The 57,671-nt window shown below is 40.8% G+C and carries 54 protein-coding genes and 1 tRNA gene (2 of these 55 cut by a window edge); 21 read left to right on the top strand and 34 right to left on the bottom strand.

The window, feature by feature from the left end; genetic code table 11:
• The 5 genes in view from Q0688_RS17670 to pilM are tightly spaced (each overlapping or abutting the next) and all read right to left on the bottom strand, a layout consistent with a single transcriptional unit that may run on beyond the window.
• Positions 1-455, bottom strand: the start of a protein-coding gene (locus tag Q0688_RS17670; RefSeq protein ID WP_299079997.1) for a type IV pilus secretin PilQ. It extends 1,312 nt beyond the left edge of the window; the window shows 455 of its 1,767 coding nt (coding positions 1-455); its start codon is at positions 453-455; its stop codon lies off the left edge, out of view.
• Positions 448-987 carry a pilus assembly protein PilP gene (locus Q0688_RS17665; RefSeq protein WP_299079994.1) on the bottom strand — a complete coding sequence of 180 codons (540 nt, stop codon included), beginning with the start codon at positions 985-987 and terminating at the stop codon, positions 448-450. The genes Q0688_RS17670 and Q0688_RS17665 overlap by 8 nt, the downstream gene beginning before the upstream one ends.
• Complete coding sequence (locus tag Q0688_RS17660; RefSeq protein ID WP_299079991.1) at positions 984-1,598, bottom strand: type 4a pilus biogenesis protein PilO; 615 nt, start codon at positions 1,596-1,598, stop codon at positions 984-986. Before Q0688_RS17660 ends, Q0688_RS17665 begins: the two co-directional genes overlap by 4 nt.
• Entirely contained in the window at positions 1,595-2,179 is a 585-nt protein-coding gene (locus tag Q0688_RS17655; RefSeq protein ID WP_299079988.1) for a PilN domain-containing protein, read from the bottom strand. Before Q0688_RS17655 ends, Q0688_RS17660 begins: the two co-directional genes overlap by 4 nt.
• A complete protein-coding gene (pilM, locus tag Q0688_RS17650) occupies positions 2,167-3,231 on the bottom strand; it encodes a type IV pilus biogenesis protein PilM (protein ID WP_299079986.1) in 1,065 nt (354 codons plus the stop codon). Before pilM ends, Q0688_RS17655 begins: the two co-directional genes overlap by 13 nt.
• A 139-nt stretch (positions 3,232-3,370) precedes the next feature.
• Here pilM and Q0688_RS17645 point away from each other — a divergent pair, with 139 nt between their 5' ends.
• Complete coding sequence (locus Q0688_RS17645) at positions 3,371-5,992, top strand: penicillin-binding protein 1A (RefSeq protein WP_299079984.1); 2,622 nt, start codon at positions 3,371-3,373, stop codon at positions 5,990-5,992.
• Between the two features lie 78 nt (positions 5,993-6,070).
• A complete protein-coding gene (locus Q0688_RS17640) occupies positions 6,071-7,765 on the top strand; it encodes an NAD-dependent malic enzyme (RefSeq protein ID WP_299079982.1) in 1,695 nt (564 codons plus the stop codon).
• Between the two features lie 85 nt (positions 7,766-7,850).
• On the opposite strand, the gene Q0688_RS17635 is transcribed toward Q0688_RS17640, so the two are convergent.
• Positions 7,851-8,951, bottom strand: a complete 1,101-nt coding sequence (locus tag Q0688_RS17635; protein WP_299079978.1) for a helix-turn-helix transcriptional regulator — start codon at positions 8,949-8,951, stop codon at positions 7,851-7,853.
• A 353-nt stretch (positions 8,952-9,304) separates the two neighbouring features.
• On the opposite strand from Q0688_RS17635, the gene Q0688_RS17630 reads away from it, so the two are divergent.
• Both Q0688_RS17630 and Q0688_RS17625 read left to right on the top strand, forming a co-directional pair.
• Positions 9,305-9,922 carry a LysE family translocator gene (locus Q0688_RS17630; protein WP_299079976.1) on the top strand — a complete coding sequence of 206 codons (618 nt, stop codon included), beginning with the start codon at positions 9,305-9,307 and terminating at the stop codon, positions 9,920-9,922.
• Between the two features lie 366 nt (positions 9,923-10,288).
• Entirely contained in the window at positions 10,289-11,509 is a 1,221-nt protein-coding gene (locus Q0688_RS17625) for a Xaa-Pro peptidase family protein (protein ID WP_299079974.1), read from the top strand.
• A gap of 82 nt (positions 11,510-11,591) precedes the next feature.
• On the opposite strand, the gene groL is transcribed toward Q0688_RS17625, so the two are convergent.
• Both groL and Q0688_RS17615 read right to left on the bottom strand, forming a co-directional pair.
• Positions 11,592-13,241 carry a chaperonin GroEL gene (gene groL / locus Q0688_RS17620; protein ID WP_299079972.1) on the bottom strand — a complete coding sequence of 550 codons (1,650 nt, stop codon included), beginning with the start codon at positions 13,239-13,241 and terminating at the stop codon, positions 11,592-11,594.
• 37 nt (positions 13,242-13,278) lie between these two features.
• On the bottom strand, positions 13,279-13,569 hold the full coding sequence (locus tag Q0688_RS17615) for a co-chaperone GroES (RefSeq protein WP_299079970.1): 291 nt from the start codon (positions 13,567-13,569) through the stop codon (positions 13,279-13,281).
• Between the two features lie 459 nt (positions 13,570-14,028).
• On the opposite strand from Q0688_RS17615, the gene Q0688_RS17610 reads away from it, so the two are divergent.
• On the top strand, positions 14,029-14,862 hold the full coding sequence (locus tag Q0688_RS17610) for a MipA/OmpV family protein (RefSeq protein WP_299079967.1): 834 nt from the start codon (positions 14,029-14,031) through the stop codon (positions 14,860-14,862).
• Positions 14,863-14,911: 49 nt separating this feature from the next.
• On the opposite strand, the gene Q0688_RS17605 is transcribed toward Q0688_RS17610, so the two are convergent.
• Complete coding sequence (locus Q0688_RS17605) at positions 14,912-15,523, bottom strand: hypothetical protein (protein WP_299079964.1); 612 nt, start codon at positions 15,521-15,523, stop codon at positions 14,912-14,914.
• Between the two features lie 356 nt (positions 15,524-15,879).
• Between Q0688_RS17605 and Q0688_RS17600 the strand changes: the two genes are divergently transcribed.
• Positions 15,880-15,956 (top strand) — tRNA-Arg (locus Q0688_RS17600).
• Positions 15,957-16,396: 440 nt separating this feature from the next.
• Here the strand turns inward: Q0688_RS17600 and Q0688_RS17595 are convergent.
• The 3 genes from Q0688_RS17595 to Q0688_RS17585 form a co-directional block, all read right to left on the bottom strand.
• Positions 16,397-17,050 carry a hypothetical protein gene (locus Q0688_RS17595; protein ID WP_299079961.1) on the bottom strand — a complete coding sequence of 218 codons (654 nt, stop codon included), beginning with the start codon at positions 17,048-17,050 and terminating at the stop codon, positions 16,397-16,399.
• Between the two features lie 165 nt (positions 17,051-17,215).
• Complete coding sequence (locus Q0688_RS17590; protein WP_299079958.1) at positions 17,216-17,458, bottom strand: type II toxin-antitoxin system RelE/ParE family toxin; 243 nt, start codon at positions 17,456-17,458, stop codon at positions 17,216-17,218.
• Positions 17,445-17,702: a type II toxin-antitoxin system ParD family antitoxin gene (locus Q0688_RS17585; RefSeq protein WP_299079955.1), complete on the bottom strand. Its 258-nt coding sequence runs from the start codon at positions 17,700-17,702 to the stop codon at positions 17,445-17,447. Before Q0688_RS17585 ends, Q0688_RS17590 begins: the two co-directional genes overlap by 14 nt.
• A 663-nt stretch (positions 17,703-18,365) precedes the next feature.
• Here Q0688_RS17585 and rpsF point away from each other — a divergent pair.
• From rpsF to rplI, 3 genes are read left to right on the top strand one after another with little or no spacing between them, the layout of a single operon-like run.
• Complete coding sequence (gene rpsF / locus Q0688_RS17580) at positions 18,366-18,779, top strand: 30S ribosomal protein S6 (RefSeq protein ID WP_299080445.1); 414 nt, start codon at positions 18,366-18,368, stop codon at positions 18,777-18,779.
• The gene (gene rpsR / locus Q0688_RS17575) at positions 18,779-19,006 is read left to right on the top strand and encodes a 30S ribosomal protein S18 (RefSeq protein WP_215927140.1); all 228 of its coding nucleotides are present in this window, start codon (positions 18,779-18,781) and stop codon (positions 19,004-19,006) included. Before rpsF ends, rpsR begins: the two co-directional genes overlap by 1 nt.
• Before the next feature lie 15 nt (positions 19,007-19,021).
• Positions 19,022-19,474: a 50S ribosomal protein L9 gene (rplI, locus tag Q0688_RS17570; RefSeq protein ID WP_299079948.1), complete on the top strand. Its 453-nt coding sequence runs from the start codon at positions 19,022-19,024 to the stop codon at positions 19,472-19,474.
• Positions 19,475-19,549: 75 nt separating this feature from the next.
• On the opposite strand, the gene Q0688_RS17565 is transcribed toward rplI, so the two are convergent.
• Genes Q0688_RS17565 through Q0688_RS17515 form a run of 11 tightly spaced genes read right to left on the bottom strand, consistent with a single transcriptional unit; the run spans position 19,550 to position 38,827 of the window.
• On the bottom strand, positions 19,550-20,080 hold the full coding sequence (locus Q0688_RS17565) for a DUF5655 domain-containing protein (RefSeq protein WP_299079945.1): 531 nt from the start codon (positions 20,078-20,080) through the stop codon (positions 19,550-19,552).
• A 14-nt stretch (positions 20,081-20,094) separates the two neighbouring features.
• On the bottom strand, positions 20,095-20,730 hold the full coding sequence (locus tag Q0688_RS17560) for an MOSC domain-containing protein (RefSeq protein WP_299079941.1): 636 nt from the start codon (positions 20,728-20,730) through the stop codon (positions 20,095-20,097).
• Positions 20,731-20,774: 44 nt separating this feature from the next.
• Positions 20,775-22,790 (bottom strand): condensation domain-containing protein, encoded by a 2,016-nt coding sequence (locus tag Q0688_RS17555; protein ID WP_299079938.1) that lies wholly within the window; start codon positions 22,788-22,790, stop codon positions 20,775-20,777.
• Positions 22,791-22,792: 2 nt separating this feature from the next.
• Entirely contained in the window at positions 22,793-23,584 is a 792-nt protein-coding gene (locus Q0688_RS17550; protein ID WP_299079935.1) for a hypothetical protein, read from the bottom strand.
• A 1-nt stretch (position 23,585) separates the two neighbouring features.
• Positions 23,586-26,453 carry an amino acid adenylation domain-containing protein gene (locus Q0688_RS17545; RefSeq protein WP_299079932.1) on the bottom strand — a complete coding sequence of 956 codons (2,868 nt, stop codon included), beginning with the start codon at positions 26,451-26,453 and terminating at the stop codon, positions 23,586-23,588.
• Between the two features lie 29 nt (positions 26,454-26,482).
• Complete coding sequence (locus tag Q0688_RS17540; RefSeq protein WP_299079929.1) at positions 26,483-32,068, bottom strand: non-ribosomal peptide synthetase; 5,586 nt, start codon at positions 32,066-32,068, stop codon at positions 26,483-26,485.
• A gap of 9 nt (positions 32,069-32,077) precedes the next feature.
• A complete protein-coding gene (locus Q0688_RS17535; protein WP_299079926.1) occupies positions 32,078-32,338 on the bottom strand; it encodes an acyl carrier protein in 261 nt (86 codons plus the stop codon).
• Positions 32,325-33,902 (bottom strand): amino acid adenylation domain-containing protein, encoded by a 1,578-nt coding sequence (locus tag Q0688_RS17530; protein ID WP_299079923.1) that lies wholly within the window; start codon positions 33,900-33,902, stop codon positions 32,325-32,327. The genes Q0688_RS17535 and Q0688_RS17530 overlap by 14 nt, the downstream gene beginning before the upstream one ends.
• Complete coding sequence (locus Q0688_RS17525) at positions 33,899-35,050, bottom strand: acyl-CoA dehydrogenase family protein (protein ID WP_299079920.1); 1,152 nt, start codon at positions 35,048-35,050, stop codon at positions 33,899-33,901. Before Q0688_RS17525 ends, Q0688_RS17530 begins: the two co-directional genes overlap by 4 nt.
• A gap of 3 nt (positions 35,051-35,053) precedes the next feature.
• Positions 35,054-36,247, bottom strand: coding sequence for a HupE/UreJ family protein (locus Q0688_RS17520; protein WP_299079917.1), 1,194 nt, complete (start codon positions 36,245-36,247; stop codon positions 35,054-35,056).
• Positions 36,248-36,304: 57 nt separating this feature from the next.
• Positions 36,305-38,827 (bottom strand): condensation domain-containing protein, encoded by a 2,523-nt coding sequence (locus Q0688_RS17515; protein ID WP_299079914.1) that lies wholly within the window; start codon positions 38,825-38,827, stop codon positions 36,305-36,307.
• A gap of 167 nt (positions 38,828-38,994) precedes the next feature.
• Here Q0688_RS17515 and Q0688_RS17510 point away from each other — a divergent pair, with 167 nt between their 5' ends.
• The 5 genes from Q0688_RS17510 to Q0688_RS17490 all read left to right on the top strand — a co-directional run bounded on the left by Q0688_RS17510 (position 38,995) and on the right by Q0688_RS17490 (position 42,680).
• Positions 38,995-39,747, top strand: a complete 753-nt coding sequence (locus Q0688_RS17510) for a 4'-phosphopantetheinyl transferase superfamily protein (protein WP_299079911.1) — start codon at positions 38,995-38,997, stop codon at positions 39,745-39,747.
• Positions 39,728-39,952: a hypothetical protein gene (locus tag Q0688_RS17505; RefSeq protein ID WP_299079907.1), complete on the top strand. Its 225-nt coding sequence runs from the start codon at positions 39,728-39,730 to the stop codon at positions 39,950-39,952. The genes Q0688_RS17510 and Q0688_RS17505 overlap by 20 nt, the downstream gene beginning before the upstream one ends.
• A gap of 700 nt (positions 39,953-40,652) precedes the next feature.
• Positions 40,653-41,219: an RNA polymerase sigma factor gene (locus Q0688_RS17500; protein WP_299079904.1), complete on the top strand. Its 567-nt coding sequence runs from the start codon at positions 40,653-40,655 to the stop codon at positions 41,217-41,219.
• Positions 41,212-41,703, top strand: a complete 492-nt coding sequence (locus Q0688_RS17495) for a hypothetical protein (RefSeq protein ID WP_299079902.1) — start codon at positions 41,212-41,214, stop codon at positions 41,701-41,703. The genes Q0688_RS17500 and Q0688_RS17495 overlap by 8 nt, the downstream gene beginning before the upstream one ends.
• Positions 41,704-41,729: 26 nt before the next feature.
• Entirely contained in the window at positions 41,730-42,680 is a 951-nt protein-coding gene (locus Q0688_RS17490; RefSeq protein WP_299079899.1) for a hypothetical protein, read from the top strand.
• A 24-nt stretch (positions 42,681-42,704) separates the two neighbouring features.
• On the opposite strand, the gene ispB is transcribed toward Q0688_RS17490, so the two are convergent.
• Positions 42,705-43,676, bottom strand: a complete 972-nt coding sequence (gene ispB, locus Q0688_RS17485; RefSeq protein ID WP_299079896.1) for an octaprenyl diphosphate synthase — start codon at positions 43,674-43,676, stop codon at positions 42,705-42,707.
• Between the two features lie 252 nt (positions 43,677-43,928).
• On the opposite strand from ispB, the gene rplU reads away from it, so the two are divergent.
• The 5 genes from rplU to tpx all read left to right on the top strand — a co-directional run bounded on the left by rplU (position 43,929) and on the right by tpx (position 47,051).
• Positions 43,929-44,240 carry a 50S ribosomal protein L21 gene (gene rplU / locus Q0688_RS17480; protein WP_299079893.1) on the top strand — a complete coding sequence of 104 codons (312 nt, stop codon included), beginning with the start codon at positions 43,929-43,931 and terminating at the stop codon, positions 44,238-44,240.
• Positions 44,241-44,256: 16 nt separating this feature from the next.
• Positions 44,257-44,511, top strand: a complete 255-nt coding sequence (gene rpmA, locus Q0688_RS17475; protein ID WP_007622901.1) for a 50S ribosomal protein L27 — start codon at positions 44,257-44,259, stop codon at positions 44,509-44,511.
• A gap of 145 nt (positions 44,512-44,656) precedes the next feature.
• Positions 44,657-45,826, top strand: coding sequence for an Obg family GTPase CgtA (cgtA, locus tag Q0688_RS17470; RefSeq protein ID WP_299079889.1), 1,170 nt, complete (start codon positions 44,657-44,659; stop codon positions 45,824-45,826).
• Between the two features lie 104 nt (positions 45,827-45,930).
• The gene (gene folA / locus Q0688_RS17465; RefSeq protein WP_299079886.1) at positions 45,931-46,461 is read left to right on the top strand and encodes a type 3 dihydrofolate reductase; all 531 of its coding nucleotides are present in this window, start codon (positions 45,931-45,933) and stop codon (positions 46,459-46,461) included.
• Between the two features lie 95 nt (positions 46,462-46,556).
• Positions 46,557-47,051, top strand: a complete 495-nt coding sequence (tpx, locus tag Q0688_RS17460; protein ID WP_299079883.1) for a thiol peroxidase — start codon at positions 46,557-46,559, stop codon at positions 47,049-47,051.
• Between the two features lie 82 nt (positions 47,052-47,133).
• Here tpx and rpoS read toward each other — a convergent pair whose 3' ends face one another.
• From rpoS to Q0688_RS17415, 9 genes are all read right to left on the bottom strand, one after another.
• Positions 47,134-48,117 carry an RNA polymerase sigma factor RpoS gene (gene rpoS, locus Q0688_RS17455; protein ID WP_299079880.1) on the bottom strand — a complete coding sequence of 328 codons (984 nt, stop codon included), beginning with the start codon at positions 48,115-48,117 and terminating at the stop codon, positions 47,134-47,136.
• Between the two features lie 66 nt (positions 48,118-48,183).
• Positions 48,184-49,035 carry a peptidoglycan DD-metalloendopeptidase family protein gene (locus Q0688_RS17450; RefSeq protein WP_299079877.1) on the bottom strand — a complete coding sequence of 284 codons (852 nt, stop codon included), beginning with the start codon at positions 49,033-49,035 and terminating at the stop codon, positions 48,184-48,186.
• Positions 49,032-49,979, bottom strand: a complete 948-nt coding sequence (locus tag Q0688_RS17445; protein ID WP_299079874.1) for a DUF368 domain-containing protein — start codon at positions 49,977-49,979, stop codon at positions 49,032-49,034. Before Q0688_RS17445 ends, Q0688_RS17450 begins: the two co-directional genes overlap by 4 nt.
• A complete protein-coding gene (locus Q0688_RS17440) occupies positions 49,976-50,614 on the bottom strand; it encodes a protein-L-isoaspartate(D-aspartate) O-methyltransferase (RefSeq protein WP_299079871.1) in 639 nt (212 codons plus the stop codon). Before Q0688_RS17440 ends, Q0688_RS17445 begins: the two co-directional genes overlap by 4 nt.
• 47 nt (positions 50,615-50,661) lie before the next feature.
• Positions 50,662-51,711: a tRNA pseudouridine(13) synthase TruD gene (gene truD / locus Q0688_RS17435; protein ID WP_299079868.1), complete on the bottom strand. Its 1,050-nt coding sequence runs from the start codon at positions 51,709-51,711 to the stop codon at positions 50,662-50,664.
• Positions 51,711-52,202, bottom strand: a complete 492-nt coding sequence (ispF, locus tag Q0688_RS17430) for a 2-C-methyl-D-erythritol 2,4-cyclodiphosphate synthase (RefSeq protein ID WP_299079865.1) — start codon at positions 52,200-52,202, stop codon at positions 51,711-51,713. The genes truD and ispF overlap by 1 nt, the downstream gene beginning before the upstream one ends.
• 26 nt (positions 52,203-52,228) lie before the next feature.
• On the bottom strand, positions 52,229-52,939 hold the full coding sequence (gene ispD, locus Q0688_RS17425) for a 2-C-methyl-D-erythritol 4-phosphate cytidylyltransferase (protein WP_299079862.1): 711 nt from the start codon (positions 52,937-52,939) through the stop codon (positions 52,229-52,231).
• 5 nt (positions 52,940-52,944) lie between these two features.
• Positions 52,945-53,223, bottom strand: a complete 279-nt coding sequence (gene ftsB / locus Q0688_RS17420) for a cell division protein FtsB (protein ID WP_299079859.1) — start codon at positions 53,221-53,223, stop codon at positions 52,945-52,947.
• A gap of 109 nt (positions 53,224-53,332) precedes the next feature.
• On the bottom strand, positions 53,333-53,887 hold the full coding sequence (locus Q0688_RS17415; protein ID WP_299079857.1) for a TIGR04211 family SH3 domain-containing protein: 555 nt from the start codon (positions 53,885-53,887) through the stop codon (positions 53,333-53,335).
• A 362-nt stretch (positions 53,888-54,249) separates the two neighbouring features.
• Here Q0688_RS17415 and Q0688_RS17410 point away from each other — a divergent pair, with 362 nt between their 5' ends.
• Both Q0688_RS17410 and Q0688_RS17405 read left to right on the top strand, forming a co-directional pair.
• Positions 54,250-55,263: an inorganic triphosphatase gene (locus tag Q0688_RS17410; RefSeq protein WP_299079854.1), complete on the top strand. Its 1,014-nt coding sequence runs from the start codon at positions 54,250-54,252 to the stop codon at positions 55,261-55,263.
• Between the two features lie 40 nt (positions 55,264-55,303).
• On the top strand, positions 55,304-56,734 hold the full coding sequence (locus Q0688_RS17405; protein WP_299079851.1) for an aldehyde dehydrogenase family protein: 1,431 nt from the start codon (positions 55,304-55,306) through the stop codon (positions 56,732-56,734).
• Positions 56,735-56,773: 39 nt separating this feature from the next.
• Here Q0688_RS17405 and Q0688_RS17400 read toward each other — a convergent pair whose 3' ends face one another.
• Positions 56,774-57,671: the 3' portion of a general secretion pathway protein GspF gene (locus Q0688_RS17400; protein ID WP_299079849.1), read on the bottom strand. Its footprint extends 695 nt past the window's final position; 898 of the gene's 1,593 nt are visible here — the last part of the coding sequence; its start codon lies off the right edge, out of view; it ends in the stop codon at positions 56,774-56,776.

The raw sequence follows: 57,671 nt of genomic DNA, 5'->3' as shown, positions 1-57,671 counted from the left end.
CTTAGACTATTAGAGTTTTTTTGATGACGAAAAGAGATCCGGTCCTGCAATGAAAACTCAACTCTGGATTGCTCTTCATCTTGGAAAGTTTCAATGGTATTGACCGGTGTCGCAAAATCTACCACGTCAAGCTTAAACAATTGCTCATTGGCTAGTTTGGTTTTTGGTAAAACTAAACGTAAATTTTTGCCCCTTTCGCTCAACTGCAGCTGAAAATCGCTATTACTAAACATTAATAATGCTTTAGCGCCACCACTTGGTAAGCGAGAAAATTGTACATCTAGCAATTCTGAGTGAAAAGCACTGTTCATTTCCGGCTCGGGATCGACTAGTACCGCAGCTTCTTCTTGACTTAATGACTCAAATGCCAAGAGGCTAGCAGCGATTGCAAGTAACCAATACCAGGCCGGATTAGTTCGATTAAGTTTCTTGTTAAAGATAAAACGCTCAGACATTATTTTCTCCTGCCTTCGATTGCATGGTGAGTGTGGCGGGCTTTTTTTGCCAGCAGCCAGCACCATCGGGCAGCATTTCAGTAAAAGAAACTGTGCCATTTTGAATAGAATCGATTTTCCCAAAAAACAATCCAAGGTAATCGCCAATTGTTGCTTTAAATAAACTACCAGTATTTGACTGGATAAGTGCCCATTGCTTACCATTTGATTGAAAAACGCCATTTATTGCTAAGGCATCTATCCCAAATTTTTCCAATGGTTGTTTAGTACGGTTAAAGTCTGGTTGCGCACAATTTGGTTGAGACGCAACTTTAACTTCGACACCTGCACCGGTATTCCTGGGCTGTTGAAAAGGGCTGCGCAGGGTATCGGCAGAGTAAATAAAAGTAGGTTTACTTTCAAATTCTGGATAGGGCTCTACGCTAACCACAGTATTTTGTTTTACTTCTGCAATAAATGCTTGCAAGTCGTCGACTTTGGCTTCGCAGCCACTTAAAATAGCGGCGGCTAAAACAAGTTTAATATGCTTCATTGTGCTTGCTCCGCTGTTGTTTCTTGTTCAGTCGATGTCCTGTAGGTCTTGGCTTGCACTTTGAGTTTAAGTGTATTGGCTTCTTGAGTCACTTCAAAATCATGCACGGTAACAATTCGTGGCAACCCAGCTATTTCCGAAGCAAATTGCCCAAAATTGTGATATCCGCCTGATACTTCCATTTCAATTGGAAGCTCTGAGTAAAATTCTTTTGGAATTTCTCTTTGCCAATTTAATACTCTAAAGGTAAGTCCAGCTGATGTGCCAACTAATGTAATGTCATCTAATAGACCAGGCGTTTCATTACTTGTAGGGAGTGATTTTAACATAGAAGAAAAATCACTTTGTAATCTGGCAAGTTGCTCTTCGTATGCTTCTAAGTTTACGGCGATACGATATTTGCCCTGATAGGTTTGTTTTAGTTTTAGCTCTTTATCCTGTGCGGCATCTAGTACTGGCAGCTTAGACTTTACCAATAAATAATATCCACCAACTAAACCAATAATTACCACAAATGCGGCGACTAAAGATTTGACTTCGAAGGGCCAAGTGGCAACTTGCTCGAAATCTAAATCATTGACTTCTTTTAACTTATTAACGTCAAATTTCATTTGCCTGACTCCTCGTTAATGATTGAGAAATCCGGGGCAACGCTAGGATTTATTGTAAAAGTAAGTTTGAAATCACTGACAGCCTCCAACGCAGAGGTATCGGCTTTAATCGAAGATAATTCACCACTACTAAAAACAGTTGAATCTTGCAGCATGCGCATGAAGTCAGCCAACCTATTATTGGATTCACTCACACCTTGTATCTCAATGAGGTTTCCTTGACGAGAAAAGCTTCGAAAAGATAAACCATGAGGTAATAATCTTACTAGCTCGTCCAATACAATGGGAACGGCGTTTCTGCTCGATTCTAGTTGCTCAATCAAAGCCATTCTTTGTTCGATTGCGGCCTTGTCTTTCTTGATGTTTTTAATTTTTTCAATCTGTTGATCTAATAAAGCTGTTTCCTGCTCGATAAAACTATTTCGATAAAGTTGGTTGTCTGTCATTTGATCCAACACATTTCCAACCATAAACATCAGTCCAATGGCACCGAGAGCAAGAGCTGCAAGTAATGTAAGATAACTCTTTTTTTGTTCAGCCCTGCTACTTTCGCGCCAAGGCAATAAATTTATATGTGCCATGGTTGAAAACTCCTACTGGCTAAACCTGCTGCAATAATAAGCTGCCCTGATACCTGCTCTAATTCTCCTTGATTGACGGACTCAGCTTTTGCCATGTCAGCAAACGGATTGAAAAAAGTCACGTCTATACCTAAGTCTGCGGTGAGGTCTTCAGGTAAAGATGTTAAGTGCCCAGCGCCTCCACAAATAAGTAATGAGCTTGGGCGTGCCTCTTTAGAGGCGCTAATATATAGCTGGATTGCCCGATTAATATTTTGTTGCAGATTTGCCAAAAACATTGGGTAAGCATCTTGCTTCCATGCCTCTGGTAATGTGCCATCTGTTAACTGCTGTTCGATTTGTGAGCGTTCTTGGCTATATAGTACGCTTAGGTCTTGGATTAACGCATCCATTCCAAAATTATGATCTTTGGTGTAAATGACTTGGCCATTTTTAACGGCGCACATTTGTAAGTGACTGGCACCAACATTGATACAGCAGACAGTTTCGTCAGTTTCATAAGGATAGAAAGAAGAAATAGCAGCACCTAGAGCATAGCTTTCTATGTCGACAATTTTGGCTTCGTAACCCACTTCACCCAGCAAGGTAATCCTACGATCAACCAATTCTTTATGTACGGCACTTAACAATACTTCAACTTTATTGTTGGAAGTTAAGCTGTCGTTAATTTCTTCAAAGTCAATGTAGACTTCGCTGAGCGGATAGGGAATTAAGCTATCAGCTTCTAATTCAATCTGGCTCTCAAGTTCGTGATCGGTTTGACCTGGATCCATATATACGACTTTATTCAGTACCGTTGAGCCAGATACGGCAATGGCAACTAACTTGTTTTTGTTTTTTAAAGCAAGCTTCATTTTTTTCAATGCATGGCTAACTGCTTCGAAATCCTTAATTTCACGCTCTGCAAAAGCATTGCCCAAAATGGGCTCGCAGGCGAACGCTTGCAAGTTAAATTGTTCACCTGATTTTTCGAGTACAACGGCTTTAATAAACCGAGTACCTATATCAAGGCCAATCATTTTTTGTACTTTAGGGCCAAATAAATTTTTCAATTGTTAGACATCCGATTGAATGGGGACAAATTTCACACCATCATTATTACGTAATTTTTTACATTTTATGGTTCTAATAACTGTACATAGGTATAAAATGTAGATCATTTATTAGAAATTGCCTTGGTATTATCTTTCCGTGAAGTTACTTAAACCCGCATTAATAGCCATTTTTACCACATTTTTGGTTGGTACCATTATCTTATTAGGTACTTATTTTTATATCAAAGCAGATCTTCCAAGTGTTGATGTGCTTAAAGATGTGCGCTTACAAACGCCTATGCGTATATACACTCAAGATGGCAAACTAATTTCCCAATATGGTGTGAAACGCCGTATTCCTCTGACTCTTGAGCAAATTCCACTGCAATTACAACAAGCGGTTATTGCCACTGAAGATAGTCGCTTCTATGAGCACCCTGGTATTGATCCTATCGGCATGATGCGCGCTTTAATTAATTTAGTTGTCACTGGCGAGAAAGGGCAAGGGGGGAGTACCCTGACAATGCAAATGGCCCGCGACTTTTTTCTTACCCGTGAAAAAAAATATATACGTAAGATACGGGAAATAATCCTAGCATGGCATATGGAGCAGCTGTTAAGCAAACAAGAAATATTAGAGTTGTACTTAAATAAAGTAGAACTGGGGCACCGAGCCTTCGGTTTTGGAGCGGCCGCTCAAGTGTACTATGGTAAGCCGCTTAGTGAGCTTTCCTTGGCTCAGTTCGCAACCATAGCAGGTTTGCCTCAAGCTCCTTCAACTCTTAATCCGATTAGTCGCCCCGAGCGTTCACTTGCTAGAAGGCGTATCGTACTACTGCGTATGTTAGATGAAGAATATATTTCGCGAGCGCAATTTGAAAAAGCATTGAGTGAACCTGTCACCGCTAAAAAATATGGCGCAGAAATAGATTTAGATGCCCCGTACTTAGCGGATATTATTTACAACGAGATGATTGATCTATACGGAAAAAATGAAGCTGAAACTGGGGGATATCAAGTTTACGCTACGGCTTCATCTACTTTACAAGCTGCGGCGCAACGTGCGGTACGTAGAAATTTACATGATTATGATGAACGTCATGGGTATAGGGGGCCGGAGAAACAGCTTTGGTCATCCGCCGTTAATGAGCTACTTACCGCTCAAGAAGCACATCACGCAACTGATTCAAAACCGTGGCAAGAAGATCAAATGTTAAGTTATTTGCAAGAGGTTAAAACCTTTGAGCCCTTGCTTCCTGCCATTGTGGTCAAAGTAAATGAGACAGATATTATTATTTATAACAAACAAGGAAAATACAGCATTATTGATTGGGATGGTCTTGATTGGGCCAGGCCATTCATTAATGATTCGAAACAAGGTCCTGCACCCCAAAAAGCTAGCGATATATTACAAGAAGGGGCCTTGATATTAATTCGTCAACGAGAACATGATTTGCATTGGCAGCTAGCACAATATCCTCAGGCCAGTAGTGCCTTTGTTGCTTTAGATCCAAAAAATGGTGCAGCGCAAGCGGTCATCGGTGGTTATAGTTTTTATCAAAGTCAGTTTAACCGAGCGACTCAAGCAGAAAGGCAAGTTGGCTCGAATATCAAACCTTTTATTTATTCAGCCGCATTGGAAAATGGTTACACTTTGGCAAGTGTGATAAACGATGCGCCAATTACTCAATGGCAAGCGGGTTCAGGCAATGCTTGGCGGCCCGAAAATTCACCCCCTGAGTATGATGGACCTATTCGTATGCGAGTGGCGCTAAGTAAGTCTAAAAATGTGGTGTCGGTGCGGTTATTGAGGGCGGTTGGGTTAGAAAATATCGCAGAGTATCTTACTCGCTTTGGGTTTGATAAGGATGATATCCCGTTAGATGAAACACTTTCTTTAGGCTCTGGTTCACACACGCCATTAGAGGTTGCCACCGCGATGGCGGTGATTGCCAATGGTGGGTTTTTAATCCACCCCCATTTTATTCAGCGTATCGAAAACGAAATGGGAGAAGTGCTATGGAAAGCCAACCCTGTTAATGCTTGCTCCCCTTGTGAAGTAGCTGAGCAACTTACAACAGAACAGCCCGCAGATACTGAAGACATTGAGGCCCTGTTAGCCGCTGAGTTTGGTGTTGCCCCTAAGATAGAGGAGCCCGTTAAGAGTTTACTATCAGCGCCAAGAGTCATTAGTGCTGAAAATGCATTTTTAGTTGCAGAAATGATGCGCTCAGCGGTACAAATTAACGGTAGTTGGGACAATCGTGGTACTGGTTGGCGCGCCGCATTATTAATGAAACGTAGCGATCTTGCCGGAAAAACCGGAACCACTAACGATGTCCGAGATACATGGTTTAGTGGCTTTACACCAGATCTAGTGGCCACAACTTGGGTTGGATTTGACGATAACAATAGACGCTTGGGTCGTACTACGCGAAATCAAAATTTGGTCAATAAGAACCCCCAAAAGTTCAACTATATTGGCAACGCATTAATAGGTAGTGAATCGGGTGGTCATGCGGCTCAACCTGCTTGGATTAGATTTATGCAATATGCGCTAGCTGATAAACCTGAACATTTAATGCCCATGCCAACAGACTTACTGACTGTGCGTATTGACAAAGGCACAGGAAAATTAACGACTAGAACAGATAAAACATCTATGTTTGAATACTTTGCCCAAGGCACCCAACCGCAAACATTTGTGGCCGACGCACAAATTGTTGAGCCCGCTGAACAAGGTGAGCAAAGTAAGAAACAGATTGAAGATATATTTTAAAATAACTCCATAACTATACTGGCCTAAATGGCCAGAGATAACTGAAACAATAATACAAAATTACAGGACAAAACGTTAATGGCAAATTCAGCTACTAAGAGCGCGCTTTATATTCCTCATTCTGGCCCTTCATTGTTAGAAACGCCGCTGCTTAACAAAGGTAGCGCCTTTAGTGCAGATGAACGCAAAACTTTTAACTTAACAGGCTTGATCCCGCCCCGCTATGAAACGATAGAAGAGCAAGTCGACCGTGCTTACATGCAGTATTCCAGTTTTGATCAGCCGATTAACAAGCATATATACTTACGGGCTATTCAAGATAATAACGAAACTCTGTATTACCGCTTAGTTAAAGAGCACATAGATGAAATGATGCCCATTATCTATACGCCTACTGTGGGTGATGCGTGTGAACAGTTTTCAGATATCTACCGTAGTTCTCGTGGTTTATTTATTTCCTATTCTGAACGTCATCAAATGGATGATATTTTACGTAATGCCACTAAACGCAAAGTAAAAGTTATAGTAGTTACCGACGGTGAGCGGATCTTAGGATTAGGCGACCAAGGTATAGGGGGGATGGGGATCCCTATCGGTAAGTTATCATTGTACACCGCCTGTGGGGGCATTAGCCCAGCCTATACTTTGCCTGTGATGTTAGATGTAGGCACTAACAACGAAAAACTATTGGCCGACCCTATGTATATGGGGGCACGTCACAAACGTATTGGTCAGGCTGAGTACGACGAGTTTGTCGATATGTTTATCAAAGCCATTCACCGGCGCTGGCCAGAAGTGATGCTACAATTCGAAGATTTTGCCCAGCCTAATGCTATGCCTTTACTTGAGCGTTATAGGCATAAAATTTGCTGTTTTAATGATGATGTTCAAGGCACAGCTGCAGTGGCAGTCGGCACTATTTTAGCTGCGTGCAAAAGTAAGAACACTAAGTTGTCTGAACAAAAAGTGGTGTTTGTTGGTGCTGGCTCAGCGGGGTGCGGCATTGCCGAGCAAATCATTCAGCAAATGTGTTTAGAAGGCATTTCTGATGCACAAGCACGTAGCCAAGTATTTATGATCGACCGCTTTGGATTACTAACGGAAGGAATGCAGGGGTTGCGAGATTTCCAGCAACGCCTTGTGCAGCCCGAGGATTCAATTAGTGAGTGGTCATTTAGCGGTGAGTTTGCGTCATTATTAGATGTGGTAAATTGTGCCCAGCCAGGTATCTTAATTGGTGTGTCTGGCCAAGCTGGTTTATTTACAGAGCAGGTTATCCGCAGTATGAAAAAGCACTGTGAGTTACCCATTATTTTTCCTTTGAGTAATCCTTCTCGCCAAGTTGAAGCAACGCCCGAGCAAGTGATCGAATGGACCGAAGGAGAAGTCATTGTTGCCACCGGCAGCCCATTCAAGCAGGTTGAATATAACGGCAAAACTTTTGCCATTGCCCAATGTAATAATAGCTATATCTTCCCAGGTATTGGCTTAGGTGTAATTGCTGCAAAGGCCAGTTTGATCAGTGATGAGATGTTAATGGCAACCAGCGTCGCCTTGGCTGATGCCTCACCCCTTGCTGCAACGGGAAAAGGCGATTTACTTCCTGCCTTAGGCGAAATAGCACAATTGAGTAAAAAAATTGCCTTTGACGTGGCAAAAATAGCGATGCAACAAAACTTGGCTTTACAGGTGTCAGATGACATTTTGAAAGAGCGCATCGAACGTAACTTTTGGATGCCTGAGTATCGTCCTTATAAAAGAGTCAGCATTTAAATGTAAAATTGTATCTAACTTGAACTCTGGGTTATTTAGAGGTTGATTGCTATTTTTACGGACAATCGACCTCTAAAGCCATAATCTACCTTTCGTTTTCTTTGTCAAAAAAGCTAACAATACCCACCAATGCTACAAAAGAGATAGCCCCCACAGGCCATACAATCCATGTGACTCCCCATTGCATTGTCCACAAGCTCCAACCTAGGTAAATGGCTATAATTAATGGCCAGTAAACAGCGGCTAGTTTTTCAGCCAATATAGTTGTTCTGGTTTTTCCTGCGTTAAGGTCGCCTTCTTTTAATAGAAAATGGTAGGCGTCATGTTTAGTTGAGGCAGGCATTAATATATAAATCCCTATTGCTATCATAAATAGAAGAACAATTAACATTAAGAGAGTGAGTTCAGAACTTCTAGTCAAAATACTCGTTACGATGAGTGGCACCGAGCAGAAAATAAATAAGGAGATACTGATCATTAATCTTTGATTATAGGTGCTCATAAACTTCTGTAGTTTTTCCGTAAACACGCCATGCACCCCATAAGCTAACTCAAAGCGTTGGTTATCTATGGGAGCCAATTCATTGTCATATTGATTGATTTTTATAAAATAACTGATCCCAAAAACAATCATAACCATGATAGATACGATACCAATGGCTATCGCAGCATGGTTGGATATAGGTAATTTATTTGCCGTATTTAGCATCATTAGAAAAAATAAAGGGATCACTGAACAAACACAAAACATGACACCTTTAGCAATTAAATCTGATACCTTCACTTTGTTCTCAACATAAAGTAGTGCTTGCTCTAAATTGATTTGGTTGACACCTGGCTCTGAATCTTCACTTACAGGTTCCTCGGCTTCTATATCGTCCTTTAGTAAATAGTCAGTTGACACCCCAAAAATACCTGCGAGCACGATGATTTTGTTGAGATCTGGAATACTATTAGTGCTTTCCCATTTAGACACCGATTGCCGAGACACACTCATCTTTTCGGCCAGTTCTTCCTGCGACCAACCAAGCTGTTTTCTTAATTTGATAATCTTATCTGCTAATATCATTAGGTTTACCTTTTCATTTGTTTGGAGCAGCAAGCTTAGGAAATACGCTGGTTGCAGACTAGCAAGTGCGGTTGTTAATTTGACAACCAGCAGTTGCAATGAGCAAATAAAGTCCATTTATTTGCCAAATCCACTAAATCAATGGGGTCAGAGCATTTGATTTTACACAACACAATTACAAACCGATAAATTTTCAAATGGTTATCCCGCACAGTAATCTCGGCGACGAATATAAAAGGTCCTTGATTATCTGTACTTCCCAAATATAACCAATGGAATAAAAGCAACTTGCAACGATATATCAATACGTCAAGCCAGATGATTTAATGTAAATTCCTGATTTTATTATCTTGATTAAATAGTTTAACGAGCCGTTAGATGAATAACCACAGAAATCAAATGCTCTGACCCCATTGATATTTACAGTGCGCAGGTTAATATGTCGCCAATTTTTTTGTTGATGATTTACTATGCCCACATTAGCGACCTTAGCGGTATTTATTCCCACCATATTTTTTATCTCAATCACACCTGGCATGTGTATGACATTAGCCATGACCTTAGGGCTAAAGGTTGGATTACGTCGTACATTATGGATGATGCTAGGTGAAGTCAGTGGTGTGGCTTTGGTGGCTGTTTCTGCGGTACTAGGCATGGCCGCTATTATGCTAAATTATCCCACTTTATTTATTTGGTTTAAATGGATTGGCGGGCTGTACCTAATGTATTTAGGATGCAAAATGTATTGGTCTGGCAAGCATTTAACCCTAAGTTCAGGCGTTGAAACCACTGTTAGCCGAACATCGCTAGTCTCTCAAGGTTTTATTACCGCCATTGCTAACCCCAAAGGTTGGGCATTTATGTTGTCTATTTTGCCTCCCTTTATTGATGCCTCTAAGGCAATTACATTTCAACTATTGGCATTGGTGAGCATTATTATGCTCAGCGAGTTTATCTGTATGATGATTTACGCAACAGGTGGCAGAAGTTTAAAGTCGCTGCTTAACAAAGGTAATAACATCAGGTGGATGAACGCTATTTCTGGCACATTATTGTTTGCCGTAGGTGTGTGGTTGGCTTTGAGCTAAGTTTGTTTTTCACTCCGCTTTATTTGATGAGTCGAATTGCTAAAGGAACTCTGAAATGACTTCTTTTAGACGTAGCAATGGCGCCTAAAATACAAAAAATCGCTAGTATGGCGTTGGTTTTTTTGTCGATGATATTGCGGTTACTCTTTACCGCCTTATTACTCAAAACACCATTGAAGAAAAAATTGTGGCGCTACACCAAGATAAACACGACTTAGCCGACAAATTACTCTCGGGTAACCAAGCAGCGACGAAACTGTCTCTCGAAGATATGCTGAATCTGCTTAAAGAGACATTTTAAGGTTCGAATTACACAGTAAGTAGTCGATTGGTATTTTAAAAGTATTCATAACGTCAGGAGAAAACATGACAACCATTGGAATTGGTACCCAAACATCTGAGCAAGCCTTAGACTCCTTAAGTGATATGACAGAAGCGCTTAGCCCAATTCACCCAGAAGAACATCTAGCCCGCATTGCCAAAGCCCAAGCCTATATGCAAGCCAATAATATTGCTGCAATTTACCTCAATGCTGGCACTAATCTTACTTATTTTACCGGTATGCAATGGTATGCCAGTGAGCGTATGGTAGGTGCGATATTACCTGCTGTTGGAGAAGTGCAGTACATTGCACCCTATTTTGAAATAGGCAGCTTAAATGATTTTAAGGTGATAGACGGGCCAATACATGGCTGGCAAGAACACCAAAGTCCTTATTGCTTGTTTGTTGAGGTATTAAAGCAATTAAATATCAAAGACATCGCCACCATAGGCATAGATGAAAGTGCACAATTTTTTATATTCGATGGTATCAATAAAGCTCAAAATGGCTTAAACCTGATCAACGCAAAAGAAGTTACCGCCCATTGCAGAATGCACAAATCTGCTAACGAAATAGCCTTAATGCAAGCTGCAATGAATATGACACTAGCGGTACATCAAGCCACCGCAAGTATGCTGTATGCAGGCATAAGCACCACCGAAGTAGAAGCCTTTATTAAACAAGCACACCAAAAAGTCGGCGCTCCCGGTAACTATTTTTGTATTGTACTTTTTGGTGTGGCCACATCTTTCCCTCATGGGGTGAAAGATCCGCAAATATTAAAACAAGGCGATATGGTATTAATCGATACCGGCTGTAAAGTGCACAACTATTTATCGGACATTACCCGCACTTATGTGTTTGGAGAGCCAACAAGTTGGCAACGAAAATTTTGGGATATTGAAAAATCCGCACAACTAGCCGCTTTTAACGCTGCCCAAATTGGCACACCTTGCGAAGCCGTTGATGAAGCTGCTCGTGGTTATTTGGCCTCACACGGTTTAGGCCCAGAATATCAAACACCCGGTTGTCCCCACCGCACTGGCCATGGTATTGGTTTAGACATTCACGAATGGCCTTATTTAGTGGGCGGCAACAAAACCCCGCTCGCCACTGGCATGTGTTTTAGTAACGAACCTATGCTGGTGGTTCCCGATGAATTTGGTATTCGTTTAGAAGACCATTTTTATATGACTGACCAAGGCCCTCGTTGGTTTACTGAGCCAAGTGCCAGCATCGATAACCCGTTTGGTTTGCAAAATTAATGGTATAAAAACAAAAAAGCCCGAATAGCGATATTCGGGCTTTTCAAGAAGTTTGGCCTTCTATGTAATAATCATTTCTGACTTACATCATGCCGCCCATTCCACCCATGCCGCCGCCCATGCCGCCCATGTCAGGCATAGCTGGTGCTGCGTCTTGTGGTGCGTCTGCAATCATGGCTTCGGTGGTGATCATCAAGCTTGCGATTGATGCGGCAAACTGAAGTGCTGAACGGGTCACTTTAGTTGGGTCAAGGATACCCATTTCGATCATGTCGCCGTAGGTGTCGTTACCCGCGTTGTAACCGTAGTTAGCTTCGCCGTTTTTCACTTCGTTAGTGACAACAGATGCTTCTGCACCGGCGTTAGCGGCGATTTGGCGCATTGGCGCTTCCATAGCACGTAGCGCTAATTTAATGCCGTGAGTTTGGTCTTCGTTGTCGCCAGTTAAATCAACTACTTTAGAAGCGGCACGTACTAGTGCAACACCACCACCGGCTACTACGCCTTCTTCGACTGCTGCACGTGTAGCATGAAGTGCATCTTCAACGCGAGCTTTCTTCTCTTTCATTTCAACTTCAGTGGCTGCGCCTACTTTGATAACGGCAACACCGCCAGCTAATTTAGCTAGACGTTCTTGTAGTTTTTCTTTGTCGTAGTCAGAAGATGAGTCTTCGATTTGTCCGCGAATTTGTGCAACACGACCTTTGATCATGTCTTCTTCGCCAGCACCATCAACAACAGTAGTGTTGTCTTTGTTGATAACAACACGCTTAGAGGTACCTAGGTCTTCTAGAGTCACTTTTTCAAGATCTAGACCAATTTCTTCAGAAATCACTGTACCGCCAGTAAGAGTAGCGATGTCTTGCAACATAGCTTTACGACGGTCGCCAAAACCTGGTGCTTTAACGGCGGCTACTTTAACAATGCCGCGCATGTTGTTTACTACTAGTGTGGCTAAGGCTTCGCCTTCAACGTCTTCAGCAATGATAAGCAAAGGTTTAGAGGCTTTTGCTACTGCTTCAAGAGTCGGTAGTAATTCACGGATGTTAGAGATTTTTTTGTCAACCAAAAGGATGAACGGGCTTTCTAGCTCAACTGTGCCATTTTCTTGGTTGTTCATGAAATAAGGAGACAAATAACCGCGGTCGAATTGCATACCTTCAACTACGTCTAATTCGTTTTGAAGGGCTTGGCCTTCTTCAACAGTTATTACGCCTTCTTTGCCTACTTTGTCCATGGCTTCAGCGATTAGGTCGCCTACTTCTGCATCAGAGTTAGCAGAGATTGTGCCTACTTGAGCAATGGCTTTGCTGTCTGCACATGGTACCGATAAGGCTTTTAATTCTTCAACCGCTACTTTAACGGCTTTGTCGATACCGCGCTTAAGATCCATTGGGTTCATGCCAGCTGCTACTGATTTTAAACCTTCAGTTACGATGGCTTGAGCCAAAACGGTAGCAGTAGTGGTACCGTCACCGGCTTCGTCATTGGCTTTAGACGCCACTTCTTTCACCATTTGTGCGCCCATGTTTTCGAATTTATCTTCTAATTCGATTTCTTTGGCTACTGATACACCGTCTTTAGTGATAGTTGGAGCACCAAATGATTTGTCTAAAACCACGTTACGGCCTTTAGGGCCTAGTGTTACTTTTACTGCATTAGCTAGGATGTTAACACCCGCTAACATTTTTACGCGTGCGTCATCAGAAAAAAGAACTTCTTTAGCTGCCATGATATTTATTCCTCTAAAAAATTGTTATTGGGTGGGTTTATTCGACTACTGCTAAGATGTCGCTTTCGCTAAGGATAAGCACTTCTTCGCTGTCTAACTTTTCAGTTTTAACCCCATAACCTTCGCTGAAAATTACAATGTCACCGATTTTAACGTCGACCGCTTTTACGTCGCCGTTGTCTAAAACGCGGCCATTACCTACAGCTATTACTTCGCCGCGAGTCGATTTTTCTGCTGCTGAGCCAGTTAATACAATGCCACCTGCAGACTTGGTTTCTTGCTCGTGACGCTTAACGATTACGCGATCGTTTAAAGGACGAATTGCCATTTTCAAATCTCCTGAAAATTCCAGTGTTTATAATATTTTGTGCCTTTATTTGAAGGCAGTGATTAAGCAGTCGATAGTTCAGCTGCTTAGAATTCTTTTAAATAGAACTGTGTTCTGCGAGCAGAGATGGGGTTGACAGATATGATCTCAAGGTTTTTTTTGAAAAAAGTGAAATAAAAGCGATGTTTTCCTGAATAAAGTAATAGTTATTCTATTGCGAGTTCGAGCAACGCAGAGTAAGCCCTTTTAAAACTTGCTAGTGTTATCTGAGTGGTCACTTCTTTATGCGGAATGGTATAACATAGGCTTTTTGATTAATGTTTTGCAGGTATTTAGGTCGTCAGGTTTAGTGTGGTTGAGCGTAGTCATTGTAAGCTAAAGTAGATTTTGGTTCGAGGTGTAGTTTTGATAGTAGTGATGAATCGGTATTTTCGAGTAAGGTGTTTGGTATCTGTAATCTTGTTTGCGACTAGTTTTTATAATTACGCCCAACAGGAAATTGCTTTAGAAGATGATCTTCGGCCAGTTTGGGAAGCTGGGATATTTGCAGCTGCATTTAATTCGCCTGAATACCCAGCTGCCGATCAAAGTCACACTAACGTTATTCCAAGTCCTTTTTTTATCTATCGAGGCGAGACATTACGTATTGGTGATGGCTCAATTGCAAGGGCGGTGGCAATAGATAAAAGTTGGTATGAACTCGATTTATCATTAGCGGCTGCGTTTGGTTCTAACTCTGATGATAATGAGGCACGAGAAGGCATGCCTGATTTGGATCTTACATTTGAATTAGGGCCGCAATTAAAAGTACAAATCTCAAAATTTGAATTTGAAGACCATGGCAAAGCTGAATTTTCGATGCATTTACAAACAAGGGCGGTTTTTTCTACTGACTTCTCAGGGGTCGATCATCAAGGCTATGTATTTGAACCAGAGCTTCGCTATGTACAACGGGGTTGGTTAAGCGAAAAAACGGCGCTGTCCATCAGTATCTCTCCCACTTGGGGCAGCGAAAAGCTCCATGATTACTTCTACCAAGTTGACCAAGAATTTGTAACCGAGCAACGCCCAGCGTTTGATGCAACAGGTGGTTACTTAGGCACTACTATAGCTGTGAGTGTGTCATTTAATGCCACTGATAATATCCGCGTGTTTTTAGGTGGCAACGTCTCTGTGCATGATGAAGCCGCTAACGAAAACAGTCCTTTGTTTTTAGAAGAGATCACCTATTCATTCGGTGCAGGTATGGTGTGGCGAGTTTGGCAGAGTGAAGAAAGAGTAGCGGGCAGATAAGTGTTCTTATGTAGTATAATGCAGGCCCGCAATATTGCTCTTTACACATTTACCCACGAAGCGCTTTTAGTACATAAATTGTTTTGGGCGACTCCACACTCCAAGTTAATTTGGGGACTCCCTTTTCTACGCGGCAGGCTAAGTAACAACGTATACCTTGTTCAGATTGATTAAAATGCCCGTATTGAAGCAGCGCTTGCTGGCGATTTTTCTCATAAAGGTAAGAAAAAGCAAGCAACTCCTGAGAGTGAGCTAAAGCCGTATAATTTGGACACAACCAATTAAAAGCACCTGTTAACCAGTTATCCGCATTTATTTGTTCGGTAAGTTGCGTTTTTTCAGCAAATACTCCCGTTACTTGCAAAACGTGGTTAGACATTGAAGGTTTTAGCTCGATGTTAAATTGAGTGGTGTCAGATAACGCTAGGTTGAAACACAAAGCATGCACTCGATTTAGTATCTGTTTGGTTTCTTGTAACATATATGCATCGATTTTTGTAAGTTCTTGCTGTTGTCTCACCTCGTCACTGTGCCAAATAGATAATTCTGGCAAAAGATAATCGAGTACCGGGCTGCTAGCTAAAACACTTCTCTTTGATTGCTGCAAAACTGGCACATGCAAAGAGTTAACAAGTATTTGTGTAGAGTTTAATAGAGACACGGCTAACACCACTTAATGTGAATTCTGATTTACCTGCCTTGAGCACGGTTTATGCCAATATAAAATATTCATTTAAAATCAAGTGGATACGAAGTTTTTTGATGAGGCATCCCTAAATGTCAACTTTTTGACTTCAAGCCAGATGATTTCAATGTCCCTAAGTCGGTATATGTAAACAACTCGTGTCGTTCCCGAATGCTGTCATCGGGAACTTAGTGCCTTTATGCTTGGGTTAAATAAAGGGCACCTAACAGTACTTTCTTGTGAATTTTCAGCAATGTTACCTTTGATTTATTAAAAGTTCTGGAACAACGCCAAAGTTGTGCTAGTATCCTCCGCGCTAACTACACAGCATAGCGCCCATAGCTCAGCTGGATAGAGTAACTGGCTTCGAACCAGTTGGTCGGGAGTTCGAATCTCTCTGGGCGCGCCACTTCTATTTTTTAAAAAGCCTTTTCTTCGACTTGTATTTTTTGAATTACAAGCATGCTCTGCCGCTTACTGACGTCCATGCCAGTTTTTGACTCGAATCCCTTCGAGCCAGTTACTCTTTTTTCTACAGCAAAAATAGAGTAACCAGAAAAACGCCGCTCGAGGGCAATGCTCTTCATCCGGTTATTGACTCAATTTGGCAGGACGCGCTGAGCCATTCCAGACGGCGCATCGCTTAATCGCCTATCCCTGGCGATTACCCTCCCAAATTGAACCAATAACCGGCGAGCCTTGAATCGAGGGTAAATCAAAAGCATCGGCTTCGCCGACAGAGAGTTTGGAATGCTTTTCCATTTAATAATTATCAAGAGTGTCTTCGTAAATATCTCACTAAAAAATTATCAAAGGGGTCTTTGTTATTTCTTGATTATTTGCCTAAAACTAGTCTATTGCATATTCAGTAATTACAATGCTTCCAACTTTATTCAGACCACAAAAATATCCTCGGCGCTCAGGTGAATCAAGAACAATAGGTTTGTAATTGTTAGTAAAATTATCCACATAGCTATTTATATTAATTGATTCGGGGTGTGCCTTAGGAAGATGACGCGAAATTATTCCAATAACTTCCATTTTTTCTTTGCAAAGGATATAGGGAAATTTAAGTTGTGTTCCCACACTTTGACCAGGCCACTCTTCATCAATGCCCCCGTAGTTCCATCTCATGACCGAAATTTCAACCAATCCGCCCTCAACTGGCCTATCTATCCAATGTTCTGGAACGCTTGTTCTTTCAGGATTACTAGCTGGTCTTAAACTGCTGTCTGGAATAATAATATGTAACCCAACAGCATAATTGCCCTTTGGTATGTCATTTTTATGTGTCTTTATTAAAGGGCCTTTTAAAGTGGGGCTATACTCCTTCAAGCTTTTCAAATGCCAACGGCCACTTTTATGCAAACTAACTTTCCACAGTTTTTTACATTTTGCAGTGGTTACATAGACGTCATAACCACTTATAGAAACAATCCAATTGGACGAACGTGGACCGTATTTCGAACCTACTGCAAAACTAATATTGTTTTTTGTACCCATAATTTATTCTAATGAGATTAAGCTGAATAAAACATCGATTGTAAAAATACCTATTCACAACACAAATAACAAACTCATTACGCTAAAAATTTGATGTATAAATTAATCGGGTTCGTAGTCAAATTAACCGTTTAGTCACTTCTTGCTTACCAATTATTCGAACTATCAATATACCTTCATCTGTAATGCGGTAATAGTTAGAGTCTGAACCATGAACGCGCGGCGATATTGTTCATCAATGCCCGTTGCTAAAGGTGCAACATAAGGATTGTTAGCTAGAAAATTTAAACGTTTTTCAAGCTGATTATGATAATTGTCAGCTTGGCTTTCACCGAACTGATATAGGCCAAAATCATAGCTGTTTATCACGTCTTCTTTGGTCGCTTCAGTTAATTTAAAACTTGCCATTACTTTTTGTTCTGTTTTTAGTCGCTTGCAAAATATCGCTCAACGACATCTCAGAAATGCCACTTTTCTCGCCCGCTAACAAAGCTGCCCTGATAGCATCCGTTTCGGCTTGCCGCTGCTGCTTTTCTCTCAATGCCGCGCGTATTAATTCACTTTCATTCCCATAATGACCTGTATCAAGTTGAGCCTTTATCCACTCATTTTGACCACCTGTAACGGTAATGCTTTTTTTAACCATCGCCATAATATTGACCTCTTTTAAAAGTAGTATATTGTACTACCAAAAGTTTGAGTATGCCTATTTATCAACAAAGCTATTTCTCTGCCGGCAAAGCCGATGCTCTTGATCTACCCTCGAATGAATGCTCGCCACCAATTTACTCATTTTTGTAGGTCAATCGCATGGATAGGCGATTGAGTAAAAGCTCGTGGGGAACGATTTTGTACGACCTGCAAAAATGAGTAAATTGGTGGATGAAGAGCATTGTGTCGAGCGGCGTCTTTTTGGTTACTTTTTCTTTGCTGTAGAAGAACAAGTAACTGGCTCGAAGGGATTCGAGTCAAAAACCGCATGGAGGCGGGTAAGCGCAGCGCATGCTTTGATTTTTTTCAATACACGAATTCCTCTATGATAAACCCACCAAATTCCGGCTCAAAAGACTACCGGAATGACGCCTTAACAATCTTATACATTCTGTTTAAACTTGTGTTTTTACCCAGTAATTTTGCAAATGACTGCTAAATATCTAAAAAACATAGCTATTACCGTCTGAAAGCCAAATAACCCTTGTACAAAAAGCACAAGTTATATACAATCCGCGCCGCTTAAATCAGTCACTAATTTTAGTTCCTTGTCTCAATATAGTTTGACTGTGCTATCGAGACTACAACCGTGAGGAGCAATATGATGCGTCATTACGAAATCGTATTCATGGTTCACCCTGACCAGAGTGAACAAGTTCCAGGTATGATCGAGCGTTATACTGGAATACTTACCCAAGAAGGCGGCGCTATTCACCGCTTAGAAGATTGGGGCCGTCGTCAATTGGCTTACCCAATCGATAAACTTCATAAAGCACACTATGTTTTGATCAACGCTGAAGCCACTGCTGAAGCAGTTGAAGAGCTAGAAACTGCTTTCCGTTTTAATGATGTTGTTTTGCGTAACCTTGTTATGCGTACTAAAGCTGCAGTGACTGAACAGTCGCCAATGGCTAAAGAAGAACGTCGTGAAAAGCGTGAAGAAAAAACTTTTGATAAGCCTGCTGCTGCCGTTGAAGAAACTGCCGCTCCAGCTCCTGCAGAAGAAGGGGATAAATAATGGCTCGTTTTTTTAGACGTCGTAAGTTTTGTCGTTTTTCAGCGGAAGGTGTTGCTGAGATAGATTATAAAGACATCGCTATGTTGAAAAATTATATCACTGAGAGTGGTAAAATTGTACCTAGCCGTATCACTGGAACTAGCGCGAAATATCAGCGTCAGTTGTCAACTGCTATTAAGCGTGCGCGCTTCTTGGCGTTGCTTCCATATACTGATTCTCACAAGTAATCATAGGTAGCAAAGATGGATATCATACTATTAGACAAGATCGCTAACCTAGGCGGCTTGGGTGACAAAGTCACTGTAAAATCAGGTTACGCGCGTAACTTCTTGTTCCCTCAGGGTAAAGCAGTTCCCGCTACTAAAGCTAACGTTGAAAAGTTTGAAGCCCGTCGTGCAGAGTTGGAAGCAAAAATTGCTGAACAACATGCAGCGGCTCAAGCTCGTGCAGATAAAATCGCGGCATTAGGTGAAGTGACTATCGCTTCTCCAGCTGGTGATGAAGGTAAATTGTTTGGTTCTGTCGGTACTCGCGACATTGCTGCTGCAATTACTGCTGCTGGCGTTGAAGTGGTTAAATCTGAAGTTAAATTACCTACTGGTACTTTACGTGAAACAGGCGAATTCGAAATCGATTTGCAGGTTCATTCAGACGTAACAACTTCTATCAAGTTGGTTATCATTCAAGAAGCATAATAGCTACTTGATTTGAACTTCTAAAAACACCGCTAAATTAGCGGTGTTTTTTTATGTGTAGAAATTGCGGTTATTCTATTGGGCCTCTGTATATGCTTCTTTAATCCATCCAAGTAACTCATCATCAATCTGTGTTAATTCAGTAATTTGCACTCTATGAGTACACATGCTGCCAAATGGCCCTGAGGTATCAAGCCTTCCAGAGTGGGGTTTGTCATTAAATTTAAGGCCTAAATCAATACGTTTTTTAGTGGAAGGTTGAATCAGCGCAAATTGTCTTTTAACTCGCAAACTGACTGAGGATTTTTTAGGTGCAATTTCAACTTCAGTGCCAAAACTGGAAATGGCATGTATGAGTTTGTCAAAGATGGGTTTTAGGTTTTCTTTACCTGTATATTGATTAACAATGAGGTCATCTGCATCGGCCGAGCCTGCATCGGCTTCTCTAAACTTTAAGGTAATAAAATTAGCAAAACCGTGGGTAATGCCATGCTCTTTTTTGAGAAACGTCATGTACTCGCCGTGTTTGCTGAAAGGCTGTTGTGACAATAATTGTTTCCATTGGTCTAGCGTTTTACCGGTTTTCTCTAATAAATTTTGTTCCATAATTTTCTCGCTTTTTAAGCCGTTGGATATTTGTTTTGTAGTCGAGTTTTCCATTCGGGGTCAAGGCCATTGGCGTTAATAGTCTGTTTGACTAGATGTGGACTAGCTTCACCATGAATAACCTTTAGCATAGTATCTACAGTGATTTCTGGGTTGGGTCTTTGCTGTAATTGAAATGTGTTGCCTAGTTTAATGTCACCCCCATGCAATACTCGGTAATACCAGCCGTTAAGTTTATGTTGACTGATAAATTTATGTAATGCCGGTTGGCTGAATTTAGCATCAATTTTCCAGCAGGGTATACGGGGCGCGCTCACTTGCAGTATGGCGGTGCCTAAGTTGTGGATATCACCAATACATACATTATGTTCATTCATATCTGTGGCGGATAGGTTTTCGCCAATCGCTCCTGGTTTAGCTTGTCTATGCAGCAATGGATATCGTTTTATGATTTTTTCGTAGCTACTTAGTGCGTATTGATGCAAGGCTTTCTGTGGACCTCCATGAAAACGTTTGTCAGCTTGAATATCGCCTTGAATGCCTAGTTCATCAACTGATACCTTTTCCACCGATTGTTTGTAAATACCGGTTGGACTGCGCTTTTCTCCAATATGATTGAGTTTTCCTGCATATAAACCAATGATTTTCATGAATGTGCTCACTCATTTTTATAAAAGTTATGAGATTAGGAAACCTACTGGTCCCCATTCTCAAGTTGGGAAAGTAGATCGGAAATAGAACTCAGCTCGCTTTCATCTAGGCCAAAGCTATTTTGTAGGTCATTCTCAACGTTAGTAGGCTGTGTGTGCGGCGCTTTAATGATATCCCTTAGGAAATTGTCAAATATTTGTGCGAGCCTCTGTATACTTGATTGAAGGTGGATATTGTCACTATAAAACCAATCAATAATAAGTATTTCGTTCTCTATTCTGGCATTTACTTCTATAAGGTAAGCTCTTAACCCGTTTGGACTTCTGGGCTGCCCAATATTTTGTTGCATTATTTGCAGTGTTTTTTCGCCACCTAGCACATCATTAGTTTGACCTAAATAATTAAAACAAATTTCAGCGTGAGGCTGCTGTTTTATTTTAGGATCTGCAATATATTCTTTTATGATCCCATGACCAATACCTTTATTGGGAATGTCTTTTATTGTTTGTTGTATGTTTGCTAATTGCTCAGCAATATTGGCTGAGGGAACAAGTTCAAACAACACAGGGAACACGCTGGTAAACCAGCCTACCGTTCTGCTGATGTCAACGTCTTCAAACAGTTGTTCTCGGCCATGGCCTTCCATATCAATCACAATACTTTGTGACTCTGCCCATTCATTAAGAGCACAAATTAGCGCGCAAATAAGACTATCCCTAACTTCAATCTTATGGGTTTTAGGCAGATCTTTTAATAAAGCGTTACTAGTTTGCAAATCGAATGACTGATTGAATATTTGCGTTGTTTTAGCTGTATTGGTCTGTGAATCGTTGACAATGTCCCGCGGAATTTTTGCACTTTGATTGGCATCTTGCATCTGCCAATAGTTTTGCTCAGCTAGCAATGGGTTACTGCTAGCATATTGTTGTAATTTTTCAGACCAAAGTTTAAAGGAGCTAGTTTTTTCAGGCAGGTCAATTGGTTGATTATTAGCAAAATTTAGCCAGCAATGTTGTAAGTCTTCTAAAACTACCCGCCACGATTCGTTATCTATGATCAAGTGATGCGCAATTAGGGCGAGTTTATTGTCAAAACCACTGTCGGTAATAAACAGAATAACGCTGAAAAGTTGCCCACTATCCAATTGCATTGATTGGTTTACTGTTTCGATATCGTGCAGTATTTGTTGATTTTGCTGTTCTTCTGTTTTAGCGGATATATTGGCTATTTGTAGCGGTAAGATGCTGTTTAGTGGCATAAATGCTTGTTGCCATTGCCCCTCTGAGTTTTTGCTAAATGTACTGCGCAAAGCATCATGTTGAGCCAATAATTTTTGCAGGGCTCTTTCCAGTGACAAAACATCTAAGTGTTCATTTGCACTGAGTAATAGAGTTTGATTCCACTGTTGAGGATCAATTTTGATCCTCTCAAACAACCAACTTTGAATGGGGATCAGTGAAAAAGCACCTGTTGTACTACCTTTATCGTAACTATTTTTGTTAGCTGATGTGATCACTTTTGCTTGTTCAGCAATGGTGGGAAATTCAAAAAAATCCTCAGTGGCAATACGTAACCCTGCTTTGTTGATCCGTGCCAAAATACGGATGCTTAGTAACGAATCACCGCCCACTTCCAAAAAGTTATCGTTTACGCTGATCTCACCACAGCCTAACACTTCGCTCCAAATATTGGCTAAGGTTTGTTCAATGTCGTTTGACGGTGCGACAAAGTTGTCAATAAAGGGTTCTTCTTGAGATTGTTTGTGGGTTGCCACTTCTTGCCACACATATGTCGGCAGAGTTTGTCGATCAATTTTGCCACTTGTTGTGCGTGGCATATCCTCAACTATTTTAATTACTTGAGGAATACACTGTTCAGGCAAATTGGATTGGGCAAAGGTTTTGATTTGTTCGGTGCAAAGTGCGCTGTTTAATTGTTTCTTAATGCACAGCGTCAGTAGCGATTTATTGTCTTGATGCAAAGATAATAGTTGAGAGGCTAGCAGCTGCTTTTGGTTCTCAGTTAACTCTTGAACTTGTTCTAAATAGGTTTGTTTCATGACTATTTAGTGGCCTTAACAATGACCATAGAATCTGCCCACCATTGATCTTTGACTTGTTGCGGTAAATTCAAATTTGACACCATACTTAGCTCAATTGAATCGAAATGTTTGAATAATATACGCTGGTGATCACGGCTGAGCGAGTCGATTTCATTACTCAAATAGGTAAATATACCTCCTTTGTGAAGGTGATTTGCTGCGTGTTCAAAAAAATGTTCTGCAAAAGTTGTACTATTGGCAATCTGTTCGACATAGTCTGATTCTTTAAGTGGATAGGTATGAAAGAAAATGCCATTAAATTCCGCTAAATTAGGTAATACGTCTTGCCACAATCCGTGTTTGATTGAAATGTCTCGATCAGGGTATTGTTTGCGCCATTCTTCAAACCTACCAACGATTGAGTCATTGCACTCAATGATAGTGTGGGAGTCAACCCCACATTGTTGGATGAGATTTGATCCTACACCACGGCCAAAACCTATTTCTAATATGTTGCCACGTTTTGCGGTAACAACCTCGGCCATGGCTTGCATGATAGGAATTTGCCAATCTTCCATTATTTCAAAATCAGTCAATTCTGCCTGAGTTCTATCATCCATGCCCTGTACATCAGAACCTTGCACAAACTTGCTCGCTACGTCATGCATGGCATAAACGTCTCGGGCAAATTCATTCATACTACGATTCAGTAACCAATTCTTTTGATAGTCTCTGGGAGTGTTAATAAATGCTGGATCTTTTATTTGCAACGAAAGGTCAAATTCTGCCAGTCTTTTAATTCTTCGGGTCATGTTAGCTCAGTCCTTGTTTGCTTTCGCTGTGGTTGGAAATTTGGTTCAGAAGAGCTTGCGCTTGTTCTGGCTCTAACAAAGCTAATTGTCCTGCTAATGATTCTGCATCAAGCTTAATTGAGGAACTCAAAAAAACCGCGGCCTCATCAATTTCTGGATGTGAGCTCATGATATTTTCTATTTCTTCTGGCTCAATTCTAAATCCTCGGACCTTTATTTGATTATCAGCTCGACCGACAAATTCGAGATTGCCATCTGCCAAATATCGAACCAGATCTCCGGTTTTATATAAACGGATTGATTCTGATGGTCCATTTGGCATATCTATTTGCAGATTGATAAAAACCTTAGCGGATAGGTCAGGTTGTTGAAGATAACCTCTTGCTAAACATTTTCCTGCTATATATAACTCACCAGTATGGCCAATCGATACAGGTACCTTGTTTTTATCTAGGACATAAATTTGTATGTTGGCAATAGGTTTGCCAATGGGCACAGGTTGATTACTAGAGTGTTGTGTGAGGCGAGCCACTGTGGTCCACACTGCGGCTTCTGACGGCCCATATTCATTGTAAAGTTCTGCGGTGTATTCTAGACCTTGTTTAGAATCCTGCATCATTTGCTGATGTTTTCGTACCACAGAACCACGACAGCTCTCACCGGCAACTATAATCGTTTCCAAGCTAGTTAAGTTCTTTGATTCACAATGTTCAAGAATAAGTTGATATAAACTGGGAATACATAATATGTGTGTCACAGACTGGCGAGCTATTAACTGCTGTAAAGCAAACATATCCTGTTCTGCGTGTTTATTGGCGATAACCAAATTATTGCCTGTGGTTAATGTCCAGTAAATTCCGGCAATAGAGCTGTCGGTGGCAAAGGATGACAACATTAGAAATACGTTTGGCTGAGACTGATAATAAAGTGTTCTAGCAAAAGTAGAGTGGCTCAAGGCGTTGTGCTCAATCATCACTCCTTTGGGTTGTCCTGTTGAACCTGAAGTGAATATGACATAAGCCAAATCTGAAAGAACAACTGGAAGGTCAAGGTTGTGTATAGGTTGCTGTTCGATAAGTCCGATATCTTCATCGATTAATATATTATATTCAGAGCCTTCAGGGATTTTAGTCAACAATGTTTGGCAGGTGACAACATAATAATCTTGTTCAGCAACACTATCTAGAACCGATTTTATCCGCTGCGGGGGGTTATCGCTGTCTAATGGAATATATGCGGCGCCTGTTTTTAATGCTGCTAAAAAGGCGACGATAGATTCGATACTAGGTTCCAATAAAATAACAACTAAGCTTTCTCTGGATATTCCTCTAGCAACTAAATACCTAGCGAGCTGATTGGCTTTGTGATTGAGCTGCTGGTAGGTCAAATTTGTTAATGAATCTTGCTGCATATTCGAAAAAGAAACTGCTACTTTTTGTGGGGTGACTTTTGCCCATTTTTCGATTGACTGATGAACGCATTGAATAGCTGGAATGTCGACTTGTGTTTGATTCCAATCTACTAAAGTTAGTTGTTGCTCACTATTGGAAATTGCTTTATATTTCCACACATCTTCTGTCAAAGAAAGACTCATTTCACATAATAAACTGTGCAGTTGTGCTAATAGTCTATTGACTTTTTCAGTACAAATTTTGTCACTTTGATAAACAGCGATCAAGTTCAAACCATCACTTGGGTCTACTAAAATTGCCAATGGATAATGGCTAAATTCAGTGTACTCCATCTCGCTTATGTGTAATGCACCTTGAGCAGAGTTTTGGCCTTGGCTTGGTAGGTTTTCAAACACTACTATGCAATCAAATAAGGCTTTACCTGATCTATTGCCAGCCCATTTTTGAATGTCAGATAAAGCCGTTTGTTCGAACTGTCGGCAATTTGCCTGATTGGCTTGCAATTGTTTTAACCATTCATGCATAGCTAAATTAGCTGATACATTGACGCGTAAAGGCAAGGTATTGATAAGCAAACCTGCGATCTTATCTGACTCTGGAAGATTTGCAGGTCTTCCTGCCACAGTGGTGCCAAATACTACGTCATCTGTCTGACATTCATTGCCAAGTACTTTTGCCCAAGCACCAAGCACAAGAGTATTAAGTGTGACCCTGTGTTGTTTTGCGTTTTCTACTAAAGAACTAAGATTAGCGCCTGCTAATCTTAGTTCTGCAACCTGTTTGTTTTGAGTGTTTGTTGGTTTTTTATTGTGCTCTTGGGACGCGATATAAGTAGGATTTTGTAGATCCTTTAGTTGTGCAGACCAAAACTGTTTTGCTTGTTCACTATCTTGAGCGAATACCCAATCGATAAAGTTGGCATAAGGTGGTGCGTTGGTTTGCAAGTTAGCGTCTAGATTGCCTTGTTGATATAGAGTTATTGCCTCGTCGAGAAGCAGCCTTTGCGACCAACCATCGAGTAAAATATGGTGAAAACTAAATAAAAATAGAGCTTGGCCTTGGCCAATTTCAGCCACAGTAAATCGTACTAAAGGAGCCTTACTCAGTTCAAAACCTAAATCCCTGTCCCTTTGTAATACCGACTGCCATTTTGTGACTTGTTGGGTTTTGTCTAGACTACTCCAATCATACTGTTGCCAAGCTAAGGTTACTCTTTCTCTGACAATTTGTAGGGGATGCTCCCTTTTATCCCAAGTGAATAACGTCCTTAATGCGGTGTGTCTAAGGGTGATATTTTCCCAGCATTGTTGCCAAAGTTCGATACTAAATAAACCGTCAATTTTGCAGCTGAATTGTTGAAAATATACATCTGAATTGGGGCTTTCTAAACCATGATAAAGAATGCCTTCTTGCAGCGGCGATAGTTTGTAGATTGCTTCAATATTTTTTTTAATCATGTGTGCAATGTCGCATTAGTCACTGTGTATTACTCTTCGCCAAATTCAGACAAAATGTCATCAAGGTCGTCTTGTTGGATATCTGCGGCTTTAAAATCCGCTGGTGTTAAGCCCGCTTGTTCACCTGACAGGCAATAGTCAATCAAGTTTTGTAACTGCTGAATAAAATGTTCTTCAATTAATTTGATTTGAATATCTGTAATACGATTCTCATCATAGGTCCAACTGACTTGTAATTGATCTTCAAAAATCATCGCATTAAGCTCTAAAGCATAATCACCTAGGCGTTTTTCAGCATGATTTGCTGCTATAGGTTTAACAAACTTGAACTGAGAATCTCCCGCTAGAGTGCGTTCCCACTGACCCATATAATTAAAGAGTACGTTCGCCTTTGGGGTTTGACTGACGTTATCTCGTATTTGTTCGGAGGCAGATAAATATCGCAACATACCATATTCAACGCCATTTTTAGGAATGCGTCGTAAGTGTTCTTTGGTTGATTTTAGAATATCACCTAGGCTTTGTTGTGACGGAATGTCCAACAGCGCCGGATAAACACTAGTAAACCAACTAACAGTGCGGATCACATCGTAGCCTTGCATGAGCGCTTCCCGGCCGTGTCCTTCAATGTCTATTAGTATTTTTTGTTGAGGAGCAGAAGGCGCTTGTAAAAACGTCATTGTTTTTAAAAATGCAGTCATTAACACTTCAGGTAATTGAATACTGAAAACACTAGGCACTTGGTGCATTAATTTATCGGTAGAGGTTTTATCAAGGTATAAAGTGTTTTCTTTTATTACAGCCTGTGAGTCATTCTTGCTAACCTTAAAGTCAAATAATTGGCTGGCAAATATTTGCTTATTAAATGTCGTCCAATAAGACAAACTATGGTCAATATCCTTGCTATTAACATGTTCAATAAGCGCTTTCGACCACTGTTGTACAGAACAGCTTTTCGCGCTAAGTTTTGGATTGTCACCTAGTAAAATTTGTTTACAGCAGCTTTCTAAATCGTTCAACAATACCCACCATGAGACGCCATCAACAACCAAGTGATGAATGGCGATAAGCAGAATATGACGTTGGCTCTTGGCAAAGATAAGGTTTTTCGCTACAACTAGTTTGCCTTGCTGGATATCAATTTGTTGGTTGAGTAATTTTTGTTGTTTATTGATTTCTGCTGTTTCACTTTCACCCATGGCGTAAGTTTGTTCGGTAACTAAAGTCGCATTTTTATCTAGGAGCTGAATACTCTGTTTCCAGCCATTTATTGATGGGCTGAATTGGGTGCGAAGGCCGTCATGATGGGTTATTAACACTCGTAACGCTTGGTTTAATGTATGGGTATTAAATTTGCCATCATACTGCAAACAAACTGATTGATTAAAGGCATTAATTTGCACAGGATTTTGCTCAAAAAATCGATGCTGGCTAGGTAATAATGGCAGGTCACCTGTGACTAAAGATTGTTGTGCGGTAACGTGTGAAACTAGCCCCGCGACTGCCGATAATTCGCTAATGGTTGGGTAATCAAAAATTTGCTGTGGGGTAATATCAATGCCTTTTTCTCGCGCCGCAGCAACGATTTGAATGTTTACAATTGAGTCGCCACCTAGGTCAAAGAAGTTATCACTTGTACCCACTTCTTTTATGCCAAGCAGTTTGGACCATAGCGCCACCAATACTTCCTCCGTTTTAGAAACAGGGGGAATATAATCAGTAATCAATTCCCGTAAGTTATATTTGGGCTTGGGCAGAGCTTGGCGATCAACCTTGCCATTGGTATTGATCGGTAAGGCTTTCATCCATACATATTGCGGAGGCACATATTCTTTTGGAATATTGTCCAACAGATGTTTTTGTAAGGTGTTTTTCTGTATTTCTGCAGGCGCTACGTAATAGGCAATGAGGCGCTCTTCAGCACTTTTATGAGGTTTGATGTCTGCACTTTTGTAGCCTATTTCATCCAGAATTTTAGTGACTTTTGTTAAATCAATTTCGTCATCAAGCTCTGCCAACGCCGCCTTTTTTTCCTTGTGCCCTAAACGAACATCCCAACTATAAGGCAATGCATAGTTGTGATACCCCCGTTCTTTTTTGTGCACATAGATGCCAGCATCATTAATGAGGCAGTTGGTAGAACGCCCCGTATCTGAAGGTCTAATCCAAGGAGCAATATTGTTTAAATATTGGTACATTTCATCCAAAGTCACATTAGTGTAGCGGTAATAATCGAGGTATTGGATATCATTAAAAACATTGTCGTCTTCAAATATTTTTACATCTAATGTGGTGGCTATAATGTCTTCGGTGCGGTGATAGGCTTTACGGGCATCTGTTATACGTTGGTCAATTTTGTCTGCTTCAAAGCAGCCTTGCTGGAATAAATGCGCAACACGGGTTTCAAAAATTTGCCCGCGAGATAAGCCAGTACAAATTACTTTGATGCCTCGCTCTCTGGCAATGTTCATACTCATGGTGTAAATGGTTTTAAAGCAACCATTACAAACATTGCTAAAGCGAGTCAAGCTGTCGACGAAAATATCATTCATGGCAGGTGTTTCGCCAATCACTAGTTCTAGTCCTAAGCGGTCTACTAAGCGTTGTATATTGTCTTTGGCACCTTGTGAGATAAATCCGTTATCTAACGTAAACACTAATGGGGTGAGCCCCATGTCCACCAGTTTACATAAAGCGTAGGAGCTATCTTTGCCTCCACTGAGTAACATAATACTGTCTTGTTTACCTTTTGACTCAGCTTTGATTTTTCCTATCCAATTATTTAAATCGTCTAAGTTTCTGTAATACGCCTGAGCTTGTGTTTGTTCTTTTTGGTATTTTTGGCACAAACGGCAAATTTTATCTTGGTTTAAACGGGCACTAGGGTGGTTTGCTGCTAAACCACATTGCATGCAGTGCTCTACCTCGTCGCTTTCTTCGTTAAGGGATAAATGTTTAGCTAAATCAACTGTCGCATCGGTTATGCCAGGAAAAGTTAATAATGCGGCTTCAATCTCACTGGTTTCTATTCTGACCCCGTTTACCTTAACTTGTTGGTCGTTGCGTCCCACATATTCTAGCTGGCCTAGCGCATTAAAAAAGGCCAAATCACCGGTTTTGTAAAGCCTAAGTTGGGTGTTGTTTGGGTGAGATATAAACCTTTCTGCGCTAAGTTGTGGCTGATGTAAATATCCTCTGGCTAGGCCTACTCCAGATATAAACACTTCACCCACCACTCCTTGTGGTACTAGATTGAAATGTTTGTCGAAAACAAACACTGGGCAATGTTTGATTGCTTTGCCAATTGGTACGGAAGAATGTAGATCTTGTGTTAAAGAGTATTGATGTACGGTACAAGCAACTGTGGCTTCAGTGGGGCCATATTCATTATAAATTTGTATATTTGGACCTAAGTACTTTTGAATGCTTAGGGCTAATTCAGTTTTAAAATCATCACCTCCCACGATCAGTTTTTTAAGGCGTGATGTTGAAAAATCCATGACTTGAATAAGTGATAAATGCGCGGGAGTGAGTTTAATCACATCTACTCTGTTGTCTTCAATTACATTACGAATAGTGATATCGGACTGATTATTCGCCTCAGGATAAATGATTAATTTCCCACCACTGATGAGGGGCAGAAATAACGAGGTGATGGTTAGGTCAAACCCTAATGATGAAAACAACGCAAAATCTAATACCGCTGTTTGTAGATAATATTCTTTTGCCCAAGTCAGGTAATTACTAAAACCAAGATGGGTGATTTCAACCCCTTTAGGATAGCCGGTTGAGCCCGATGTATAAATGACGTAAGCCCGGTCACTTAGCTGGATCTTAGGTAAAACAATGGAGTGGCTGACATCAACAATCTTTGGCCAATCCTTGTCTATAAGCAAAGTTGGATAATGTTTAGATAACTGTTTTGGTTGGCTAGCTGACAGCCCAATTAGTAGATTGACTTTGGCATCGGCCAATATATGTTCAATACGTTTTGGCGGGTAAGTAAGATCAATGGGCAGAAAAGTGTAGCCCGCTTTTAGCGTACCCATAATCGCAATAATTGCCTCAATTGAGCGCGGTAACATAACAGCAATAATAGAGTCATCAGGCAATGATTGACTAAGTAGATATTGCGCTAATTGAGTGCTGCGTTGCTCAAGTTCGAAGTAACTTAATTGTTGGGTGTCAAATACTAGGGCTATTTCTTGCGAATGAGTTTTAAGTTGTTGGTTAAACAAGTCAATTAAGCTCAAGTCAGCGCCGCTAACTTCTTTTTTAGGAATACCGATATTTTGGCACTGCGTGCATAGAGCTGGTGCGCTAATCACCTGTTCGGTGTTATCTAAAAAGGCGTCTACCAACTGCAAAAAATGTTCACTTACCCAATTCGCTTCTGCGCCAACAAAGGTGTCTTGATTCAAGTCGAAAAATAAGGTGAATTCATCTTTCTGGTCAAAATTATGCACTTGTAACCGCAATAAGTGGTTTCTATCACCATATCCGCTATGCACCCATTCAGATTTCACCGGCAAACCATCAAAGTTACCAAAAGAAGATGGAATGTAATTAAGTAAAACATCAAATTCACGGTTCTGTGCAAAACTGTTTGCACCTGGAATAGCATTGATGAGAAGGTTTTGGTTAGCGTGAGCGACTTTTTCATACAAGCTTAAAAAGCTATCAGATTCTGAGATGGCTATTTTTAAGGGAAAAATGTTTATCAGTAATCCAGCTGTTTTTTTGTGTTCGGTCGTCGAGCGTGAATGACTTGGTGTGCCAATGGAAAGATAATCATTACCCGTCACTCGGTATAAATAGGCATACAATAAAGTGGCAAACAATTGCATGTGGGATAAATCAGCAGAAAATGACCTGAAGGTATCGTGTGTGGCAAGTTCTCGAAAGCGTTGTGAACGAAGAACGCCAAAATCGCATTGATGGCGCGATGTTTTAGCCGTTTTAGTATTTTGTGAGTTCCGATAAAAAGAAGAGGCGGTAAAAGGAATGCTTTGTTGTTCTTGCCAATATTTTTCTGCTCGTAGAAATGGTTTACTGCCTTGTCTTTGGGTTTCCCAGCTTAGGTAACTATTGTAAGAGGGTAATGGTTGAATTACATCAGTTTGCTGGTTCTTTATTAATCCATAACAGGATTGTAAATATTGGAAAATCACCCCAGTTGACCATGCGTCAGTGAGCAAGTGATGTTGATTGAAATACCAGCAGTATTTTTCTTCGGCGAGTTTGATTAATGCTGAATCAAAAGAGCATTGCTCTAAGTTAAATTTAATTTGTTTGTGATCGTCAATCCAACTTTGTAACTTTGCTGTTGAGTTATTGGTGTTGCTAAAATCAAGTAAAGGTAATGAGTAGACGAAGTTTTTCAAAACACTTTGATGCTGACTAGTTTTGTTTTCAGAGCGTGTAAATACCGTGCGTAAAGCGTCGCAGTTTTTAACCAGTAAATTAAAGGCATCATTAAAACAGTCAGTATCCAAATATCCTTCAATTTCAAACACTACTACCATGTTATAAAGCGGGTCGTTAGGTTGCAGTTGTTGTCCAGCCAAGATCAACTGTTGACTTTGGCTTAATGAGGATCGTGTTGTACCACTCATAGTTGTTTGTTAATCCCGTAAAATATTGTGGGTTAGATAACTTACAGTGTTAATACTTCTAAAATTCTCAATAGTAAAAAAAATGGGAGGAATTTTTATTTGGTATTCTGATTCGACAAAACCCACCAACCTCAACATACCTAATGAATCGATATCAAGCTCGGTAAGTAAATTGTCATCTAGGTCCAGTTCGATATCTTCTTGTAACACTTCTTCGCATAAAAATTTACAGATCGATTCTGAAATATTAGCTATTTCAATTGTTGTCATGTTCAGCCTCTTTACTTAATGCAGTGCGGTTAATTTTATCTGAAGTGGTACGTGGAAATGATTCTCTAACCTTTAATACCGAAGGAATTGCATAGCTGGGTAAGCGCTCTTTTAAATATTGATTGAGTTGTTTGGTATTGCAGTCAATGTCGCCCTTAATAGTATAAGCCCCATGAACTTGATTGCTGTGATCTTCAAGTTTGATACTAAATACAGCGGCCTCTTCAATGTCAGGAAAGGAAACCAGGGTAGATTCTATTTCGTCTAATTCAACTCTGTAACCACGCACTTTTATTTGGCGATCTTTACGGCCTAAAAACCATAAGGTTTGGTCTTGATCTAATTTGACAATATCGCCAGTTCGATAAAATTTTTGTCGTAATTCATTGACGCCATCTTGTTGAAAATAAAACACATTTTGGTTTAATTCGGGCCTACCCCAATATCCCTGCATCATGGTAGGTGTTCTCACTAACAACTCACCACTTTCTCCGTATGCTACTTGGTTATTATTTTCGTCTACGACTAATGCCTCTGCAATTTGGGATATTTTTCCAATCGGGATGTTTGTTGTTGATTGTTGCACATCAGTTATAGTGAAACGTGTACAACCATTGATTTCCGCTGGGCCATAAATGTTATCGAATGTTACCTGAGGTAATTGTTCGATTAACGTTATGAGATGTTTGATTGGGAAGGGTTCTCCACCGTACATAATGCGTCGAAGTTGTCGCAAATCTCTGTCAGCTAGTTCGCCACGAATAGACAATTGAATCAGAGCATAAGGCACAGTGAATAGCACCGTCATCTGACTGATTTCGATCAACTTCGCGTAACTGGCTGGCATCTTAGTGTATTCATCCGGAATCACAATAGTGCTGGCGCCCACAAAAGCAGTGGCAAACCAATCAAATGTAGAGATATCAAAATGTAATGGTGAATGATTGCCTATACGATCTATCGCTGTGAGTTTTACTTCATTTGCAGCCCATTTTGCATAAACTAACCCACTGGAATGAGTATGCATGATGCCTTTGGGTTTGCCCGTAGAGCCAGACGTATAAATAATGTAGGCAAGATCACTTTCAATAATTTTTACTCGTAAATTACAGGTGGAGAATTCGGCATGAATTTTTGCCCAACTGATGGAGCTGCAATTTTCAATCGACTGGCTACAGCCCATTAAAGTGAGAGGTTTACTGAGTTGCTCATTGACTTTAGTTAGACGTTTGATTTTATTATCAGCGCTGATTAGAACGTCAATCCTACAGTCTTGAATAATCTCTGCAATACGACTTGCTGGAGCGCTAGGATCTAATGGAACGTAAGCGGCACCTGCCTTGAATATAGCGTAGACTGCAATGGCCATTTCCAAGCTTTTATCCATGTAAATGCCAACACGATCTCCTTTTTTTACTGCATTTTTATTTAGACAGTGAGCAAGTTGGTTAGATTTTTTGTTTAACGACGCATAATTCAACGAGTCTTGTAAACAAAATACCGCATCAGCATCAGGAGTTTGATCTGCATAATGCTCTACCAAATGATGGAGTAAAAAAATCATAGCCCTAAAATTCCTGCAACGATGTTACGTTGAATATCTGAAGTACCAGCATACAAAGTCCCACCAACAGCATCTCGTAAGTCTCTTTCAATTTCATATTCAGTTAAATACCCGCGACCTCCGTGAATACGGATAGCATCAATGCTTGACTCCATAAAGGACTCACTAAGGTGCAATTTGAGTAAAGCAGATTCGAGCATAGCCGATTGACCTTGCCCCTTGAGCCATGCGACTTTGTAAAGTAATAGTCGGCTGGTTTCGAGCCGTAAACGCATCTCCACAACTCGGTTGGCTACGGATTGGAATTTGCCAATAGACTTACCAAATTGTTTACGTTTTCTAGCAAAGGCTAAACATTCATCAAGCTGACGTTCCATTGCACCCAACTGGCTAGCCAAGATGCAACAGCGCTCCCAGTCTAAAAAGCTTTGAGATACACCTACTCCTGAGCCAACAGTTCCCAATATATTTTGTTCGGATACAAAACAGTTTTTGAAAGTGAGTTCTCCAATGGGCACTGTCCTAAGTCCCATTTTGGTTTGCTGTGCACTTTGTTCAAGGCCTTGAGTGCCTTTCTCAATTAGAAACGCTGTTATCCCCCAATTGCCTAATGATAGGTCGGTTGAGGCATAGACTAATATCAAATCTGCAATAGGCGCCAAGCTAACTAAGCATTTTTTCCCATTTAGCAAATAACCACCATCGCACGGGGTTGCTGTGGTTTGCATCGAATAAGCATCTGAACCGGCTTCTGGCTCGGTCATTGCGTGGGCGCTGATGATTTCTCCCCGACACATTGCAGGTAGATACTTTTGTTTCTGTTGCTCGTTACCCACATGTAATATGGGTAATTGTACTGTCCACATTTGAGCATTGAGCGCAAAGGTCAATCCATTGTCTCTACAACCATAACCAAGAGCTTCCATGGCCAACATGGCGGTCATAAACTCAGTATCTTGTTTGCTGTGATTGTATTGGGACGCAACGGACATACTTAAAATGCCAAAGTCCGCACATTTTTTCCAAAGTTCAAATGGAAATTCGCAATTTAAATCTCTAGCTGCGGTGTCAACGTTGAGGTTTTTAGTCGCAAAATCCACTATATCTTGTTTAAAAGCTAACTGTTCAGATGACCATGAAAAATCCATGCTTTATCTCAAACCCAATAAATCAAGTACCCAATTCATCGCTGCACCGGCAGGTAAATCAATTTCAAAACCTCTTTCGATAAACCAATACATTGAGATAATAATTAGTACTGCTGCTGCGCTTTTAAGGAATAGTTTGGGATATACCCAACTATTGCGCAGCAAAAATAAAATGGGGAATAACACTGCCACTATTGCGACTTGTCCTGCTTCTACGCCAAGATTGAATGATAATAATGACAAGGTAAGGTAGCTTTCAGGGATGGCATAGTTACTTAATACGCTGGCAAATCCAAAGCCGTGAAATAGACCAAATACAAACACAACTAGCCAAATTCTGCCGCGAAAAATGGGATAAATAATATCTAAAGCAGCAATGGCAATGGATATGGCAATAATGGATTCAACTAATCTTGACGGCAAATTGACTAAACCCAATGTGGCGGCACTAAGAGTAATAGTATGCGCAAGAGTAAAAACGGTTACGATTTTGACCACGTAAATAAAGGAAGGGTAGAACTTTTCGGTGGGAACCCATTCCTTTTTGAGTCTATGTACAACTGCGGGTAGTAATAAGGCTAACAAGAATAAAATATGATCAATGCCTTCCCAAATATGATGAATGCCTAATTTGAACATTTCAAAATAGCCTTGCAGGACTGTAGATTCAGTCAGGTCTAACCGTCGTTTAGTATCGTCAGGAGTAAATATAAGCGCTATATTTCCTTCATCGTCAAAGGTACCACTGCGCCAATCATTTTCGATCACTACAAACCCGCGATGGTTCGGTTCGACATCAAACAATATGGAATATTCAAAATCAATAAATTCAGGGACACTGGTTAAGTTTTTAAACGAAAAGTTCAAGGCAAGATATTGCGCGCTGGGAATGGAATGTAAGAAAAAATCATTTAGAACAATGCCTTCACCAATATCTATGCTGACATGTTGCGAATAATACTGCTTAATCTCGGGCAGATAACGTTGAATATCCTCAGGCTTAACACTTTTATCAGTGGCTAAATTTAAAGATAGCGCGCGATTGAGGTCTGGAATATTGATTTCTAATCGGCCGTCTATGGATGTGTCGTTGATTGTTAGAAACACATAACTTTGTTCCAGTTCATGTGAACAAGCAAAGTTGCTAAATAACAGCATGGACGCCAAAGTAATTACTTGAAGGGCCTTAACAATCATATTTTTTACCTTTAGCATTTTTAAGTTCCATTTTTATTCATGAATTGTTATTCAGTCTTAGATTATACTTTTAAGTAAGCTTTTTCTTAATTTTTCGGCTATGTCCGCAACATAGGGGTAGCGCAAAACTTCTAAGTGGACTTTACCTTTTATGTCAATAATATCGATATTTTTTGCATGTTTAGTCCAACCTAAACACATCATAGACACTCGCCAGTACTGCTGTTTTTTACAACGAAATACTGTGATTTTTTGTGACATTTTTACAATGTCGGGTGTTAAATGTGCCCAGCCAACATCATCAATTATGGAATAGGGCACTTCTTGTGGAGTCACTTTGGGGGGACTTTGGTTATTAACTTGCTCAGTAGTGTCATCTTGAATTACTGGGTTTTTGGTGATACCCAGCTTTTTATTGATTAAACGCTTAGCCTCAACGACATTGAGTGTTTTTAGCTTGCCTATATAATATCTGCAACGATTTTCGATGAAGCTATATTTGTACAGTGCTGAAACGGTATAAAAAGCCCAAGTATTTATGATCCCTAAGAACTGGCAAGTTTCACCTAATTTCTCGATTTGTTTTCCCATTTCAAAAGCGATATGGGAACCAGTGCACATACCAATTAATTGATAGGGGCCGCGGGGTTGAATTTTTTTCATTTCTGTAACATAAATACTAGCCAACTTAGGAATTTCAGAAGCATTAATTTGCCTAACGGCATTGATATCTGGTGGATTTTGGATAACGTAAACGGGAAAATCATCACCTAATTGATTAGATAAATTAGCGTAGCCCAAAGTGTTTACATCAGGTGAAGCAATACAAAAAACTGGAGTATACTTGCCACTTTTATTTATGGCTGTGACAACATTAGGGTTAAGTGGCCAATTTTTTTCACTGATAGTTTTGGCCATATGCCTTATGGTAGGTCGTTGAAATAACGATAACATGGGTATTTTCTTACGTTCAGCCTTTTCGACGCTTGCCAGCAGCTGTGCAGCTTTAATGGATGTTCCACCTAGAGTAAAAAAATCATCATCCAAGCCGATATCTTGTACATCCAAAATGCGCATCCATTCGGATTTTAAATATTCTTCTAACCAGTCTATTCTGGTTTCTTCTCGGCCCGACGTATTTTTTGCACTTTGCACAGTCTCAATAGAGCCTTCCGAATCGACTAATGCATGTAGATTTTTTTCTTCTGTATGGTTTACATTTGTCTCTGTATCTTTGCAGACTAGGTTTGGCAATTCACTCAAAAGCGTCTGGTCATCGACCTTACATATCGTGATTATCCAATCTTTTAGCTGCAACAAAATATCAGCTAAAGGAGCGACACTTTGCGACTGATTATCCAGTTTCGCAAACAGATTCAATTCATTCCCAGTGTCTTCAATGGATAAAGTTAATGGGTAACTAGTGGACATGTTTGATGGTAAAGCTTCAATGCTTAATTGTTCTGTTTGGGTTATTTTTGCCGGGGCAAGCCACACTAGTATGGAATCAAAAAGGACATGTTGGATAGGGAGATCACTCCATGTTTGCAGTGTTGTTGCAGGAGTGTGCTCATAAGCGGTTTTTTTGTAGGCTTCTTTTTGCAGATTTTGCAGCCATGATATGACGGAGAATAACGGCGAGAACTTAACCCTAATAGGCAAGTTGTTAATAAATGAGCCAATAATTTCTTCAACTCCTTCTAGCTGCGGTGGCCTACCCGATACCACCACTCCAAAAATGACGTCTGAATTTTGATTATATTGGTTTAATACCATAGCCCAAGCACCTTGAATTACGCTAGCCATGGTAAGTTGATTTATTTTGCAGAACTTTTTGAGGTGCAACAATTCACTTGAATTAAACGTTAGACTGGCATTTTTAGACTGCCCAACCTGGGTAAGTGCTTTGTTAGTAATAAACGTTTGTTGCGTAAAACCGCTGAGTTGTTTGAGCCAATACAATTTGTTTTGTTTTGTATCGATTTTTTTAAGCCAAGTTATGTAGTGCTTGAATGATGGGGCGATTTGATAAGTGGCTTTGGCTTCATCTAAGAGTTGTTGATATAGCCTTAATAACTCATCGAAAATAACAGGAATACACCATCTGTCTATTACAAGATGGTGACTACTCCAAATTAATTGGTGGGAGCTGGGTGAACAAGCGATCAATATCACGCGCATAAGTGGCGCATTGATAGGATTAAATCCCAATTGCCGGTCTTTTTGGCAAATATCAAGCAGCTGAGTATCTTGTTCTTTAGAAGATAGGTGACTTAAATCAATAAATTCAAAAGGCACTTTTAGTTGTGCTCGAACTACTTGCTGCGGTGATTTTAACCCTTCCCACACAAAAGCGGTACGCAGTGCAGCATGGCGTTCAATGATGGCTTGCCAAGCCTGTTTGAACTGGGATTGTTTAAGCTCTCCATTCAATATAAAACGAGTTTGATTAAATAAGACATCCTGCTTATTAAGGTTTGAATGGCTATCACTAGACGATGACAAGCTACAAGCATAAAAAAGCATGGTTTCTTGCATAGGAGAGAGAGGATAAATATCTTCAACGTTTTTTAACTGCAAGTCTCTACTACCTATAATCTGTCAAATTAATGAATCACTCATCATGTGTTTATATCATAAACATATAGCTTTGATTTTAACCAGCGTAATTCATTTTTTGGTAAGAAGTGTTATAAAACAGCATTAATAATGCTCAGTTAATAATATATGAGTACTTAAGGGGAACTGTGGAAAAGAAATTGAAAAACAATGAAGTACACATATGGCTTATTAAGTATGACAGCAAAAAAGTATTTACGGTTTGTTCGGCGTCGACTCTCTCGAACGAGGAAGTAATAAAGTCTAATCGTTTTAAGAGAACCCAAGATGGTACAGTTTGGGCGTTTTTTCATACGGCAGTTCGAGAGATATTAAGTCGATATGTAGGTTTTTCTGCTGCAGACATTCAGTTTGCTCTAGATCAAAAGCAAAAACCGTATCTCAAAAATAAGGTTGAACTACCTCTATATTTTAATCTCAGCCATTCAGGGCATATAGCATTGTTGGCAGTAACTAATTTGGCTCCAATAGGCGTGGATATTGAAATCGCTAAAGAGATCCAAGATGCTAGAAATGTGGCATCGAAGTTCTTTTCTAAACAAGAAAATTTGGGATTGTTAAAGGTTAATAGGGACGAATTCATACAACACTTTTATCAAATATGGACAGCTAAAGAGGCGGTTATTAAAGCCAATGGATGGGGGATGTCTTCACCATTAGATTCCTTTGATGTTAAGGTTGAGCACTACGCCCATTGGTTTTCTCCTATTTTACGTCCGCCAATTGCAAGTACTGGCGTATATTGGATCAAACACTTATTGCTTGAATTAAATTGTTGTTCTGCGGTATGTCTCAATATTATCGATGAAAAATCAATACAATATTTTGACATCAACCGAGTGATAGTGAAGGAAATGATTTTTGAAAACAACTATTTATAGCTCTCAGGATATAGTGAAAATAGTCAATTATGTTGGTTTAGATGTATTTATGGATGAAGCCATTGCAGCATTGACCCATACCTTTACTGACTTTGATAATGCAGCATATGAGATCCCTATACGAGATGGTATTGAATATCACCATCCGACTCTTGGGCTAGTAGAATGGATGCCGACTATGAAAGTCAATAGTCATATTGTGTAACTGACCGTAGTTAAACCAATCTAGTTGTAGTTTGGCAACAGCAGGTAACCAGTAGGCACTCGCCACCACAGGGAGATGAAAAAAATAACTAATAGAATACGATCGAAGTAGTAGCCCTGATTAAAATAGAAACTATATCCCAGAGTCGCTTATGGCCAAACGATGAGAAATCCTAAAAATATTACAAAGAAACGAATCATCTCACCTTGCTGGAAGACTTACCATTCGCTCTTTAATGACCCTTTTTTCCAGAGGAACAGTAACAATGCGCTCAATAGTAATAGGTTAATTACACCAATATTACTGAGTACTGCAAGTGTTAACTGTGGTTCAAAGTAAGATTCATGAGGTAAATTGGCGAGTCGATTAATTAATCGTCCAGTCACCAAGTAAACACTAAGTGTGGTTAAAACAGGGATTAAAACCTGGCTAATAGGTTTATTCAACCAAGGCGCCGTTTTCGAAATTGGTAGAAGTGCAATCAATCGGGAAAATAAGGGATTAAAAGTTGAAGAGTTATTCACTGACACTTGAGCCCTTTTATTGTTTATGACTACATGCTAAATATTTATCGTCTCTTTCACTTAATCATTGTTGTTCATGGTTATTCTTACTATTTCAAATTTTTATTTTGGTGCTTTAAACCTTTGTGATCTACCCTGCGACTAATCTTTTAACACAACAACAATAAGACATTAGATTGACTACCCAAGGAAATGTTGTCGCTGCCCAACATAAGTTTGCCACAAAAAGTGAGTGGGACTTAATAAAAGCTGTGCAGGACGGAAACAAGCAAGCCTATAACCGCTTGTACCAGCAATACATTGGCCAAGTATATGGGTTGTGTTTTCGGCTGACAGGCGAAAAGACCATGGCTGAAGATGCCGCACAAGAAGTGTTTATTCAACTATGGAGAAAAATTGGTAATTTTAAGGGTGATAGTAAGTTTTCGACTTGGCTGCATACGGTAACGTCGAACATCACCATTTCTTATATCCGAAAGCAAAAGGGTTGGTTGCAGAAAATGTTTAATATCGAAGACTCTGTGGCCATGAATGCCGAAGCAGATGAGTCTAGCAGTCAGATAGATCTACAAAGTTATGTCGCAAAGCTGCCCGAGAGAGCAAGAATTGTATTTGTATTACACGCCATTGAAGGCTACCGCCACGAGGAGATTGCCACTATGACCAATATGGCAGTGGGCTCCAGTAAAGCGCAATTCCACCGCGCTAAACAGTTATTGAAGGAGTGGATGGGCTATGAATAAATCAAATTTTGAAGAGGTATTAGCCGAGCAGCTAACCAAAGTGGATAAAGAGCAACAACCCGAGCGAGATCTGTGGCCGGGCATTGAATTAGCTTTGTCGAGTGATACACAAGATACATCCCCTAGTGTTGTGGGCGGCAAAATGTATTTGATCGCAGCAACCACTGCCATATTTGGCTTGATCGGCTGGTTGTCGGTTGGCCAACAGCCTGTTTCATTGACAGGAGATGGTTTGGTAGCGTCATTAAGTGCACAGCACTTACAACAAAAAAATGCGTTATTAGTCAAATTCGAAGATCAGCCTGCATTGACGCAGAACTGGCAAAGCCAATTGACTGAGCTGGATGCCGCCGCTGAGGCCATAAAAGCAGCTTTAAAAAATGAACCCAATAATATGGCGTTATTAAAGATGTTGCAGAGTGTACATCAACAGCAAATTAATTTAATTGAACGGGTGCATTCACCCAAGTGGTCACATATTTAATGTGTAAAGTTTCTAGGAGTGTAAGTATGAAAAAGATATTAACGTTTGCAGGGTTTTGGTGCCTTAGCTTAGGTGTATTAGCTACTGAAAAGGTGGATAAGTCACTTGCTGTTTCAGAAAGCCCCTATGTACAAATTGAGCACATCAACGGCTCAGCTAAGGTGATGGCTTGGGATAAATCAGAGGTAAGGGTAGTAGGCACATTAGGCGAAAGAACTAAAAAGTTCATTTTTGAGCAAGATGGCAACGAAGTGCTTATCAAGGTAAAAATTAAGAACAACAGAGGTTGGGGGAATTGGGGATCGGATGATGGAGATGATTTAGAAATATTCGTGCCGCGACAAAGCAACCTATATTACAGCGCGGTAAATGCTAGCGTTAGGGTTAAACAGGTGCGAGGTGGCGCAACAGTTGAAACAGTGAACGGTTCGATAAAAGTCGAAGAATTAGCAGGGCGTATTCGCTTAGAATCAGTAAATGGCGATATATCTGCCAATGCTTTAGAAGGTGATGTCAAAATTGAGACGGTTAATGGTGAGATTGAATCTCGTAGTGCCAAAGGAAGCGAGGATTCTTACGGTTCGGTCAATGGTGATATTCACGTAACGAGTGAAAGCCGTGATATTTCTGTTGAAACGGTAAATGGCGATATTAAGTTAATGCTGGGTAATGTTAGCCAGCTAATGATGGAAACCGTCAATGGTGCAATAAATGCACAATTAGAACTGGATGATAACGGTGAAATTGAGGCGTCTTCTGTAGGAGGATCTATTCGTTTAGCGTTACAAGAGGATGTATCGGCACGATTTGATATTGAAGGACATGCGGGCGGTAGAATTATCAACAACCTGTCTGACGATCAAATGCAGAAGGCTAAATACGGGCCTAGTCGCTGGTTAAAGTTCGCTTTAAATGGTGGCAGTGCCAAGGTGGAAGTGTCGAGTGTCAGCGGCAGAGTAAAGCTGGATAAAAAATAATAATGGGCGGGTACGTGACAAAAACTATGCCGCCCTTTCAACCGCAATTTTCGCCAGCCCAATAAGAGCCTCTTTATATTCAGAGCTGGCGATTGGAGCGAGCGCTTCGATAGCTTGCTCCGAAGCTTCTAAGGCCAGCTTTTTGGTGTAATCAAGAGAACCAGTTTGCTGCATTGTGGCCATGATTTCATCAAAGTGTTGCATGCCGTTACCACTTTCTATGGCTTCTTTTATCTGCTGACTTTGGGTTTTGTTGCCATGCCACATGGCATATAAAAGCGGTAAAGTAGGTTTTCCCTCAGCCAAATCATCACCCACATTTTTACCCATAGTGTCGGGGTCAGCAGCGTAGTCAAGAATGTCATCAACCAACTGAAAAGCCGTACCTAAATATTTTCCATATTCTTGCATGGCGAATTCGATTTCTTTATTTTGCTCAGTTAGGACGGCGGCAAGCAAAGTGGCCGCTTCGAATAAACGCGCAGTTTTACTGTAAATTACTTGCATATAACTAGCTTCGCTGGTGTCGGGATCATTGCAGTTCATTAATTGCAATACTTCGCCTTCAGCAATCACATTTGTGGCGTCTGATAAAATCTCCATCACCTCCATGCGTCTTAAACTCACCATCATTTGAAATGACCGGGTGTACAAAAAATCACCAACCAAAACGCTGGCCTGATTGCCAAATACGGCGTTAGCCGTCTCTTTGCCACGGCGCATAGTAGATTCGTCGACTACATCATCGTGAAGTAAGGTGGCTGTGTGAATAAACTCAATGATGGTGGCGAGTGTATGATGTTGATTGTTTTGTATCTTTAATGCTTTGGCTGCAAGTACAGTTAGCAACGGGCGTAGGCGTTTTCCACCACTATTGACAATATAAAAACCTAACTGATTAATCAGCGACACTTCAGAATCAACTTGTTGTTGGATGAGCTTGTTTACTGCCAACATATCTTGATGTGCGAGTTGATTAATCGTTTCTAATTTCATACTGATATTTTACCCATATTGAATGAAGTTCAATTATGAACTGCCGATCTGCTGGTGGATTTTACAGAAATTTATTAGGGTATCCAGTGGCACTTTGGCCTGAATCAGTAAAAATGTATTAGCAAGTTTAAAGCGTTTGATAATTAACCAAATTAATTAAGAAATAGGCTTGCTAGGTGGTATCTGTTCACGTACAATCCGCCGCCTGTTTTATGAATATACGTGTCAAGAGACACAGTGCGGAGTTTAATTATGTACGCGGTTTTCCAAAGTGGTGGCAAACAACACCGTGTGGCTGAAGGTCAAACCCTTCGCCTAGAAAAAATCGAAGTGGCTCCAGGTGAGTCAATAGAATTTGATGAAGTCTTAATGGTAAGTAATGGTGACGATATTAAAATCGGCACTCCTTTTGTAACTGGTGGCAAAGTGACAGCTGAAGTTGTTACTCATGGTCGCGGTGAAAAAGTTAAAATCGTTAAGTTCCGTCGTCGTAAACATTCACGTACCCAAATGGGTCACCGTCAGTGGTTCACAGAAGTGAAAATCACTGGTGTTAGCGCTTAAGTAGGAGTAGTTACAAATGGCACATAAAAAAGCTGGTGGTAGTACCAACAACGGCCGTGATTCAGAAAGTAAACGCCTAGGTGTTAAGCGTTACGGTGGTGAGTCTGTTTTAGCTGGTAACATTATTGTTCGTCAACGTGGTACTAAATTCCACGCGGGTAACAATATGGGTATCGGTAAAGATCATACTTTATTTGCTTTATCAGATGGTAAAGTTCAGTTTGAAGTAAAAGGTCCTAAAAATCGTAAATTTGTGAGCATCGTTGCTTAATTAGCAATTGTTCGTAGATTTTTAAAAAAGCCTCGCTTTATGCGGGGCTTTTTGTTGAAGTCATAAAAATGGTCTGCATAGTAATTATTAGTATGATCAGACTATACTGGACTCAATTGAGTCATATTCAAGGTGTTAGTAAGTCATGAAATTTGTAGATGAAGCTGATATCCGTGTTGAAGCGGGTAATGGTGGTAATGGTGTCGTCGGTTTTCGCCGCGAAAAATACGTGCCTGATGGTGGCCCAGATGGTGGTGATGGTGGCGACGGCGGAAGTGTCTATTTAGTTGCAGACGAAAACTTAAATACCTTGATTGATTATCGTTTTGAACGCTTCCATCGCGCCGAACATGGTAAAAAAGGCCAAAGTGCTAATTGTACCGGTAGAGGTGGAGTTGATTTAGAAGTTAAAGTGCCAGTGGGAACACGCGCTACCGATAGTGATACAGGCGAAGTGTTGGGTGACTTAACCAAGCACACCCAACGCATGAAAGTGGCACAGGGGGGCTATCATGGTTTAGGTAATGCCCGCTTTAAGACCAGTACCAATCGTGCCCCAAGACAAAAGACTGACGGTACACCGGGTGAAGTGAGAAACCTTAAGCTAGAGCTCATGTTGTTAGCCGATGTAGGTATGCTGGGTATGCCAAATGCTGGTAAGTCGACATTTATTCGCAGTGTGTCAGCGGCCAAGCCTAAAGTCGCCGATTACCCTTTTACCACTTTAGTGCCTAACTTAGGGGTAGTGCGTTTAGACTCTATGCGCAGTTTTGTGATTGCCGATATTCCCGGTTTGATTGAAGGTGCAGCCGAAGGTGCTGGTTTAGGTATACAGTTTTTAAAACACCTAGAGCGATGCCGAGTATTGTTACACTTAGTTGATTTAATGCCTTCAGACGGCTCGGATCCAGTGGAAAATGCTAAAGCGATTATCTCGGAACTTGAAAAATATAGCCCTAAACTTGCCGCTAAACCCCGTTGGTTAGTCTTTAATAAAGTCGATTTGATGCTCGAGGATGAAGCCAACGAATTGTGCAAAGACATTGCCGCAGCGCTAGAGTGGCAGGGTGAGTATTTCCAAATATCAGCCTTCCAGAAAATAGGTACTCAAGAATTGTGTATGAAGTCTATGGACTTTATCGAATCGTTACCAGAAGAACAGTTGCCTGAAATTAAAGATGAAGACACAGGCTTCAAATGGGATACCTACCACAAAGATACCATTGAAGATGCTTTCGAAGATGACGACTTTGATGACGATGATGATGACTTTGATGGCGACGACGACTTCGAAGTGATTTATACCAAAGAATAGTCCCCACAAATAGCTAGCACGAAGTCAGAAACGTATTTCTGGCTTCGACTAATTCTTATATACTTAATTTACCTTCTTCACCTTTCTTAAAGTACTTTCTTAAAATGATGCAAATTTCAATGATAGCCGCGATGGCTAATAGTCGCGTTATTGGTGCTGATAATGCAATGCCTTGGCATTTGCCAGCCGATCTTAAACATTTTAAAAAAGTGACCTTAGGAAAGCCCATTATTATGGGGCGTAAAACCTATGCTTCTATTGGGAAAGCCTTACCTGGTCGTCTCAATATAGTTGTCAGCTCAGATAAGACTTTTACCCTGCAAGATGCAACTGTGGTGCATAGTTGTGAACAGGCTATCGTTGTGGCGACAGAGTATTTTAGCCAGCAGGATATAGATGAATCAGAAGTGATGATTATAGGCGGTGGTACTATTTACCAGCATTTCCTAGAATTTTGCCACAGATTATATTTAACCGAAATTGAATTAGATGTGACCGGAGATACTTATTTTCCAGATTATGAGTCACAGTATATCTGGCGAGAAATAGCCTGTGAAAAACATCTGGCAGATCCCTGCAATCCTTATGGTTATCGCTTTATCACCCTTGATAAACAGACCACTAAACATGGGTGAAGCAAAGGAAACCTACCTAGTTCATATTGAAACGATTAATCTTATTCTCTTTTAGGCTACAATAAACTCTACACTCACTCCCAAGGAATAACAGAATGGCGACAGTTACATTACAAGGCAACGCATTTAATACAGTAGGTGATTTACCACAAGTAGGAGCTCAGGCACCCAATTTTACTTTAGTTGAAACGGACTTGTCTGAGACAACACTGGCAGATTACGCCGGATCTAAACTGATTTTAAATATCTTTCCTTCAGTAGATACAGGCGTGTGTGCTACTTCAATTCGCTCCTTTAACCAAAAAGCCAGCGATCTAGATAACACTAAAGTGCTATGTGTGTCGGCTGATCTACCTTTTGCTGCGGCTAGGTTTTGTGGTGCTGAAGGCATCGAAAATGTCGCAACCGGCTCTAGCTTTAGAGGCAGTTTTGGTGTTGATTACGGGGTGAGTTTTAGCGATGGTCCTTTGGCTGGTTTATTATCTCGCAGCGTAGTGGTAATCGATGAGCAAGGCAAAGTAGTACATGCTGAACAGGTTGCTGAAACAACTGATGAACCAAACTATGGGGCGGCTATCGCTGCACTATAGGATATTTTTGATTTACCCAAAACGTCCAACTTATAACTAAAAAAGCCTCAACGAGGCTTTTTTGTATTTTATCTCTTAGGCTTTAGGTAAGTTTGTTAAACAAAGCCTCTAAGTTTAAACCTTTATGGCCCAGCATATCTCTGAGTCGACGTAAGGCTTCTACCTGTATTTGACGGACTCTTTCCCGAGTCAAGCCAATCTCCGCACCTACATCTTCTAAAGTCGAAGGCTCATAACCTAATAGCCCAAAGCGTCTTGCTAATACTTCTCGTTGCTTAGGATTAAGGTCTTCTAACCATTTGATGATGTTGAGTTTAATATCTGAATCTTGTAGATCTTCTTCAGGCCCATGACCGTTGTCATCCGCAATAATATCGAGTAAAACCTTCTCGTTATCACCACCTATGGGCGTGTCTACCGAAGCAATCCTTTCGTTTAGGCGCAGCATTTTGGAGACGTCACGAACTGGTTTGTGGAGCGTTTCAGCAATTTCTTCGGCCGTAGGTTCATGATCGAGTTTTTGGGAAAGCTCTCTAGCGGCTCTTAAGTAAACATTGAGCTCTTTCACTACATGAATGGGAAGGCGAATAGTACGAGTTTGGTTCATGATTGCTCGTTCAATAGTTTGCCTTATCCACCAAGTCGCATAAGTAGAGAACCTGAAGCCGCGTTCCGGATCAAACTTCTCGACAGCACGAATAAGGCCCAAGTTTCCTTCTTCTACTAAATCGAGCAAAGCCAATCCACGATTATTGTAACGTCTGGCTATTTTTACTACCAAGCGTAAATTGCTCACAATCATGCGTTTACGTGACGCCTCATCGCCTTTTAAAGCGCGGCGTGAAAAATAGACTTCTTCTTCGGCTGATAGTAAGGGGGAAAATCCAATTTCGCCTAAATACAACTGGGTGGCGTCGAGGTTTTTGGATTTGTCTTCTTTACTGGCTAATATATCTTCTAACTGTTCTTCGGCCTTTTTTTCGGCCTTGGCAAGTTCTCGCTCTACGGCATTTTCAATATCACTGAAAGCATCAACTTCCACTACAACTGTTTTTTCTTGACCCATGATGGTATCTCCTTAACGGTAGTGACTCTTCAACTTCTCCTCAGGTACATTTATTTTTTATTGTTATTATCTGCGGGGTAAATAGCGCAAAGGATCAATGGATTTTCCCTCGTACCTTACTTCAAAATGAAGCTTCACCGTATCGGTTCCACTTTTACCCATAGTGGCAATTTTTTGGCCTGCCGAAACCCACTGCTTTTCTTTCACTAAGATGCTGTCATTATGAGCATAGGCGGTTAGATAAGCGTCGGAGTGCTTAATAATGACTAGTTTTCCAAATCCACGTAATGCATCGCCCGTGTATACAACTTTTCCATCGGCCGATGCCAAAATTGGCATTCCAAGTTTTCCTGAAAAATCTAAGCCTTTGTTGCCTTGTTCTTTGACTGAAAAACCCCGTGAAACGGTTGCTTTTGTAGGCCAATGCCAACGTTTAACTCGATCAGGAAATTGACCGGTAGCAGACTCAATTGAGTCTTTGTTTAATTTTCGTTCACTTTTACCATACGCCTGCTTTTTAGAAGGGTCAACAGCTTGATTTATAATTGTTTTCGAAGTCTGACCAGTGGCTTTATGCAACTTTGGTCGTATTGACTTAGGGGGATTATTTAGGGTGAGAACTTGGCCGGGTTGTATTTGATATGGAGCAGCTATCTTATTGATGCGGGCTATATCTCGATAGTCTTTTCCGGAATACCAAGCAATAGAGTATAAGGTATCGCCGGCTTTAACTTGGTATGTCGTTGCTGAATAGGCTTGTTGTTCAAAATCTCTAAATGTTTTACCTTGATAGAGTTCAGTGACAGGGGCAGGTTGATTGCGGTTTGAACAACTAAGGGTTAAGACTCCGCAAGCAAAAATAGTTGAATAAGCAAGATGCTTAGGAAACCAGAGAAATTTTTGAAGCCGTATTTTCATTCATTGTCCGCTGGTTTTTGCCCTAGCCTTTCTAACGCAATCACCATACCCATTCCTAGTAACATTAAGGCAATAGCAAAGCCTAGATAGGCGGGTTGACTGTGTAGCGTTTCAAAGGTGTGAGGTAAAATGTTGTGCTGAACTATTGGTATTTCTTTTCCATGGCGATCAATGACAGTTTCTATTGTTTGTTTCCAAGGCCAGACTTTGTTTAATGACCCCAGCATAAAACCCCCTAACAAGGCTAAAGTCATGGTTTTGAAGTGATTAAACATCCAACTTAATACATGAGAAAAGCTTAATAGGCCTGCTACGCAACCACTTGCAAAGACACACAAAGTGACAAGCTGTAATTCCTTTACTGCAGTTAGCATAGGGGCGTACAAGCCTAATATCAGTAAAATAAAGCTACCAGAGATACCGGGTAAAATCATCGCGCAGATAGCAATCATGCCTGACAAAAACACCACCAAAGGGGATGTTTCAATAGTTGTTGGGCTGATAGTTGTAATGAGAAAAGCACTCACTGCGCCGCCTAAAAAAGTTGCAATTATGCCCATACTCCACTTTTCAACATGGCGTAAAACAGACCAAACAGCCGCCAATATGAGTCCGAAAAAGAACGACCATAATAAAATGGGGTGCTTGTCTAGCAGAAATAACACGACTCTTGTGAGCGTTAAAATGCTAAGGATAATGCCAGTAAATAAAGCCAACAAAAAACTACCGTTGATATGTTGCCATGCGGCTTTTAAACCATCCTGAAACAGCATGCGTAAGGCACTGATACTGCATTGTTTCAGAGAAAATATCAGCTCCTCATATATGCCTGTCATAAATGCGATAGTACCACCAGAAACTCCCGGTACAGCGTCTGCGGCACCCATTAGTATGCCTCTAGCTGTGATACCTAGATAACCACTTTTTGTTCTTGCTGGTTTCAAATAATGTCTCCCGCTACTAAAGGCACAAATCTAACCGCTTCAACAACAGTCGATTCAAATTCTGTATCTCGCCTGATTACACAGTGTAATTGCTGATTTTCTTCACCAACCGGAATGATTAAACGACCACCGTCATTCAGTTGCTGGTATAACTGTTTCGGCATTTCGCTGGCGGCAGCAGTGACTATGATTGCATCATAGGGGCCTTTGCTAGACCAGCCTTGCCAGCCGTCGCCGTGTTTCATTTTTACGTTATGCAAGTCCAACTGATTCATGCGTCGTTTGGCTTGAAATTGCAAAGATTTAATTCTCTCGACTGAATACACATTCTTGAACAATTGCGCCAATACAGCTGTTTGATAGCCAGAACCTGTGCCTATCTCCAACACTTTTTGTACCTGATTGTCGGATGCCAATAACAATTCCGTCATTCGAGCAACAATATAGGGCTGAGAGATGGTTTGTCCCTGACCAATAGGTAAGGCGGTATTTTGATAGGCCTTATGTTTTAAAGCATCGGGTAAGAATAACTCCCTCGGAATTCTGGCAATAGCGTTCAGTACTTTAGTGTTACTGATCCCTTCTTTATGCAAAAGTTGCGAAAGGTTTTCTCCTTTGCGTGATGTTGCTCTCATGTCATGCCTATTTTTATTATTGTGTGTAACGTCATTTAAGTCAGGGTTCAAGACTCGGAATGGCTGTCATCTTGTAAATCCAGTAGCTCTCGTAAAACCGAGGTAGCAAAAGTGCCAGTCGGAAGTGAAAAACTAAGGTTCAGTACATTCTGTTGCAAACTCCACTTAAGATCTTTTGGAAACAGGTTAGTGGCTCTTCTTTCTTGCTTCAAACCTAATTCTTCTAAGGTTTTGGTAACGGCTGGGTGCAGTTGAGCCAGACCTTGTTCGAACTGTAATGCCTCAGATTGACTGGCTAGTTGACCACAGCCCCACAACGGTGCCGTTAGGTATATGTCTTGCTGTTGAATACGTGAAAGCGTTGCTTCATCAAGCTGTTCGGCACAGAAAAAGCTATGGCTGCCAGCTAGTTGCATAACATCACCTGGCAAGGCTTTGTTCAAACAGCCATTTTTCAGTCGGCTATGTAACATTTCATTGAAAAGCCACGAACGCAGTGCGGAGATTGCCATAGAGCGCTTATTACGGTTACGGATGGTCTCGCCATTTATCATTTTTTCGGCTAATACTAAATTGCCACCACGGGGATCATGTAGTGTACTGCCAAAGCGTTGAGGGCCGTAATAATTGGGTACACCCTGTTGTTTAATTTGTTGTAATCGTGCATCAATACCAGTGGTTGATGTGAGTTGCCTAAGGGTAATGTTGAATTGATTGCCTTTTAATACGCCCGTTCTTAGTTTTTTATTATGCCTTATGGATTTAAGTATCTCAGCACCTGGTTGGTTGAATTGAGTCCAGTCAAATTCACCTTTGCCAGGCAGATGGACACTAAACCACTGTTCGGTTTGTGCATGTTTATCCTTACGGCCAGCGTAAGTCACGGCTCTTAAAGGTAATTGAGTAAATTTGGCAATTTGCTCAGCCAAGTAAGCTGTATTCAATCCTTTTTTTCTAACCCAAAGGTAGATATGTTCACCCTCACCAATAGGATTATAGCCAAGCTGTTCAGTCACTTGAAAGTCTTCAACTTTGCTTTTAAATTGCCCTGAAATAGTTAACTTAGGGTACAGGTATAACCAATGGTTTAGTTGCATTAGCTACCCTGTACAGATGTTTGTATTAGCACAACAGCATGGGCAGCAATGCCCTCTTTTCGACCTGCAAACCCTAACTTTTCTGTGGTGGTGGCCTTTACGTTGATTTGGCTTATATCACTTTGCAGGTCTTTGGCGATATTCTGCCTCATTAACTCAATATGAGGTGCCATTTTTGGAGTTTGCGCCACTATAGTTAAATCAACATTGCCTAGTTGGTATTGTTTATCCACTATCAGTTTATATACATGGCGCAGTAACTCGCGGCTATCTATTCCGGCAAATTTAGCGTCAGTATCTGGAAAATGTTTGCCAATATCCCCTAGTGCCAAGGCACCCAAAAGGGCATCGCATAGTGCATGTAATACTACGTCGCCATCAGAATGGGCTATCAAACCTTTGTTATGTTCGATTTTGACGCCGGCAATAACGATTGGGCCAATGCCACCAAATTTGTGAACGTCATAACCATGACCTATACGGATGCTCATTTTTGGGTTAAATCTCCATTCGCCATTTAGTTAGTTTTTTGATTCAAGTAAAACTCTGCCAACATTAGATCTTCTGGCTCGGTGATTTTTATATTTGCAGGAGACGATTTTATTAATGCAATTTTTTCTCCTAACAACTCCATTGCAGATGCTTCATCCGTGATAGTAACTTGTTGCGCATTAGCTAAATCTAATGCCTTTTTTAGTAATTCCAGTTTAAAAAACTGAGGCGTTAAAGCGTGCCACAAATTCTCTCTAGATTCGGTTTGTTTAACGAACATATGGTTGTCGGCGGTAATATTGACCGCACGTTTCATTGTATCTCGAACGGGAGTGGCCAGTAAGCCGCCACAAATATTATGATTAACCAGTTGCAGCAAGGCAGTTAAATCTGTTGCCTTAAAACAAGGTCGGGCTGCATCATGTACCAACACCCATGCTTCATTACTCGGCAAATAATTGAGTCCTGCTAACACTGAATCGCTACGCTCTTGTCCACCAATTACAGTGTCAACACGGGGATCACTAGCAACGGGCAAATGCGCAAATAAGGTGTCACTTGGGTTAAGTGCCACAATCACGCGTTTTATTTGGTTGTGTGCCAGTAAATTGTTTAGGGTGTGCTCAATAACTGTTTTACCAGCAATGTGTAAATATTGTTTAGGATTATCTGCTTTCATGCGCTTACCAACGCCAGCAGCTGGGACGACCACAGAATATTGAGCAGATAAAGGCATAGAGTTTATTCTTGAGAGGGTAAAATGCGATAAAAGGTTTCGCCTTGCTTAATAAGACCCAGCTCATTTCTGGCACGTTCTTCAGCAGCATCTAAGCCAATTTTCAAATCATGAATATCTGCTTTCAATAAATTGTTGCGCTGCCTTAGATTGGCATTGTGGGTAACTTGCAGTGCAACTTCATTTTTTAAAATCATAAAATCAGGTATGCTATTTTTTCCAAACCACAAACGATATTGAAGCAAACCAAATAGTGTGAATAAAATTGTCATCACCCATTTCATCAATTTTGCCTCACGTTTATCGCTTTTATTCTATTATGCAGAGGTTTTGAGACAAGCGCCAGCGGTATCAAAAAGCGGGGGGCACCCTCAGTTTGAAATTCCTAGAAAGCTACATCCAATTATCATTTCTACGTTTTTTCTTCGGTAAATAAGTCAGAATAATCCCTAGAAGCAAGCTAATAATGGCCACAATACCACCTCGAATAAACCATTGCATTTGCGCAGTTTGATCATAACTTGCCAAGGTTTGAGATTTTTCTAGATTTTCCTTTTCAGCGGACCTTAGCTTTTTCTGCAAATTGGTATTTTGTGAAGTCAGGTCGGCTATTTGCTGATTCAACAAGTCAATATTTTGCTGTTGTTGCAGCATGGTTTTTTTGTTCTCGTCAACTTGCTGTTGTAACCCTGGTACGAGTTCCCTAACACTTCTACTGACACTGATAAATTCTGCATCAACCCAGCCAGTGCGTTGTTTCTCATCAATAATTTCGACGAACTTATTTTCAGCATCTTCTTGCAACAAAGTAACCCGTGTCCCCGCAACCACAGATCCTAGTATTCTGAAATTTCGGCCAGGACCTGCGTGAAGATAGGTAAATAAATCATCAGAAATATAGCGAACTTCACCATCACTATCATTCGGTTCTTGAGCTAATGATTGCACACTGAAAACACTGCTTGCGAGGCATAAAAAAAGTAAAACGACTTGCTTGGGGATAATCAAAAAACTTACTCCTAAAAAGTGACCGTAAATGGTATTGCTTGGGTCAAAGAAAGGCAAGGAACTATTTGTTTTTAAGCCAATCAAATTATCCCTAATAATTGAATATAAGCGCGTTGTTTAGACAACAAATCAAATTGCTCGACTTAAAAGCCTTAGGGGCCCAGTCAATAGATAATTGTGAATCCGCATGAGTGGCACAATTAAGACGTTTTTTTGCGACAGTTCTGTGTTGAAGAGTGGAATTTGAAAGGCTAAGGTATGGCGAATTATTCAAAAATTAATATTTCTTATTAAAAGGTTTTATGGAATACGAAATCGAACTTAAATTACTTACCAATGAGCAAGCTGGCGAGCTAATTAATACTAAGTTGCTGCCACAAATAAATGCGAAAGTAACACAAGAATTATTAGTATTAACTAATCATTATTTTGATACGCCAGATAGAGTATTAAGAAAACACGATATTGGTTTAAGAATTCGCGGCAACGACCAAAAGTTTGAACAGACCTTAAAAACGGCTGGAAAGTCAATTGGCGGATTACATCAGCGTCCTGAATATAATGTTCAGCTCAATGAAATAAACAAACAAACTATTGTCGTACCGGAGCTTAAGTTGTTTCCAGTGTCAGCTTGGCCTAATAACCTAGATGTTGACTTGCTACAAACCAAAATAGAAACACTATTTACGACCCATTTCACTCGTCAGGTGTTTTTGTTTGAACTGGCGAATCACGACACAGTTGAGCTGGTTTGGGATCATGGAGAGATAATTGCAAATAACAGACGCACGCCTATTTGCGAAGTTGAGTTAGAGCTTAAAAAAGGTAAGGTCGCGTCACTTTTTGACCTCGCTAGGCAAATAGTAAAAATATTGCCCACGACTATCGGAAAAGACAGTAAAGCTGCTCGTGGATATCATTTGCTTGATGAAACGCCTTTTAAGGAACCCATTTCATATCAGGCTGTAATGCCTAACAATAGTCAATTATCCTCGAATATATTAGTGTCGATGTTAGACAAAGCGCTGCAGGATTACCAAATCTATTCAATGGCAATTAAGAACCAATATTTACCAAATGTGGCTCATGATGTTTTGCTCATTATTACAGATTTAAGTGAAATAGTGGCTAAGTTACACCGTATTTATAACGAACATTTGTTGGGGATTAGCTATAGCAGTCTGTTAGATTTTGCCCATGAATATTCGCAACTTGAAAAGTATAATGATAGAAAAGCGCTGTGTGATTTATTAGCTCACCCGAAAATAACAGAGTGGCAATTGAATTTAGTGCAGTACCTAGCCGAGCAAGTTTGACCTTGTTTAACATCAACCCAAGTCATATTCAGGAACCTATATGTTAGCAAATGCTTATCCTTACTATCTGGCCAATGAGGCCGTATTTGCCAATCAAAACTTGGCTGTTACCAACAAATATACCAACGAAGCGGCCACTTATGTAGCATTAGCCGACGCTAAGGTTATTGATCAGGCAATAGCAGCAGCACAAGCCAGCCAACCTAAACTAAACAAAATGGCACCTTATGAACGTCAGAGTATTCTTAATCATTGTGTAAAGCGTTTTGAGGAAAGATTTGAAGAGCTCGCCTATGCATTATGTATAGAAGCTGGCAAACCTATTAAAGATTCTCGCGGCGAGGTAACACGTTTAATTGATACCTTTAGAATTGCAGCAGAAGAATCTGTACGCATCCATGGTGAAGTACTAAATCTTGAAGTTACCCCGCGTGCAAAAGGTTATACCGGCATGTATAAACGTGTGCCAATTGGCCCTTGCTCCTTTATTTCGCCATTTAATTTTCCTCTTAATTTAGCCGCACATAAGATAGCGCCCGCTATCGCTACTGGCTGTGCATTTGTTCTTAAACCTGCCAGTCGAACACCTCTTGGTGCGCTGATTATCGGAGAGATCCTTGCCGAAACCGAGCTACCTAAAGGATCCTTTTCAATCTTACCCTGTAGCCGAGAGGGTGCGGATTTATTTACCACAGATGAACGATTTAAATTGCTTAGCTTTACTGGCTCACCTCAAGTAGGTTGGGCGCTTAAAGCCAAGGCCGGTAAAAAGCCGGTGATTCTAGAACTAGGTGGTAATGCGGCCTGCGTGGTAGATGCAGATACAGATTTAGATGATGCAGTTGAGCGCATTGTATTTGGTGCTTATTATCAATCAGGCCAGAGTTGCATTAGCGTACAAAGAGTCATAGTGCATGAGTCAATCTACACAGAGTTTAAACAGCGATACACCGATAAAGTGGCGAATTTAGTCCATGGTGACCCTTTGCTTGAAGACACTTTTATCGGTCCGATGATTTCTGAGTCTGAAGCCTCGAGGCTGGACGATTGGATACAACAAGCAGTAGCCGCTGGTGCCAGTTTATTATGTGGTGGTAAGCGTACCGGGAATATGTTGCAAGCCACTTTGCTTGAAAATGTTCCTAATGATGCGGCCATTAATGCCGAGGAAGCCTTTGGGCCAGTTTCTATTATTAGCGCATTCAGTGATTTTGACCAAGCCCTAGAAGAAGTCAACAACAGCCAATTTGGTCTACAAGCTGGCATATTCACCCGTGATATTTATAAAGCTCAACAAGCATGGGACCAGTTAGATGTGGGTGGGGTAATAATTGGTGACGTGCCTAGTTGGCGAGTAGATAACATGCCCTACGGAGGTGTTAAAGAATCGGGCTTAGGCCGTGAAGGCCTAACCTTTGCGATGGAAGATATGACCGAAATTAGATTGATGGTGCTACGTACCCCGAGTTAGGATCAAATTATCCACCCCATGCATATATTTTGAATGGGGTTAAGCCATCACCCCATTCACTATAGGTTCAAAGGCCGTTAGTCTGTCCATCAGAGCTGCATTGCCTAACCCGTTTTGAGGAAATAAGCTGGCAAAATTGCCTTGTTCGCCGTGTAGTGCCATGTAATTTAAAATCACGGTTTCTACTAACAAATTGACATTATTGGCGGCGGGCGTGGCCGCGGTTTCAACCGAAGCATCCCTGCGCATATAGCCAATTTGTTGATGCTGTGCTTGTGCATCAGGATTCGCACCAATTAATTGTGGTGTACCACCTGGGTTGTACACTAAAAAGAATGAAGCTGCGGTAGATGAGTTATCGCCTGTCCATACGCCTTTTCCGCGCCCATCCATTGAATCGTCTATCATACCGTTACTGGCCACCGAGCCGTCACTGCACACATACATCATCAAAGGTACGCCCACTCTTGCTGCATATTCAAGGCAAGCCCCCATACAACGTCCAGCTCGCAAATCTCGCACTTCGCCTGTGGACCTGTCGCCAGTATGATAGTCAAAGCCACCCATAGTGATAGTGCCAGCACCGGCAAATCCGTTGATCACCAGTTTCATGGTGGAAGCGGTTTTTCTAAATTCACGATCAGCGTCGAATTCTGCTTGCGTAAATATGCCATTTTCGCCCACTATGTTGCTATCAAGCTGTGGATTTAAGGATGACGGATCGCCAAACCTGTCAGCGATATCGGCACTTTTTACGTATCCACAGTTAACCAGATCTTTTAACACATCATCGCTGGTAATTTGGGTATTCACCTTGCCTAACTTCATGGCGCTGATTCGTTGGATAGATTCCATTACCGCCACTGCATCTTGTTGGCTGAGTAATCCCACCAAATCACCGGTATCCACTAGGCCGGTTACGTCAGATGGCCGGTCA

It is taken from the genome of uncultured Paraglaciecola sp., assembly GCF_937123705.1.
GTDB lineage: Bacteria > Pseudomonadota > Gammaproteobacteria > Enterobacterales > Alteromonadaceae > Paraglaciecola.
This window is presented reverse-complemented; position numbering and strand designations above follow the sequence as displayed.

Bases quoted from the DNA above. Each gene is read 5' to 3' on its own strand.
- Q0688_RS17665 (WP_299079994.1), bottom strand. From the start codon at position 987: ATGAAGCATATTAAACTTGTTTTAGCCGCCGCTATTTTAAGTGGCTGC.
- Q0688_RS17660 (WP_299079991.1), bottom strand. From the start codon at position 1,598: ATGAAATTTGACGTTAATAAGTTAAAAGAAGTCAATGATTTAGATTTC.
- Q0688_RS17655 (WP_299079988.1), bottom strand. From the start codon at position 2,179: ATGGCACATATAAATTTATTGCCTTGGCGCGAAAGTAGCAGGGCTGAA.
- Q0688_RS17640 (WP_299079982.1), top strand. From the start codon at position 6,071: ATGGCAAATTCAGCTACTAAGAGCGCGCTTTATATTCCTCATTCTGGC.
- Q0688_RS17635 (WP_299079978.1), bottom strand. From the start codon at position 8,951: ATGGACTTTATTTGCTCATTGCAACTGCTGGTTGTCAAATTAACAACC.
- Q0688_RS17630 (WP_299079976.1), top strand. From the start codon at position 9,305: ATGCCCACATTAGCGACCTTAGCGGTATTTATTCCCACCATATTTTTT.
- Q0688_RS17625 (WP_299079974.1), top strand. From the start codon at position 10,289: ATGACAACCATTGGAATTGGTACCCAAACATCTGAGCAAGCCTTAGAC.
- groL (WP_299079972.1), bottom strand. From the start codon at position 13,241: ATGGCAGCTAAAGAAGTTCTTTTTTCTGATGACGCACGCGTAAAAATG.
- Q0688_RS17615 (WP_299079970.1), bottom strand. From the start codon at position 13,569: ATGGCAATTCGTCCTTTAAACGATCGCGTAATCGTTAAGCGTCACGAG.
- Q0688_RS17595 (WP_299079961.1), bottom strand. From the start codon at position 17,050: ATGGGTACAAAAAACAATATTAGTTTTGCAGTAGGTTCGAAATACGGT.
- Q0688_RS17590 (WP_299079958.1), bottom strand. From the start codon at position 17,458: ATGGCAAGTTTTAAATTAACTGAAGCGACCAAAGAAGACGTGATAAAC.
- Q0688_RS17585 (WP_299079955.1), bottom strand. From the start codon at position 17,702: ATGGCGATGGTTAAAAAAAGCATTACCGTTACAGGTGGTCAAAATGAG.
- rpsF (WP_299080445.1), top strand. From the start codon at position 18,366: ATGCGTCATTACGAAATCGTATTCATGGTTCACCCTGACCAGAGTGAA.
- rpsR (WP_215927140.1), top strand. From the start codon at position 18,779: ATGGCTCGTTTTTTTAGACGTCGTAAGTTTTGTCGTTTTTCAGCGGAA.
- rplI (WP_299079948.1), top strand. From the start codon at position 19,022: ATGGATATCATACTATTAGACAAGATCGCTAACCTAGGCGGCTTGGGT.
- Q0688_RS17565 (WP_299079945.1), bottom strand. From the start codon at position 20,080: ATGGAACAAAATTTATTAGAGAAAACCGGTAAAACGCTAGACCAATGG.
- Q0688_RS17560 (WP_299079941.1), bottom strand. From the start codon at position 20,730: ATGAAAATCATTGGTTTATATGCAGGAAAACTCAATCATATTGGAGAA.
- Q0688_RS17555 (WP_299079938.1), bottom strand. From the start codon at position 22,790: ATGAAACAAACCTATTTAGAACAAGTTCAAGAGTTAACTGAGAACCAA.
- Q0688_RS17550 (WP_299079935.1), bottom strand. From the start codon at position 23,584: ATGACCCGAAGAATTAAAAGACTGGCAGAATTTGACCTTTCGTTGCAA.
- Q0688_RS17545 (WP_299079932.1), bottom strand. From the start codon at position 26,453: ATGATTAAAAAAAATATTGAAGCAATCTACAAACTATCGCCGCTGCAA.
- Q0688_RS17540 (WP_299079929.1), bottom strand. From the start codon at position 32,068: ATGAGTGGTACAACACGATCCTCATTAAGCCAAAGTCAACAGTTGATC.
- Q0688_RS17535 (WP_299079926.1), bottom strand. From the start codon at position 32,338: ATGACAACAATTGAAATAGCTAATATTTCAGAATCGATCTGTAAATTT.
- Q0688_RS17530 (WP_299079923.1), bottom strand. From the start codon at position 33,902: ATGATTTTTTTACTCCATCATTTGGTAGAGCATTATGCAGATCAAACT.
- Q0688_RS17525 (WP_299079920.1), bottom strand. From the start codon at position 35,050: ATGGATTTTTCATGGTCATCTGAACAGTTAGCTTTTAAACAAGATATA.
- Q0688_RS17520 (WP_299079917.1), bottom strand. From the start codon at position 36,247: ATGATTGTTAAGGCCCTTCAAGTAATTACTTTGGCGTCCATGCTGTTA.
- Q0688_RS17495 (WP_299079902.1), top strand. From the start codon at position 41,212: ATGAATAAATCAAATTTTGAAGAGGTATTAGCCGAGCAGCTAACCAAA.
- Q0688_RS17490 (WP_299079899.1), top strand. From the start codon at position 41,730: ATGAAAAAGATATTAACGTTTGCAGGGTTTTGGTGCCTTAGCTTAGGT.
- ispB (WP_299079896.1), bottom strand. From the start codon at position 43,676: ATGAAATTAGAAACGATTAATCAACTCGCACATCAAGATATGTTGGCA.
- rplU (WP_299079893.1), top strand. From the start codon at position 43,929: ATGTACGCGGTTTTCCAAAGTGGTGGCAAACAACACCGTGTGGCTGAA.
- rpmA (WP_007622901.1), top strand. From the start codon at position 44,257: ATGGCACATAAAAAAGCTGGTGGTAGTACCAACAACGGCCGTGATTCA.
- cgtA (WP_299079889.1), top strand. From the start codon at position 44,657: ATGAAATTTGTAGATGAAGCTGATATCCGTGTTGAAGCGGGTAATGGT.
- folA (WP_299079886.1), top strand. From the start codon at position 45,931: ATGATGCAAATTTCAATGATAGCCGCGATGGCTAATAGTCGCGTTATT.
- tpx (WP_299079883.1), top strand. From the start codon at position 46,557: ATGGCGACAGTTACATTACAAGGCAACGCATTTAATACAGTAGGTGAT.
- rpoS (WP_299079880.1), bottom strand. From the start codon at position 48,117: ATGGGTCAAGAAAAAACAGTTGTAGTGGAAGTTGATGCTTTCAGTGAT.
- Q0688_RS17450 (WP_299079877.1), bottom strand. From the start codon at position 49,035: ATGAAAATACGGCTTCAAAAATTTCTCTGGTTTCCTAAGCATCTTGCT.
- Q0688_RS17440 (WP_299079871.1), bottom strand. From the start codon at position 50,614: ATGAGAGCAACATCACGCAAAGGAGAAAACCTTTCGCAACTTTTGCAT.
- truD (WP_299079868.1), bottom strand. From the start codon at position 51,711: ATGCAACTAAACCATTGGTTATACCTGTACCCTAAGTTAACTATTTCA.
- ispF (WP_299079865.1), bottom strand. From the start codon at position 52,202: ATGAGCATCCGTATAGGTCATGGTTATGACGTTCACAAATTTGGTGGC.
- ispD (WP_299079862.1), bottom strand. From the start codon at position 52,939: ATGCCTTTATCTGCTCAATATTCTGTGGTCGTCCCAGCTGCTGGCGTT.
- ftsB (WP_299079859.1), bottom strand. From the start codon at position 53,223: ATGAAATGGGTGATGACAATTTTATTCACACTATTTGGTTTGCTTCAA.
- Q0688_RS17410 (WP_299079854.1), top strand. From the start codon at position 54,250: ATGGAATACGAAATCGAACTTAAATTACTTACCAATGAGCAAGCTGGC.
- Q0688_RS17405 (WP_299079851.1), top strand. From the start codon at position 55,304: ATGTTAGCAAATGCTTATCCTTACTATCTGGCCAATGAGGCCGTATTT.